We start from the raw sequence: 57,671 nt of genomic DNA on the forward strand, positions 1-57,671 counted from the left end.
CGCAGCAGGGCGATTCGCGGCGTCGATTTCCAGCGCGGCACCGAGGGCGAGGGCAACGTAGTCATCGACCTCTCTGATCCGACCATCGCCCCGGATATCCAGGAGCACGATGGCAAGATCATCCTCAGCTTCGCCCGCACGCAATTGCCGGAAAAGCTACGCGTGCGCCTCGACGTCAAGGACTTCGCCACGCCGGTGCAGTTCGTCAACGCAGCGCTCACCGGCGATCGCACGGTGATCAGCGTCGAGCCCAGCGGCACCTTCGACTATTCCACGTTTCAGACCGACAACAAGCTCACCGTCAGCGTGCGGCCGATGAGCATCGACGACCTGCAAAAGCGCAACGCCGACCGTCAGGCCTATGTCGGCGACAAGCTGTCACTGAATTTTCAGGACATCGACGTGCGCTCGGTGCTGCAGCTGATCGCGGACTTCACCAACCTCAACCTCGTAGCAAGCGATACGGTGCAGGGCGGGATCACCTTGCGCCTGCAGAACGTGCCGTGGGATCAGGCGCTGGATCTGGTGCTGAAAACCAAGGGGCTGGACAAGCGCAAGATCGGCAACGTGCTGCTGGTCGCGCCGGCCGATGAAATTGCCGCTCGCGAGCGTCAGGAACTGGAATCGCAGAAGCAGATCGCCGAGCTGGCGCCCCTGCGTCGTGAGCTGCTGCAAGTCAATTACGCCAAGGCGGCGGACATCGCCAAGCTGTTCCAGTCGGTGACCAGTGCCGAGGCCAAGGTCGACGAGCGCGGTTCGATTACCGTCGATGAGCGAACCAACAACATCATTGCCTACCAGACCCAGGATCGCCTCGACGAACTCCGGCGGATCGTCGCGCAGCTGGATATTCCGGTACGCCAGGTGATGATCGAGGCGCGCATCGTTGAGGCCAACGTCGATTACGACAAGAGCCTGGGCGTGCGCTGGGGCGGTTCGGTGCAGAACAAGGGCAACTGGAACGCCTCCGGGGTCAACGGTTCGTCGAGCACCATCGGTACGCCGGGTAGCACCGGCACCAACTCGCCGTTCGTCGACATGGGCACGGTCAATAACACTTCGGGGATCGGCATCGCATTCATCACCGACAACGTGCTGCTGGATCTCGAACTGACGGCGATGGAAAAGACCGGCAACGGCGAAATCGTCTCGCAGCCGAAGGTGGTCACCTCGGACAAGGAAACCGCGAAGATCCTCAAAGGCACCGAGATTCCCTATCAGGAGGCCAGCTCCAGTGGCGCGACCTCGGTGTCGTTCAAGGAGGCCTCGCTGTCGCTGGAAGTCACTCCGCAGATCACTCCGGACAACCGCATCATCATGGAGGTCAAGGTCACCAAGGATGAGCCGGACTACCTGAACAAGGTGCAGGATGTGCCGCCAATCAAGAAAAACGAGGTCAACGCCAAAGTGCTGGTAAATGACGGCGAGACCATCGTAATCGGCGGTGTTTTTTCAAATACTCAAAGCAAGGTCGTAGATAAGGTGCCATTTCTTGGCGATGTGCCGTATCTTGGCCGCCTTTTCCGGCGTGATGTGGTTTCGGAGAAAAAATCCGAGCTGCTGGTATTTCTCACTCCGCGTATCATGAATAACCAGGCGATTGCTGTGAGTCGTTGATTCTGTGCGAAATTTGATACTTGTAGGACCGATGGGTGCTGGCAAAAGCACCATCGGCCGATTGCTGGCCAAAGAGCTGCGCCTGCCGTTCAAGGATTCCGACAAGGAAATTGAGCTGCGCACGGGTGCCAATATCCCATGGATCTTCGACAAGGAAGGCGAACCCGGCTTTCGTGACCGCGAGCAGGCGATGATCGCCGAACTGTGCGCGTTCGATGGTGTGGTGCTGGCGACCGGCGGCGGCGCAGTGATGCGTGATGCCAATCGCAAGGCCCTGCATGAAGGCGGGCGCGTGGTGTATCTGCACGCCTCCGTCGAGCAGCAGGTCGGCCGCACCTCCCGCGATCGCAATCGGCCGCTGCTGCGTACCGCCGATCCGGCGAAAACCCTGCGCGACCTGCTCGAGATACGTGATCCGCTTTATCGGGAAATTGCCGATCTGGTGGTGGAAACCGACGAGCGGCCGCCACGCATGGTGGTGCTCGACATTCTCGACCGCCTCGCGCAGTTGCCGCCCCGTTAAAGCATCGTCCGAAATGCGCTATCCTCGGCGTCCTGTCAGCGTCCGCCGAGGGTGTGGCGGATGCCGGGCGAGCGGCGTCATACCGCTACAGGCCGCAGAACACCAATAATTTCAGGGCAGGACGCCTTCTTCCATCTTCACTGTGGGGACACATGCAGACACTCAAGGTCGATCTAGGCGAGCGCAGCTACCCGATTCATATTGGCGAAGGTCTGTTGGATCAGCCGGAACTGCTGGCGCCGCATATCCACGGGCGGCAGGTGGCAATCATCTCCAACGAAACCGTCGCGCCGCTCTATCTCGAACGTCTGACCCGCAGCCTTGCGCAGTTCTCGGTGATCTCGGTGGTGTTGCCTGATGGCGAAGCCTTCAAGAACTGGGAAACCCTGCAACTGATTTTCGACGGTCTGCTGACCGCCCGTCATGACCGCCGCACCACCGTGATCGCCTTGGGCGGCGGGGTGATCGGCGACATGGCCGGTTTCGCTGCCGCCTGTTATCAGCGCGGTGTCGATTTCATCCAGATTCCTACCACGCTGTTGTCGCAGGTCGATTCCTCGGTCGGCGGCAAGACCGGCATCAACCATCCGCTGGGCAAGAACATGGTCGGCGCGTTCTATCAGCCGAACGTGGTACTGATCGATACCGCATCGCTGAAAACCCTGCCGGAGCGCGAGTTGTCGGCGGGCCTGGCGGAAGTCATCAAGTACGGTCTGATCTGCGACGAACCGTTCCTGACCTGGCTGGAAGAAAACGTCGACGCTCTGCGCGCGCTGGACCAGACCGCGCTGACCTATGCGATCGAGCGTTCCTGCGCGGCCAAGGCTGCGGTGGTCGGTGCCGATGAAAAGGAAACCGGCGTACGCGCCACGCTCAACCTCGGCCACACCTTCGGCCACGCCATCGAAACCCATATGGGCTATGGTGTCTGGCTGCATGGCGAGGCGGTGGCGGCGGGCACGGTGATGGCGCTGGAAATGTCCGCGCGCCTGGGCTGGATCAGCGAGCAGGAGCGTGATCGCGGCATTCGTCTGTTCCAGCGCGCCGGTCTGCCTGTCATTCCGCCTGAAGAGATGAGCGAAGCCGATTTTCTCCAACACATGGCAATTGATAAAAAAGTGATCGACGGTCGTCTGCGCCTGGTGCTGCTGCGCCGGATGGGCGAAGCGGTAGTGACCGACGATTATCCGAAAGAGGTTCTACAGGCCACGCTGGGAGCGGATTACCGCGCCCTGGCTCAGCTTAAAGGTTAAAACGATTCCGATGACTAGTTTGCATGCCGACGAGGCGTTTCTCGGCCATTTCCAGTTAAGTCACGACCCGTTCGCGCCACGGGTGCCGGGCTTCAAATTCTTCCCGGCCCAGCGCAAACCGGTGCTGGGTCAACTGCATCACTTGGCGCGTTACAGCCAGTTGCTGCTGGTGGTCATCGGCCCGCAAGGCAGCGGCAAGACCCTGCTGCGGCAGGCGCTGGTGGCCAGCACCAATAAACAATCGGTGCAGAGCGTGGTGGTTTCCGCCCGTGGCGCCGGTGATGCGGCCGGCGTGCTGCGCCAGGTGGCGCAGGCGCTGGATGTCGCTCAGGCCGAAGTCGGTGCGATTCTCGAGCAGGTGGTGCAACTGGGTCTGACCGGGCAGGAAGTCTATCTGCTGGTGGACGATGCCGAGCAGCTTGACGAGTCCGCGCTGGAAGCGTTGATGGCGCTCGGCGCCGGCACGCCGGAAGGTCGTCCGCATGTGTTCCTGTTCGGCGAGTCGTCGCTGATCGCTCAGCTCGAGGCGTTGCAGCTCGAAGAAGAGCGTTTCCACGTCATCGAATTGCAGCCGTACACCGAAGAAGAGACCCGCGAATATCTCGACCAGCGGCTGGAAGGCGCGGGCCGGGGTGTCGAACTTTTCACCGCAGATCAGATCTCTGATATTCACGAAAGCTCCGAGGGCTGGCCGGGCAACATCAACCAGGTCGCTCGCGATGCACTGATCGAAGTCATGATTGCCAGCCGCTCCGCGGTCAAGCGTCCAAGTATGGGGTTCAACATGCCGAAGAAACACGTATTGGCGATTTCCGCCGTCGTTGTGGTCGCGGTTGCCGCCGCCTGGCTGATGCCGGGTCGCAGCAAGGCACCGACCACCGGTGCTCCGGCCAATGAACAGGCGCAACTGCCACTGGGTCAGGGTGCAGCGAATGGCGCCAACCCGTCCGTCGAATTCGCCGGCAACACCCAGCCGATGCCGCTGCCGCTGGTCGGCAACTCGCAGCCGGTCATGCGTGGCCCGCTCGCTGAAGCCGCCGGTGGCATCACCGAAGGCGACGACGGCGTGCCGCTGGAAGGCTCCAGCGATACGCCGCCGACCGTAACCACCTCCGCGCCGCCTGCTGGCGTTCCGGCCGGTCCCGCGCCGACACCGGTTCCGACTCCTGCCGCCAAACCGGCACCAACCCCGGCACCGACGCAGATCGCCACAGCCAAGCCTGCTCCGGCCACCCCGGCGCCAGCTGCGAAACCTGCTCCTGCTCCGGCCAAGCCTGCCGACAAGCCCGTTACCGTGGCCAAGGCTGCCGGTGGCAGCTGGTACGCCGGTCAGCCGACCAGCAACTATGTCGTGCAGATCCTCGGCACCAGCTCGGAGACCGCCGCGCAGAACTTCGTCAAGGAGCAGGGCGGCGAGTACCGTTATTTCAAGAAAGTCCTCAACGGCAAGCCGCTTTACGTGATCACCTACGGCAACTTTGCCAATCGTGATGCGGCCGTTTCTGCCATCAAGGCCTTGCCAGCGAAGGTTCAGGCTGGTAAACCTTGGCCTCGCACTGTCGCCAGCGTCCAACAGGAACTGGCAACAACTCGCTGAAGATTCGGCGGCCTTACCCAGGCCGCCTCTCCCGGCACCTCAAAATCTCCACGAGTGCGCGCCGCCTGAAAGGGCCGCGTGCCTTGTGGTGTCTGCGTCACAGTAGTTTTTGAGTCGTTGCGGTCAGAATTTAAAAAAGTTTTGACTAGCACAGCAGATCGCTTTAAACCTTTCACAAATGCGACATGAATTTGCGACAGTTCGTCGTCAAATTTGTGAGCCTCTGTGTCGCTGTGTACAATGACCACCCTTTTGCCCCCGCTAAGCCGGCGTACGTTCGGCGCGGAACGCAAGTGGTTGAATTGAAAAGAAATTTGCCTCGAATAGAGGCAGCCTGGTGAGAAAGTGTCTATGAAAGCAGGTCTGTACCAACCAGATGAATTCAAGGATAACTGCGGTTTCGGCCTGATAGCTCATATGCAGGGCGAGCCCAGTCATACCCTTTTGCAAACGGCCATCGAGGCCCTGACCTGCATGACCCACCGCGGTGGGATTAATGCCGACGGCAAGACCGGTGACGGTTGCGGTCTGCTGATTCAAAAACCCGACGCCTTCCTGCGAGCCATTGCCCAGGAAAGCTTCGGCGTCGAAATGCCCAAGCAATATGCCGTGGGCATGGTGTTCTTCAATCAGGATCCGGCCAAGGCCGAAGCCGCTCGCGAGAACATGAATCGCGAGATCCTCGCCGAAGGCCTGCAACTGATCGGCTGGCGCAAAGTGCCGATCGACACCAGCGTCCTCGGCCGCCTGGCCCTTGAGCGCCTGCCGCAGATCGAGCAGGTCTACATCGGCGGCGAAGGCCTGAGCGATCAGGACATGGCCGTGAAGCTGTTCAGCGCCCGTCGCCGGTCGTCGGTGGCCAACGCCGCTGACACCGACCACTACATCTGCAGCTTTTCGCACAAGACCATCATCTATAAAGGCCTGATGATGCCGGCCGACCTGGCCGCGTTCTATCCGGACCTGAGTGACGAGCGCCTGCAAACCGCGATCTGCGTGTTCCACCAGCGCTTCTCTACCAACACCCTGCCGAAATGGCCGCTGGCGCAGCCGTTCCGCTTCCTCGCCCACAACGGCGAAATCAACACCATCACCGGTAACCGCAACTGGGCGCAGGCCCGTCGGACCAAGTTCACCAACGATCTGATGGATCTGGAAGAACTCGGCCCGCTGGTCAACCGTGTCGGGTCCGACTCCTCGAGCATGGACAACATGCTCGAACTGATGGTCACCGGTGGCATCGACCTGTTCCGTGGCGTGCGGATGATCATTCCGCCTGCGTGGCAGAACGTCGAAACCATGGATCCGGATCTGCGTGCGTTCTACGAGTACAACTCGATGCACATGGAGCCGTGGGACGGCCCGGCCGGCGTGGTAATGACCGACGGTCGCTACGCGGTGTGCCTGCTCGACCGTAACGGTCTGCGTCCGGCGCGCTGGGTCACCACCAAGAATGGTTTCATCACCCTCGCCTCGGAAATCGGCGTGTGGAACTACCAGCCTGAAGACGTGCTCGCCAAGGGTCGTGTCGGCCCGGGCCAGATCTTCGCTGTGGACACCGAGACCGGGCAGATCCTCGATACCGATGCGATCGACAACCGTCTGAAATCCCGTCATCCGTACAAGCAATGGCTGCGCAAGAACGCCCTGCGCATTCAGGCGACCATGGAAGACAACGACCACGGTTCGGCTTTCTACGACGTCGATCAGCTCAAGCAGTACATGAAGATGTATCAGGTCACGTTCGAAGAGCGTGATCAGGTGCTGCGTCCGCTCGGCGAGCAAGGTTACGAAGCCGTGGGCTCGATGGGCGACGACACGCCGATGGCCGTGCTGTCCCAGCGTGTGCGCACGCCGTACGACTATTTCCGTCAGCAGTTCGCGCAGGTGACCAACCCGCCGATCGACCCGCTGCGTGAAGCGATCGTGATGTCGCTGGAAATCTGCCTCGGTGCCGAGCGCAACATTTTCCAGGAGTCGCCGGAACACGCCTCGCGCGTGATCCTCAGCTCGCCAGTGATCTCGCCGGCCAAATGGCGCTCGCTGATGAACCTCGACCGTCCGGGTTTCGAACGGGCGATCATCGACCTCAACTACGACGAAAGCCTCGGCCTCGAAGCGGCGATCCGCAACGTTGCCGATCAGGCTGAAGAAGCCGTGCGCGCCGGGCGTACCCAGATCGTCCTCAGCGACCGTCATATCGCCCCGGGCAAGCTGCCGATCCACGCATCCCTGGCGACCGGTGCCGTGCACCACCGTCTGACCGAAAAAGGCCTGCGTTGCGATTCCAACATCCTCGTTGAAACCGCGACCGCCCGTGACCCGCATCACTTCGCGGTGCTGATCGGTTTCGGCGCCTCGGCGGTGTATCCGTTCCTGGCCTACGAAGTATTGGGTGACCTGATCCGTACCGGTGAAGTGCTGGGCGACCTCTACGAGGTGTTCAAGAACTACCGCAAAGGCATCACCAAAGGCCTGCTCAAGATCCTGTCGAAGATGGGTATCTCGACCATCGCTTCGTACCGTGGTGCGCAGCTGTTCGAGGCCATTGGTCTGTCTGAAGAAGTCTGCGAGCTGAGCTTCCGTGGCGTGCCGAGCCGGATCAAGGGCGCGCGTTTCGTCGACATCGAAGCCGAGCAGAAGGCCCTCGCCATCGAAGCCTGGAGTCCGCGCAAGCCGATCCAGCAGGGCGGTCTGCTGAAGTTCGTCCACGGTGGCGAATATCACGCCTACAACCCGGACGTGGTCAACACCCTGCAAGCCGCTGTGCAGCAGGGCGACTACGCCAAGTTCAAGGAATACACCTCGCTGGTGGACAACCGTCCGGTGTCGATGATTCGCGACCTGTTCAAGGTCAAGACCCTCGACACGCCGCTGGACATCAGTGAAGTCGAGCCGCTGGAGTCGGTGCTCAAGCGCTTCGACTCCGCCGGCATCTCGCTGGGCGCACTGTCGCCGGAAGCTCACGAAGCCCTGGCCGAAGCCATGAACCGCCTCGGTGCGCGTTCCAACTCCGGCGAAGGTGGTGAAGATCCGGCGCGTTACGGCACCATCAAGAGTTCGAAAATCAAGCAGGTCGCGACTGGCCGTTTCGGTGTAACCCCGGAATACCTGGTCAACGCCGAAGTGCTGCAGATCAAGGTCGCCCAGGGCGCCAAGCCGGGCGAGGGCGGGCAACTGCCGGGCGGCAAGGTCAACGGGCTGATCGCCAAGCTGCGTTACGCAGTGCCGGGCGTGACCCTGATTTCGCCACCGCCGCACCACGACATCTATTCGATCGAAGATTTGTCGCAGTTGATCTTTGACTTGAAGCAGGTCAACCCGCAGGCGCTGGTTTCGGTGAAGCTGGTAGCAGAAGCGGGCGTCGGCACCATCGCCGCCGGTGTGGCCAAGGCCTATGCCGACCTGATCACCATTTCCGGCTACGACGGTGGCACCGGTGCTTCGCCGCTGACCTCGATCAAGTACGCCGGCGCACCGTGGGAACTCGGCCTGGCTGAAACCCACCAGACCCTGCGCGGCAACGACCTGCGCGGCAAAGTCCGAGTGCAGACCGACGGTGGCCTGAAAACCGGCCTCGACGTGATCAAAGCCGCGATCCTTGGCGCCGAGAGCTTCGGCTTCGGTACCGCGCCGATGATCGCACTGGGCTGCAAATACCTGCGCATCTGCCATCTGAACAACTGCGCCACTGGCGTCGCGACGCAGAACGAGAAATTGCGCAAGGATCACTACATCGGCACCGTCGACATGGTGGTGAATTTCTTCACCTACGTCGCCGAAGAAACCCGTGAGTGGCTGGCCAAACTGGGTGTGCGCTCCCTCGAAGAGCTGATCGGTCGCACTGATCTGCTGGAAATCCTCGAAGGCCAGACCGCCAAGCAGCATCACCTGGACCTGACGCCATTGTTGGGCAGCGATCACATCCCGGCGGACAAACCGCAGTTCTGCGGCGTTGAGCGCAACCCGCCGTTCGACAAAGGTCTGCTGGCGGAGAAGATGGTCGAGCTGGCCTCGTCGGCGATCAACGACCTCAGCGGTGCTGAGTTTGAGCTGGATATCTGCAACTGCGACCGTTCGATTGGCGCGCGGATCTCCGGCGAAATCGCGCGCAAGCACGGCAACCAGGGCATGGCCAAGGCGCCGATCACCTTCCGTTTCAAAGGCACGGCCGGGCAGAGCTTCGGTGTGTGGAACGCCGGCGGTCTGAACATGTACCTGGAAGGCGACGCCAACGACTACGTCGGCAAAGGCATGACCGGCGGCAAGCTGGTCATCGTGCCGCCGAAGGGCAGCATCTACAAGACTCAGGAAAGCGCCATCATTGGCAACACCTGCCTGTACGGCGCCACTGGCGGCAAGTTGTTCGCCGCCGGCACCGCAGGCGAGCGTTTCGCCGTGCGTAACTCCGGTGCCCACACGGTTGTGGAAGGCACTGGCGATCACTGCTGCGAGTACATGACCGGTGGTTTCGTCTGCGTGCTGGGCAAGACCGGTTACAACTTCGGCTCTGGCATGACCGGTGGTTTCGCCTACGTGCTCGATCAGGACAACACCTTCGTTGACCGGGTCAATCACGAACTGGTGGAGATCCAGCGGATCAGCGGCGAGGCGATGGAAGCCTATCGCAGCCACCTGCAGAACGTGCTGAACGAGTACGTCGCCGAAACCGACAGCGAGTGGGGTCGTGAGCTCGCTGAGAACCTCGACGATTACTTGCGGCGTTTCTGGTTGGTCAAGCCCAAGGCTGCCAGCTTGAAAACCCTGCTTTCCAGCACTCGTGCCAACCCGCAGTGATATGCGCCTGAAGAGTTTGATGAGGTTTTAACAATGGCTGAACGTCTGAATAACGACTTCCAGTTCATCGATGTCGGGCGCAAGGATCCGAAGAAGAAACTGTTGCGTCAACGCAAGAAAGAGTTCGTTGAAATCTACGAACCGTTCAAACCCCAGCAGTCGGCCGATCAGGCCCACCGCTGCCTGGGTTGCGGCAACCCGTATTGCGAATGGAAGTGCCCGGTGCACAACTTCATTCCAAACTGGCTCAAATTGGTGGCCGAGGGCAACATCCTTCAGGCCGCCGAGCTGTCGCACCAGACCAACACCCTGCCGGAAGTCTGCGGCCGGGTGTGCCCGCAGGATCGTCTGTGCGAGGGTGCCTGCACCCTCAACGACGGCTTCGGCGCGGTGACCATCGGTTCGGTCGAGAAGTACATCACCGACACCGCGTTCGCCATGGGCTGGCGCCCGGACATGTCCAAGGTCAAACCGACCGGCAAACGCGTGGCGATCATTGGCGCAGGCCCGGCGGGTCTGGGTTGTGCCGACGTGCTGGTGCGTGGCGGCGTAACCCCGGTGGTGTTCGACAAGAACCCGGAAATCGGCGGCTTGCTGACCTTCGGCATCCCCGAGTTCAAGCTGGAAAAGACCGTGCTGAGCAATCGTCGCGAAGTCTTCACCGGCATGGGCATCGAGTTCCGTCTCAACACCGAAGTCGGCAAAGACGTGACCATGGAACAACTGCTCGCCGAGTACGATGCGGTGTTCATGGGCATGGGCACCTACACCTACATGAAGGGCGGCTTTGCCGGTGAGGACCTGCCAGGCGTTTATGACGCGCTGGACTTCCTCATCGCCAACGTCAATCGCAACCTGGGCTTTGAAAAGTCGCCGGAAGATTTCGTCGACATGAAAGGCAAGAAGGTTGTGGTGCTCGGCGGCGGCGACACGGCGATGGACTGCAATCGCACCTCGATCCGTCAGGGCGCCAAGTCGGTGACCTGCGCTTATCGTCGTGACGAAGCGAACATGCCCGGCTCGCGCAAAGAGGTGAAGAACGCCAAGGAAGAAGGCGTGAAATTCCTCTACAACCGCCAGCCGATTGCCATCGTCGGTGAAGACAAGGTCGAAGGCGTGAAAGTGGTCGAGACCCGTCTCGGCGAACCGGACGCCCGTGGCCGTCGCAGCCCCGAGCCGATCCCGGGTTCCGAAGAGATCATCCCGGCCGACGCCGTGGTCATCGCCTTCGGCTTCCGTCCGAGCCCGGCACCGTGGTTCGAACAGTTCGAGATCCAGACCGACAGCCAGGGCCGCGTTGTTGCGCCCGAGCAAGGTCAGTACAAGCACCAGACCAGCAACCCGAAAATCTTCGCCGGTGGCGACATGGTGCGCGGTTCCGACCTGGTGGTGACGGCGATCTTTGAAGGGCGCAATGCGGCTGAAGGCATCCTCGATTATCTGGGTGTCTAACCCCGGCGCCTGAGCCAAACGCAATACTCCTGTGGGAGCGAGCCTGCTCGCGAAAGCGGTCTGTCAGCCAACTTCAATGTTGGATGTGCCGGCCTCTTCGCGAGCAGGCTCGCTCCCACAGTTGTTTCTCGGTGTTGCTGATAGCGCATTCCAACGCAATAAATTGACCCGATAGACAAAAGGCTGACCCACATCCGTGCCTTTTGCCTCGCGCTCTGAGAAAATGCCCGCACTTTTTTTCCGGATGCCGACATGACTGCCCTGAAGAACGACCGTTTCCTCCGCGCCCTGCTCAAGCAACCCGTTGACGTCACCCCTGTGTGGATGATGCGCCAGGCCGGTCGCTACCTGCCGGAGTACCGCGCCAGCCGCGCCCATGCCGGCGACTTCATGAGCCTGTGCATGAATCCGGAGTTCGCCTGCGAAGTCACCCTGCAACCGCTCGACCGCTACCCGCAACTGGACGCGGCGATCCTGTTTTCCGACATCCTCACCATTCCCGATGCCATGGGCCAGGGTCTGTACTTCGAGACCGGTGAAGGCCCGCGCTTCAAAAAAGTTGTCAGCACCCTGGCCGACATCGAAGCCCTGCCGATCCCGGATCCGCACAAAGACCTCGGCTACGTGATGGACGCGGTCAGTACCATTCGTCGCGAACTCAACGGCCGTGTGCCGCTGATCGGTTTCTCCGGCAGTCCGTGGACCCTGGCGACTTACATGGTTGAAGGCGGCTCGTCGAAAGACTTCCGCAAGACCAAGGCGATGCTCTACGACAACCCGCAAGCCATGCACCTGTTGCTGGACAAGCTGGCGCAATCGGTGACTTCGTACCTCAACGGCCAGATCATGGCCGGTGCGCAAGCGGTGCAGATCTTCGATACCTGGGGCGGCAACCTGTCGGCGGCGGCGTATCAGGAATTCTCCCTGGCCTACATGAAGAAAATCGTCAGCGGCCTGATCCGCGAGAATGACGGGCGCAAAGTGCCAGTGATTCTGTTCACCAAGAACGGCGGCCTGTGGCTGGAAAGCATCGCCGAAGCCGGCGCCGACGCCCTTGGCCTGGACTGGACCTGCGACATCGGCAACGCCCGTGCCCGCGTCGGCGACAAGGTCGCGCTGCAAGGCAACATGGACCCGACGGTGCTCTACGCCAAACCGGAAGCGATCCGCACTGAAGTCGGGCGCATTCTGGCCAGCTACGGCAAGGGCAGCGGCCACGTGTTCAACCTTGGCCACGGCATTACGCCGGAGGTCGATCCAGAACATGCCGGCGCGTTCCTGCGTGCGGTGCATGAGCTGTCGGCGCAGTATCACGAGTGATCAGCGCACAATAAAAAACGCCCGGCCAATACCGGGCGTTTTCTTTTGCACGATCTAATGTCGTACCCAAATCAACTGTGGGAGCGAGCCTGCTCGCGAAAGCGGTGTGTCATTGAACACTGATGTTGCCTGACACAGTGCATTCGCGAGCAGGCTCGCTCCCACAGGGTTTTATGTCAGGCTTTGACACCCTGCAACGGCGGCAACTTCGCCAGCTTCAACGCCACCAGCAGGGCAATCAGCAACAACGCACCAATAAACAACCCGATCCCGTTCCACCCGCCCAGATGCCAGAACACCCCGCCCGCCGTCCCGGCAATGCTCGAACCGGCGTAATAACTGAACAGATACAGCGACGACGCCTGACCCTTGGCGGTCAACGCGCGCCGGCCGATCCAGCTGCTCGCCACCGAGTGCGCGGCGAAGAAGCCGAAGGTGAACACCAGCATGCCGACGATCACCAGCAACAACGAGGTGAACATGGTCAGTGCCAGTCCGGCGAACATCAGTGCAATGGTCGCCCAGAGCACTCTGCGCCGCCCCAGTTTGTCCGCCAGCGAACCGATCTTCGCCGAGCTGTAGATCCCCGACAGGTAGACCACCGAGAGCAATCCGACAAATACCTGATCGAGGTTGTACGGCGCGCCCAGCAAGCGGTAGCCGATGTAGTTGAACAGCGTGACGAACGCGCCCATCAGCACGAACGCTTCAAGAAACAGCAGCGGCAGACCGGCGTCGCGAAAGTGCATGGTGAAGCCGTCGAGCAGGCTGCGCGGGTGCAGTGAGCGGGCGCGGAAGTTGCGCGACTCCGGGAGGATCTTCCAGAACACCGCCGCTGCGACCAGCGCCAGACCGCCAATCACCAGCATCGCCGTGTGCCAGCTGACGAAGTCGATCAGCACGCCGGTTATCAAGCGTCCGCTCATCCCGCCGATCGCGTTGCCGCCGATGTACAAACCCATCGCCAGGCCGATGTGCTGTGGATGGATTTCTTCGCTCAGATAGGTCATCGCCACCGCTGCCAGGCCGCTCAATGACAGGCCGATCAGCGCGCGCATGATCAATACGCCGTGCCAGCTCGGCATCATCGAACTGGCGATGGTGCACAACGCGGCAGCGAACAGCGCCGCGACCATCACCGGTTTACGGCCGATGCGGTCGGAGATCGGCCCGGTGATCAGCAGGCCGAAGGCCAACATGCCGGTTGCCACCGAGAGGATCAGGCTGCTCTGCGCCGCGTTGATCCCGTATTCGTGGGACAGCAGCGGCATCATCGGTTGTACGCAGTAGAGCAGGGCAAACGTCGCAAAGCCGCCACAGAACAGCGCCAGCACCGTGCGCATGAATGCCGGCGTGCCTTTTTCGATGTAGATATCTTGCAGCTCGGCGAGGGTATCGTCGCCGGCAGCGGGCGGGATTTCGTGGGCAAGGGGCGCGACAGCAGTTTTCACTTCAGACCTCGGAAAGCACAGCCGGGCAGGCAATGAAAAAATCATATAGCTGGCTAATGTTTCTATCCAATATATTGTTCGACCTGTTTGATAGCTTCAGCGACCTAATGGTAATCCTATGGAACTGCGTCATCTGCGTTACTTCATCGCCGTCGCCGAAGAACTGCATTTCGGCCGGGCCGCACAGGTGCTGGGCATCTCCCAGCCACCACTGAGCCAGCAGATTCAGGCGCTGGAGCAACAGCTCGGCGCGCGCTTGTTCGAGCGCACCAATCGTCGGGTCGAGTTGAGCGAGGCCGGTCGCCTGTTTCTGCAGGAGGCGCGGCTGGTGCTGGCGCAAGTCGACAAGGCAGCGGATGTCGCCCGCCGTGCGCAACTTGGCGAGCTGGGTGAATTGAAGATTGGCTTCACCTCGTCGGCGCCGTTCAACTCGACCATTCCGCAGGCGATTTTTTCCTTTCGTCAGCGCTTTCCGGCGGTGCATCTGAACCTGCGCGAAATGAGCAGCACCATGGTCGCCGATGCTCTGGTGGACGAGTCTATCGAAGTCGGGATCATGCGCCCGCTCGGATTGCCGGATTCGCTGAGTGTTGTGGAGTTGATGCGCGAGCCATTGGTGGCGGTGCTCAGTTCCAAGCATCCACTGGCCCAAAGTAGCGATGAAGGCCTGTTTCTATCGGCGCTGGCGCTGGAGCCATTCGTGTTTTTCCCGCGCAGCTATGGCAGCGGGCTCTACGCACAACTGCTCAGTCTGGCCCGTGACGCCGGCTTCAGTCCGCACTTTGCCCAAGAGGCTGGTGAGGCGATGACCATCATCGGCCTGGTCGCAGCGGGCCTCGGTGTATCGGTGCTGCCAGCGTCCTACCAACGCATGCGCATCGACGGCGTGGTCTACCGTCCGTTGCTCGATCCCGAAGCGATTTCGGCGGTGTGGCTGGTGCAGCGCAAAGACCAGAAATCGCCGATGGCCAAGGCGTTTGTCGAACTGCTTACGCGCAAGGTTGAACCGCTGACGGTGTGAAGGCGGCTGGCGCTTTCGCGAGCAGGCTCGCTCCCACAGGGAAACGCATTCCAAGGTGGGAGCGAGCCTGCTCGCGAAGGCGTCGGCCCAAACATCACAGATTTCAGGGCAACCGCACCAAATCCCCCTTCAAAGCCACCCGGGTAACAAAAACTCCTGCCCGGCACTCGTAGGTATTCAAATCCTTGCGTACACGTTGGTCGTAGTAGCTGACGATGTTGACCACCGCATTCGCCCCGACCCGCTTGGCATCAGCCTGCAATTTGATCAGATTCGACTGCAACACCCATTCACACGAAGCCTGATCGCTCTTGTTGAAGCCGTTGGTTTTCAAATCACTGACCACCCCTCGGCGCAGCAACTGCTGAGTGCCCTGCGGCCCGTTGCCGATCAGGTAGAACTTCACACTGCCATCCAGCCGACCGGCGCGAATGGCGTCCGATAGCACGGTTTCGAAAGGCATGTACATGAGGTTGGTGGCATGGCTGGCACTGGGCAGCAGGGCGATAAGCGCAGCGGCCATCAGGGCTTTCACTTGCATGGTCATCTCCTTTGACGGTGAAAGGGAACTGCGAGGGCAGGTACTGAGCCGGGACCTGCTTAAGCGAGTGTAGATGGTGCAAGGGAGCAAGGGGATTGCAGAGAGCTACATTTCCCGTAACGGATCTGCCTTAGGATAGCGCTCGATTTTTGCGCAAAATCGCCTCTTTTTCAGTGAGTGCCACGGATGCCTCTTCGATACCAGCCCAAGGAGGGCAGCGTGCTGATTTGCGATTTCAGAGGCTATGAACTGCCTGAGACGTTAAAGTCAGGCCTGTTGTCGTTATGCGTAAACACCGCAGCAATAGTCTGTTGGTAACTGTGGTGCCTTTGAGTACTACAGCGCCTGATCGTCTGCTTGATCACCATCTTGAGCTGGCGAGTCATCTACAAGGCGCCAGTCCGAAATGCTGGGCCAAATGTGACATGGTGGCGACGGTCAACCTTTCACGGCTCGACCGAATTAAAAGTCGAGATCGTAGAGGGAGGCGCGTCTATCTGATTTCACATCTCGCAATAGAAGAATTCAGCGCCATCAAAGCCGCAGTGAGACAGGCCCTGGGATTGTGATGGCACTGAATATGGCGCCGAGAGGCGAAACGCCAGCCGTTGTCTGCCGATGCATTTCAAGCAATACTGCCTGCGTTCCCGAAAGGGGCTTGTGAGACTCTGAGGATCCTGGGCAACCAGCCATCGCAGAGCCAGGCAGGTAATCGGCGATGACAAGCCAACCTGTCTGTGAAAGGGCGCCAAACGGCGCCCTTTGTCATTTCTGGCGTTTACTGAACCTTCGCCAGATCACCCTTCAACGCAACGCCCGCCATGATCGCGCCGGCGTGGCATTCGTAGGTTTGCGCGTCCTTGCGCTCGTTGCGCTTGTAGAAGCTGACGATGTTGGTCACGGCATTGGCGCCGGCGTTTTTCGCGGCCTGGTGCAGGCTGATGATTGCCGATTGGGCGACCCACTCGCAGGCGACTTCATCGGATTTATTGAAGGCGTTGGTTTTCTTGTTGGTCACAGCGTCGGGGCTGACCACGGTGACTTTGCCGGCCGGGGTGTTGCCGGCCAGATAGAATTTCACGCTGCCATCGATCTTGCCCGAGCGGGTGGCTTCGGCGACGGCTTTGTCGAATGGCAGGTAGACCGCCGTGTCGCGGGCTTGGCTGATCGCTGGCAGTGCGCAGAGCAGCAGGGTAACGGCGGCGAATTTCTTGAAGTGCATGTAGGTCTCCTTGACCTGGATTGATTCGGTTATGCCCAGCGGCGGAAGATCAACGAAGTGTTGACGCCACCGAAAGCGAAGTTGTTGTTCATCACGTAGTCGTGGTGCATCTGACGAAACTCGCCGCGCAGGTAATCGAGCTTGCCGCAGTGCGGGTCGACCTCGTCGAGGTTGAAGGTGTGCACATAGCGGTCGCTGTTGAGCATCTCGATGCTGAACCATGACTCCAGCGCACCGCAGGCACCGAGGGTGTGGCCGAGAAAACTCTTCTGCGAGCTGATCGGCATGTGCTCACCGAACAAGCTGCTGGTGGCCAGCGTTTCGGCGATGTCGCCCTGTTCAGTCGCGGTGCCGTGGCCGTTCACATAACCGATGGCGTCCGGGCTGAGGCCGGCATCTTCCAGGGCCAGCTCCATGGCGCGGCGCATGGTGACCTGTTCCGGGCGGGTGGTGTGCTGGCCGTCGGCGTTGCTGCCGAAACCGACGATTTCCGCGTGAATGTGCGCGCCACGGGCGAGGGCGTGTTCCAGCTCCTCAAGCACGAGCATGCCGCCACCTTCACCAATCACCAGACCGTCGCGGCCCTTGTCGTACGGGCGTGGGCTGGTCTGTGGTGCATCGTTTTTCAAGCTGGTGGCGTAGAGCGCGTCAAACACCATGGCTTCAGTCGGGCAGAGTTCTTCGGCACCGCCGGCGAGCATCAACGGCAGGCGGCCGAACTTGATTGCTTCGTAGGCGTAGCCGATGCCCTGGCTGCCGCTGGTGCAGGCGCTGGACGTCGGAATCAGGCGCCCGGTGAGGCCGAAGAAAATGCTGATATTGGCGGCGGTGGTGTGCGGCATCATCCGTACATAGGAGTTGGCGTTCAGGCCCTCGGCCACCGAGTTGAGCAGCATGTTGCCGAACGCTTTGATTTCGTCAGTGCTACCGGTAGATGAACCACAAGCGACGCCCATGCGCCCGTCCTTGATCGATTCGTCACCGAGCAGGCCAGCATCGGCCAGAGCCTTTTCTGCTGCGCCGACCGCCAGTCGCGAAACCCGGCCCATGCTGCGCAACTGCTTGCGGGTCCAGTGCGACGGCACGAGAAAATCATCGATAGGCCCGGCCAGACGCGTGTTCAGCTCAGTGAAGCGATCCCACTCGTCCATGCGGCGAATGCCGCTGCGATTGGCCGCGAAATTGCCGGCAATGGTCGGCCAGTCGCTGCCCAGCGAGGTGATGCCGGCCATGCCGGTGACGACGACGCGCTTCATCAGCACAGGCCTCCGTTGACCGCCAGCACCTGGCGAGTGATGTACGAGGCTTCCGCCGACATCAGGAAATTCACCGCAGAGGCCACTTCTTCCGGGGTGCCCATGCGCTGCGCGGGGATCATTTTCATCAGTTCCTCCACCGGCACGTTTTCGTCGAGCATGGCCGTGTCGATCAGGCCAGGGGCGACGCAGTTAACCGTAATTTTGCGCTTGCCCAGCTCGATCGCCAATGCCTTCGCGGCGCCAATCACCCCGGCCTTCGAGGCGCTGTAATTGACTTGGCCACGGTTGCCGATCAGGCCCGATACCGAGGTGATGCAGACGATGCGCCCTGCGGCGCGACGACGGATCATCGGCATCATCACCGGGTGCAGGACGTTGTAGAAACCGTCGAGGTTGGTGCGCAGGACCACGTCCCAATCGTCATCGCTCAGCGCCGGAAACGCGCCGTCGCGGGTCAGCCCGGCGTTGAGCACCACGCCGTAATAGGCACCGTGATTTTCGACATCGGCTTCGAGAATGCTTTTACAGGTTTCACGGTCGGCGACGTCGAATTGCAGAATGCGTGCGCGGCGACCCAATGCTTCGATTTCGGCCTGCACCGCTTGGGCTTCGGTCATGCCGCTGCGGCAATGCAGGACGATGTCGTGCCCGGCTTGCGCCAGACGCAAGGCAATGGCGCGGCCGATGCCCCGGCTGGAGCCGGTGACCAGTACGGATTCAGTCATCGTGCGACTCCTTTGTCTGTTGCAGATATTGGTTGGCTTGCGGCGGACGGAACACGTTCAGGCGGGCGCTGGCATGAATGCCGTCGCCGTGGATGTGACATTCGAATACGCCCATGCCGTTGTCGTCTTCCAGTGAGCGCAGGCCATGGATGGTCAGCTCGCTGCCGGGCGCAAAAGCTTCGACGTTGCACTCGAATTTGCGCGTGCCGAGGAGAAAGCCCAGCTCCACCGGATTGCCTTTTTGCCGGGCGTGGCAACCGGCGAAAGCGGCGACGCTCTGCGCCATCAGCTCGACGCCGACCCACGCCGGCAGGCTGCCGTCGGGCAGGTTGAACAGGCCGTCGGGCTTGACCGTGAGGCGAGTGAAAATCTGCTCGTCATCGAAGCGCTCAATGGCGTCGATCAGGATCATGTCGCCGGCATGCGGCAGCAGTTCGGCGAGCGGCCAGTGGCTCATGGGGCGTCTCCGATAATCAGGCTGACGTTGTTGCCGCCGAAGGCAAACGAGTTGCTCATCAGGTAGCGCGGTGCAATGGACGTCAGGCGTTCGCTCGCGGTCACCCACTTGAGTGGCGGCAGCGCGGGATCGGCCTGGCCGTCCCAGATGTGTGGCGGCAACGCCTGTTCAGGGTTTTCGGCACTCAGGCTCAGCCAGCAGAACGCCGCTTCCAGCGCGCCGGCCGCGCCGAGGGTGTGACCGGTCAGCGGTTTGGTCGACGAGCAGGCGACGCCTTCGGGAAACAGCGCCGCGACCGCCAGACTTTCCATCGCGTCGTTGTGCTGGGTCGCGGTGCCGTGCAGGTTCAGGTAGTTGATTTGCCCGGCTTGCAGATGCGCGCGGCCAAGGGCTTTCTGCATCGCTTGCAGAGCGCCGCGACCGCTCGGCTCCGGCGCGGAAATATGGTGCGCATCCGAGCTGGCGCCCGTCCCCAGCAGGGCGATGCCCGGGCCTTCGCCGCGCTGTTTGCTCATCACGAACAGCACCGCTGCCTCGCCGATATTGATGCCGTTGCGGTTGGCGGAAAACGGATTGCAACGTTCGTCTGAAACGGCTTCCAGCGAAGAGAAACCGTTCAGCGTGAGCTTGCACAGACTGTCGACGCCGCCGCACAGCACCGCATCGCACAGACCCAGATCGAGCAGACGCTGAGCGCTCATCAGCGCGCGGGCGCTGGAAGTGCAAGCGGTAGAAATCACGTAGGCCGGGCCGCTCAGGCGCAGCCACTCAGCGAGGAAATTCGCCGGGGCGCCGAGTTCCTGCTGGCGATAGTCGTACTCGGGAGGAAATTGCTGTTCGCGGATGTAATGCGCCAGACCCCGGCTGGCCTCGTCGATACCCGAGGTGCTGGTTCCTAGCACCACGCCTATGCGCTCGCGGCCGAAGGTCTGGATCGCACGATCGATGTCGTCTCGAATCTGCAGCGCGGCTTCCAGCAGCAGCTGATTGTTGCGACTGCTGTGCTCGATCAGTTCGGCCGGGATCGGCGCCAATTCACCGTGCACGCCGGCGACAGGCAGCTCACGCTCGGCGACCCAGCCGGACTCGCGGCGCATGCCCGAACAGTCGCCGGCAAACAGATTGCGCGCGACTTCAGACTTGTCGCGGCCCAAAGCGCAGATCACGCCTAGGGCATTCAGGTAAGCGGTCATGGCGTCGATTCACCTAACTGGGAAACGCGATAGTGCGGGCCTTGGGGCAGATTCAATTGGAAGCTCAACGGTTGTGAATAGCGGATGTTCCAGCGCGCCGGCAGTGAACGCTGATCGGCCTGTTGGCGGGCGTCGGGATAATTGCGCAGCAGTTCGGCGGAAGGCGTCAAAGCGAACAGCAATGCGGCGAACAACTCCCGCGCTTCCGGGTTCGGCGGCAGCAGACCTTCGGCCTGCCAGTGCCCGTCGATCAGTTGCTGGCGGGCCTGGGGAATCCCCAGCGGATCCATCATCGACCAGCGCGTGCCGGCGCCTTCACGCTGGATCACCAGCAGCCAGTCCTGACGTTGCCCGGCCTGCTCGCGCTCGATGTGCAGTTGCAGCGGCAGAGGCAGTGTCGGGTTGGCCGCTGGTAGCGGTGGCTGGCTGGCGCAGGCGTTGAGCAATAGGGCGCAGAACACCATCATCAGCCACACTGAAATCCCTGTGGGAGCGAGCTTGCTCGCGAATGCCGTCTCACATTCAAATTTTTTGATGGCTGAAGCACCGCTTTCGCGAGCAAGCTCGCTCCCACAAGTGATGTGTGGCATCAGGAAACTTCCACTTTTGGTTTGCGCGCGACGACGTTTACCAGCGTCTCTTCGCGCTCACCGAATGGCTTGGGTTTGCTCAACCCCAGCCGCTCCAGCAAACCAAAATCCTTCGACCGGCTCCACCACAGATACGGGTAGGAAACATTGCGCTCGGCAAACTCGAAACCCTGCTCGCGGATCATCTGCAGATAGCCGGCGGCGCTCTTCTGTACGTGCATCGGATGGCGGAACAGCCAGCGAATCACCCAGGTATCAATGTAAGCCTCGGTGGACTCGGCGAACAGCAGATAGCCGCCCGGCTTGAGCACGCGATAGAACTCGGCCAAGGCCTTTTCCTGCTCGACCAGATGATGGAAGGTCTGGTGGCAGAACAGCAGGTCGACGCTGGCATCGGCGACGTTCAGCGTGGCGCAATCGCTGCCGATCAAGTCGACTGGCATGCCCAGGCGCGTGGCCTCTTCGGCGCTGAGTTGCAAACTGTGGGGGTCGGCGTCGACGCCGATCAGGCGTTGCGGGGAGAAGGTCTGGCGCAGGTGGCCAAACGACTTGCCCTGACCGCAACCGGCGTCGAGCAGCACCGGGTGTTCCGGCAGCGGCTCACTGAATAATCCACGCAGATCATTGATCGCCACGCGCAGCACGTGGTGCTGCCAGGTGTGGCTGCGCAGAAACCAGAGACCGAAGCGGGTTTCCTCGACGTAGCTGTTGCTCAGGTAATTCATGAGGCGTCCTGCGCGCAGAGTTGGGAAATCATCTTCAGCCGGCGCCGCGCTTCGCTGACAAACGGGTTGCGCTCGTCCCAGGCGTAACCGGCGAGGATCGAGCAGATCATCCGGCGAATGTCCGCCTGACTGTCCTCGTAGAAAATCACGTCCTGGAAGGTGCCGGCGTACCAGCCTTCGACGTAGCAGCGGAACGTGTCGACGCCGCGTTTCAACGGCTCGGCGAATTCGCTTTGCCAGTCCACCGTTTCACCCTGCAACTGACGGTGCAGTACGCCAGCGGCCATGCTCGCCGAACGCATGGCGATGGTCACGCCGGAGGAGAACACCGGGTCGAGAAATTCTGCGGCGTTGCCCAGCAGCGCGAAGCCCGGGCCATGCAGGGTTTTCACATTGGCCGCGTAGCCGCCGAGGGTGCGCGCCGGGGTGTCCCAGACCGCGTTGTTCAGAACCCCGGCGAGGCTTGGCGTCTCGGCGATGAAGCTGCGCAGGCAAGCATCGAGATCGCTGTCGCGGCCCTGAAAATGTTCCTCAGCCGCGACCACGCCCACCGAGCAGCGGCCGTTGCTGAACGGGATGGTCCAGAACCATACATCGCGATGCTCGGGATGGGTGGTGACGAGGATCTTTTCACGGTCGAACGCCGGATTGTCGATGTGATCTTCGACATGGGTGAACACGGCCTGACGCACCGGGAAATTCGAAGGTGCTTCGAGGTCGAGCAAGCGCGACAGCACGCGGCCGTAGCCGCTGGCGTCCAGGACGAAATCGGCTTCGACGCGGTACTCGCTGCCATCTTCGCGGCGCACATCAAGGAGTGGTTTCGCCTGATCGAAATCGACGCTGACAATCGCATCGCCATAACGGATTTCCGCACCTTGCAATGCTGCTTGATCGGCCAGCAACTTGTCGAAGTCGGCGCGCTGCACCTGGAACGTGGTCGGCTTGCCGGCGGTGAAAGTGTCGCCAAAATCGAAGGCGCTGTAGCGCTCGCCCCAGGCAAACGCCGCGCCGGTCTTGCGCTGGAACCCGGCGGCGTTGACGGCGTCGAGCATGCCGGCTTCTTCGACGAAATCCAGGCAGTGGCTGAGCAGGCTTTCGCCGATAGAAAAGCGTGGGAAGTGCTGGCGCTCGAGCACCAGCACATCGTGGCCCTTGCGTTTGAGCAGGGCTGCGGCGATAGCACCGGACGGGCCGGCACCGATGATCACGACCTGACGGGATTCCATTTCAACGATTGGCACGTGAGCTCCGGGGCAAGGGACTGTTCAGATTCAGGGGCGCGCGATGCAGGCCGATAAGGGCCGGCAGTAGCGTCGCGATCAGACCCATCAGCATCAGCGCGAAATACAGCGCCGGGGTGATGAGCTGTTGTTGCAGCAACAGATTGAGAAAGACGATTTCGCTCAGGCCGCGAATGTTCAGCAGTACGCTTTCGCGCCAGCGGCTGGCACCCGCGAACGAGGCTCCAGCCCAACCGAGGCCGAGCCAGTTGCCCAGCAGTTTACTGGCAATCGGCAACAGCAGCAGCGCCGCCCATTGCCCGGCGTCGAGGCTGGCGAGGGCGCTGTGCACGTCGATCTGAACGATGCCGAACGTGAGGATCAGCGGGATCGCGATCCACGTCTGCAAACGGCTCATCCAGCGTGCCGGCAACGGCAGCACCAACGGCACTTGCAGCAGCGCCATGCACAGCAGATAGCCGATGCCGAAAATCAGCGCGTTGAGTTTGTAATGCTCGGCCATGACCAGCAACGCGAAGAAGCCGAGGCTGTAAGTCAGCGGGCGACGCACGCGCAGCAGGTGCAAAAGCAGCGGCACGCCGGCCATGGCCACGGGCAGCAACAGGCTGCTCAGGTGCAGGCTGCCCTGGGCGAGGCCGAACAGCGTCCAGCAGGTCAGATCGATAAGGATCGCTGTTTGCACCAGACGCCGCGTGGCAGCGGGCGGGTAATCGATGTGACGCAGATACAGGTACAACACCGGGATCGCGGTAATCGCGAAGACCAGTCCGATGGCCAATGCGTTGAGCCACGGCTGCGACGGCAGCAACCAGTACGCAACCGCCAGCCCGCAAGCGAACGGCACGGCAAAACTCGGCACAGCTATTTTCAGGCTCTGGCGATCCAGACGCAGATCGATGACATCGCTGAGGATATGCCCGAGCAGCAAGGCGAAGCTCAGGCTGTAGAGGTTTTTCAGCCAGTCCGGAGCGATCAGTTGTGCGCCGCTGAGCTGCCAGCCCGGCTCGATCCAGAAATACATCAGCATCGGCAAACCAAAGCTCGCCAGCAGTAACTGGCTGACGATCGGTATCAGGCCGAAATGGCGGCCGACCCGGGTCGCCAGGGCGAACAGCGCCAAGGCCAGCAACCAGAAGCCGAAGACCATCATGCGGCTGGCTCCGCAACCGGATCATGGCGCCCGGCCCACGGCGCGAGCATGAAGCTGAACGCCAGGCCGAGGCTCACCGACAGGCCGAAATTGCTCACCGCCGGGGTGCTGGACACCGCCAGCAGGCCGAACGACAGCCACGTCGTCACCGCTGCGAGCAAGGTGCCGAGCAGGCTCACCGCCGCGCCGCCGACCTGTTCACGCATGAGGATTGCGTAATCGACGCTGATCGCCGTCACCAGCAACAGGCCGAACAGGCTGAACAGGGTCAGCGGCTGACCGAGCCAGCCAAGGCTGGCCAGACTGCACAGCGCCGCCAGCAGCGGCAGGGCGACGATACGCAGGGCGCCGGTCAGGCCGAACGGCAGCATCAGCACCAGCACGATCAACACGCAGGAGGCCAGTTTCAGTTCGGCGGCGCTGATCTGCGTGGCGGCGAACACCTTGTTCAGATCACCGAGGCGATCGACCAGCACCACCCCCGGCAAATCGAGTGCCTGCACGCGCAACAACGACGGATTGTTCAAGCCCTGCAGGCTGGTGATTGCCGCAACGCCGTCTTCAGTCGGGCCAAGCCATAGCGTGCGATACGGCTCGCCGAGCGGGCCGGCCAGCGCGGCGTCGATGTCTTCGGCGGGCAGGGTCTGCAACTGCTGCAATTCATTTTGCAACGCAGCCACCGGCACGCCGAGATCGAGCAGCGGTTGCCAGAACGACGGCAGCTTGTTCAGTGATTCACGCACTTGCTGTTGCTGGCTCGGCGCGCTGACCAGTTGATCGAGGGCCAGATAACCTTGCAGTTTGTCGAGGTTGACCAGTTGCTGCAGGCGCTCGCTCAGCGCTGCCTGGCGCTCGAGCAATTGCTCCTGATTGGCCGCACGGACGAGGAAGAACTGGCTGGTCGGTTGATACCCGGTGATGCGCGCGATGGTCTGCGCTTCGTCGGTCAGATGCTGCGGCGCGCCGACCCATTGGCGGATATCGTTTTTGCTCTGCAACTGCATCAGGCCGCCGACGCAGAAGGCGATCAGCACGGCCAGCAGCGCGGGCGTGCGAATGCAACCGAGCAGCGCCTCACGCAGATGAATCAGGCGTTCGGCCAGGCGCAGCGGCCATTGCGCCGGGCGCAGTTGGACATTTTTCAGCAGCGCCGGCAGCAGGCAGACCGCCGACAGATAGGCACCGAGCAAGCCGGCAGCGGAGAACACGGCGATCTGCGTCAATGCCGGGAACGGCGTCCACGCCAGCGCCAGGTAGCCGATAACGCTGGTGATCAGGCTCAGGGTCAGCCCCGGCAAGGTCAGGCGCAGGGCCGGCCAGCTGCGCCAGGGCTTGAGACTCCAGCTCTTGGACAGATAGTGCAGCGGGTAATCGACGGCAACGCCGATCAGACTCGAGCCGAGCACCAGCGTCATCACATGCATGTGGCCGAACAGCGCAACGCAGGCCACCGCGCCGAACAGCATGCCGACCAGCACCGGCACAAACGCCAGCAGCACGCCCCAGCGGCGAAACGCCAACAGCAGCAACAGCAGAATGCCGACCGTCGCGCCACCGCCGACCCAGGTCATTTCGCGGGTGGCTTGTTGCTGGCCGTTGGCGGCGTAGAGCAGGCCACTGGCGGCGAGCAACTGCACGTCGCCTTTCGCCGCCTGTTCGCGGCTGTGCTTGAGCAGCTCTGCCACTTGCAACGGCAGGTTCATATCGAAGGCGTTGCCGGTGGTGCGCGCACGCAGCATCACCCAGCTCTTGCCGTCGGCATCGGCGACCAGTGCGCCGCTGCCAATGTCCAGTTGCACTGCGCCATGTTTCGGCTGGCTGTTCTGGATGCGCCCGGTCAGGCCGAGCCAGTCGTCCTGGCTCGGCACCAGGGTGAAGCCGTTGAACGGATCGAACAGCGCCTGCACCCGCTGCTGGATGAACGCGTCGGGGTGCTCGCTGAGTAGCTGCCGATCATCCGCCGAGAGCATCGCCAAACGCCCTTGCAGCAATTGCTTGCGCAGCGCCGGCAAGTCGGCTTGCAGGTTCCATTGCACGGTTTCGAACAGACCGCTGGCCTGCCATTGTTCGCCCAGTTGCTGAGCCATGTTCAGTGCTTGCTGGCGATCGGCGTGACCGACCAGCACCAGCATTTCGCGATTGAGCGGTTCTTGCATGCGCTGTTCGGCGCGCGACTCCAGCGCATCGGGACTGGTCCCGGGTGCCAGCTCCATGAGATTGGCCGACAGCGGCGCACCGTCGCGCCACTGCCAGGCAGCCAGCGCGACGACGGCCAGCAGCAGGCTCAGAAACAGCCAGGGCAGCTTGCGTTCACTCGGCAAAGTCATGTTGCTCCGCTTCGCTCAGGGGTTGCTCGGCCGTGCTGTCCTGCATGCGCAGCAGGGTGCTGTCGCCCTGGGTTTCCAGCAGCTCGATGGTTTGCACAAGGGCGCCGCCATCGATATTGATCTGCTTGAACACTTGCTTGAGCAGCATCGAACGCGGCGTCAGGGTCAGTTGCCACTGCTGCGCCGTGCCGCTCAGGGCCAGTTCGAAATCGCGCTGCAAACCGCTGCTGTCACCTTGCAGCACGGCGAGGAACAAACGGTTCTGCTCGGCGCCGGCGCTCTTGTTCGGCAGCAGTTGCCAGCCGTTGCTGTCACGGCGGGCGATGCCATTGGCGGTGATGCGGTAATCCTGTTGCAGCGGAGTTTTCAACAGCCACAGCAAGCCATGATTTTTCGCGAGGACGAAGCTGCCCTTGCTGATCAGCGGCTGCGGCAGGGCGCGCAGGTGTTTTTCCTGGATGAACTGGCCGTGGATAACATCCGGTTTCGCCAGTTGTTCACTGAGTTGTTGCAGGTCGAAGGCATTGGCCCATGACGACAAGACCAGCAGCGTCAACGCGCCGAGGCTTCTGAAAAACACATTCATCGCAGCATCCTTTCTACGGCATCGGTGAAGACTTTGGGTGAAGCCAGTTGCATCTCTCGGCTGCTGACTTCGACAGCGACCTGCACGGAGCTTGCGCGGGTCAGGCGTTCGCCGGTCTGCAGGTCGCTGATCAGATAGTTGATCTTCAGACGGTTTTCCCACTCGACCAGGCTGGCGCGCACGTTCAGCCGCTGGCCGAACACCGCGCTGCGCACGTAGCGCAGTTGCAGGTCGATGATCGGCCAGGCGTAACCCGACTCGACCATGTGCGTGTAGTTATGGCCGATCTTGTCCAGCAGCGCACAGCGCGCGACTTCGAGGTATTTGACGTAATGGCCGTGCCAGACCACATGCATGGTGTCGACGTCGAAAAACGGCACCAGAATCTCGGTATCGGCATGAAGCACTCCGGCACTACGCATGCAGCCTCCAGTGTTGCGCGGCGATGCGTTGCAGGCACAGGCGCAGTTCGCCTTCCAGCGCGCGGTCTTCGATGACCGGCGGGAAGTCTTTGCCGAGCTCTTCGTGCATCGCCGCCAGTGCCGGCGGCAGCGGACGCGCATCGGAGGCTTGAGCGCGCAGCCACACGCCCTGATTGGCGGCGAGCAGGGTGGCGGCGGCGACCTGTTCGGTCAGCTCCAGCACGCGAATCGCATCACGGGCGGCGATGGTGCCCATGCTCACCTTGTCCTGGTTGTGGCATTCGGTGGAGCGCGAGAACACGCTGGCCGGCATGGTGTTCTTCAACGCTTCGGCGGTCCAGGCGCTGGTGCCGATCTGCACGGCTTTGAAGCCGTGATTGATCATGGCCCGATCGGCTGGTGCGCCGGAGAGGTTGCTCGGCAAGCCGTGGTTGTAGCGCTCGTCGACCAGCAACGCCAGTTGCCGATCGAGCAGGTCGGCGACGTTGGCCACGAGGTTTTTCAGGCTGTCCATGGCGAACGCAATGTGCCCGCCGTAGAAGTGCCCGCCATGCAGAACACGCTCGGCTTCGGCGTCGATGATCGGGTTGTCGTTGGCGCTGTTCAGCTCGGTTTCGATGAAGCCGCGCAGCCAGTTCAGGCTGTCGGCCAACACGCCGAGCACATGCGGCGCGCAACGCAGCGAATAACGATCCTGCAGACGATGCAGCGGTGCAGTCGGCGCGTCGATTGCCAGATCCTTGCGCAGCCATGCGGCGACCTGCATCTGCCCCGGGTGCGGCTTGGCGGCGAACAGGCGTTCGTCGAAGTGCTCCGGATTGCCTTGCAGCGCGACGACGTTGAGCGCGGTGATGCGCGTGGCCAGTTGCAGCAGATAATCGGCGCGAGCGAAGGCGAGGCAGGCGAGGCCGGTCATCACCGCCGTGCCGTTCATCAGCGCCAACGCCTCTTTCGGGCGCAGCACCAGCGGCGTCCAGCCGAGCTCGCGATGCACGTCGGCAGCCTGACGACGTTCGCCACGGAACAGCACTTCACGCTCGCCGGACAGGGTTGCGGCGACATAGGAAAGAGGCGTCAGATCGCCGCTGGCACCCACCGAACCCTCTTCGGGAATCAGCGGCAGGATGTCGTATTCGAGAAACGCATGCAGACGCTCGAGCAGTTCGACGCGCACCCCGGAAACGCCGTGACACAACGACTGCAAACGCGCCGCCAGCACCGCGCGGGTTGCCTGCGCGTCGAGCAGTTTGCCCAGGCCGCAGCCGTGGAAGGTGTAGAGATGACGCGGCAGCGACTCGACGTGATGCAGCGGCACCGCGACCACGCAGGAATCGCCGTAGCCGGTGGTGACGCCGTAGATCACGCCTTCCTTGTCCAGCAGCGAATCGAGAAACCGCGCGCCCTTGGCGATGCGCTCGCGATAGTCGGCGTCAGCCTGCAATTGCACGGGCGCCTGACGGTTGGCCAGGGCCAGCACGTCTTCGATGCGCAAAGGGCGTTCGCCGAAGGTTACCGGCTCATGGGTTGGCGTCGTCATCGGTCTTCCAGAAAGGGTAAAAGTTGAACCATTGCTGCGGGGCTTCAAGGCAATAGTGACTCAGGCGCTGCGCGTAGCGGGTGGCCCACTGATGAATGACCTGCTCGCGCTCGCGGCGTGTCCACACCACCGCGTCGGCGAACGGTTCGAGGGTCAGGCGATAGTGGCCGTCGGGTTGCTTGAGGCACATCAGCAGATTGACCGGGCACTTGAGCAGGCCGGCCAGCAACCACGGGCCTTGCGGAAATGGCGCCGGGTGGCCGAGAAAATCCACCGTCACGCTGCGCCCGCCGTGCAGTGGCACGCGGTCACCGGCAATCGCCAGCCACTCGCCGCGTTCCAGCCGTTCATGCAGTTGCAGCATGATCACCGGGTCGAGTTCGCTGACCTGAATCAGGCGCAGATTGGTCGCCCCGGCCTCGCCAAGCAAGCGGTTGAATTGCTCGGCGTGCTTGGTGTGCACCAGCACGTTCATGGTGACCTTTTCGCCGATCTCCGCCAGCGCCCGGCAGACTTCGAGATTGCCCAGATGCGCGCCGACCAGCAGTTGCCCGCGACTGCCGCGCAACTGCTTGCGCAGCAGCGCCGGGTCGATGATTTCGATCTGCTCGATGCTCAGCTTGCCGTTCCACACATCGAGCTTGTCGAGCAGCGAATCGGCGAAGGTCATGAACTGGCCGAACACCCGCCAGTGGCTCGGACGCAGGTCGTCGCGCTGGCTCCACGCGGCCAGCCGCTGCTGGTACTGCCAGGCACTGCGCCGGGCGATCCGGCCGAACAAAAAGAAATACAGGACGATGCCGTACAGCAACGGACTGAGCAGGCGCCGGCCGAGGACTTTGGCGGCGAATGCAGTGAATTTCATCAGCAGGAAACTGCCGCGCTCTTCGCGGTCGGCCCAGTGCTTCTTGTCGACTTCTTCACTCATGGTTTCCACCGCCGCCAGAGAATCAGCGGCCAACGCAGCAACATGCCGAAGAACAGCCGCGTGTGCATGCTGGAAATCAGCGCGTTGTCATGGAAAAGGCGAAAGTGCGATACACCGTCCAACGGGTAATGCACGCTGGTCTGCAGCCAGCGCATCGGCTGATTGCGCCAGGCCAGCCGCACAAGGATGTCCGAGTCGAAATCCATGCGCTTGCCGACCTTGGCCGAATCGATCACCGCCAGAGTCGGCGCCAGCGGATAAACACGGAAGCCGCACATCGAATCGCGAATCTGCAACGACAGGGTGTTGATCCACACCATCACGTGGGTCAGGTAGCGCGCGTACAAACGCCCTTTCGGCACGCTCTCGTCGAACAGCGGATAGCCGCAGATCATCGCCTCGGGATGGGCGCGGGATTCGCCGACGAAGCGCGCGACGTCGTGCAAATCGTGCTGGCCATCGGCATCGACCTGCAAGGAATGGCTGTAGCCCAGACGCGAGGCTTCGCGCAGACCGGTCATCACCGCGCCGCCCTTGCCCTGATTGGCCGTCAGGCGCACCAGAAAAACCCCGTCGCGCTCGGCCAGAGTGTCGAGCACCCGCGCGCAGGACGGCTCGCTGGCATCGTCCACCAGAATGCACGGCAGACTTTGTGCGAGCAGGGCATCGACCACGGTGGTGATCGCGGTTTCATGGTTGTACACCGGGATTACGGCGCAGGGGTTATGCATGGGCAGGCCCCAGGAGAATGCGTCCGCTGGAACAGGTCGCCGTGTCATTGCGATAAGCGAAATACAACTTGCCGCGCTCGGCATCGAAACGCAGATGCAGCTGGATTTCATCACCCGGGCGCACCAGTTGCTGGAATTTCAGCACTTCCATTCCGGCAAACGCGCCGTCCAGCTTCAGCAACTGCCGACCCAAATTCAGCGCCCATTCCACCTGCACCACACCGGGCAACACCGGTGCCTTGGGAAAATGCCCGCTGAAGTAGGCCAGATCCGGCGGCACGCTGAGTTGCAGGCTCCATTCGCCGTCGCTTGCGCTTTGCTCCAGCACTTCGGGGGCTTTGGGTCGCGCGGCCAGCAGCAACGCTTCGACGTCGGCTTGCGCCAGTTTGCCCTGGCTGTTCAACGGCATTTGCCGCAGCAGGCGCCAGCGTCGGGGCAGGGCGAGGGCTTCGCAATGTTGGCTCAGATGTTTGCGCAGGGTTTCGGTCAGACCACGGCGGCCATGCTCGCGCAGGGCGAACAGGCCCGATTCGCTGAGCACCAGCAGCGCACCGAGCGAGGCGCGGTTTTCCTGAACCACACCGAGGCGCGCCTCGGCGACCCAGTCATGGGCTGCCAAGGCCTGCTCGAGCATCGGCAGCGAGATGCGTTTTTCTTCCAGTTTGACGATGCGGTCCAGTCGCCCCAGCAGTTCAAAACGACCATCGGCGGCGATGCGCGCGGCGTCAGCGCTGTGTTCGACATGGCCGGCAGGCAGATAAGGCGAAGAAATAAGCAGGGCGCCGTCGCTGTCCTGGCTCAGTTCGACGCCAGCAAACGGCCTCCACAACGAATCGCCCTGACGCCAGGCGATGCCGCCAGTTTCCGAGCTGCCGAGGATTTCCGTCGGCCATTGCTGCAAGCGCTGTTGCAGACTTTGCGCCGCTTCCGACGGCAACGCGCCCCCGGAGGAAAACACCCGGCGCACCGCGCTCAGGGCCGGCCAGTCGAGGTTGTCGCCCATGCGCTTGAGCAGCGCCGGGCTGGCGACCCAGGCGAAGGCCGGGTATTCGCGGCTGGCGCGCTGCAAGTCTTCGGAGAACGCCAGTTGCCGGCGCACGAACGGGCGCCCGGCGCACAATGGCCACAACACGCGGAACAGCAGGCCATAGATGTGTTGCGTGGCGACACTGCCGATGATGCAGGCTTCGCCGAGGTCTGCGCCCCACAACTGTTGCAGCGCTTCGACCTCGTTGGCCAATTGGCGCAGGGTCTTGTCGATGCGCTTGGGTTCGCCGCTGGAGCCGGAAGTGCACAGGCTCAGGCGGCATTGATCGAGATCCAGTTCTGCACCGGGCAGGCCGGGCTGAGTGAAGTCGTGCAACTGGGCGTCGCCGGGTTGATCGGTCAGCCATAGATCGACTTCCTGCGACCAGCGCTGACGCGTCTGCGCTTGCAGATCCGCCGGCAGCAACACGCTGACGCCGGCACGCCACGCGCCGAGCAGGGCGATGGCAAGGTCGGCGGCATCTTCCAGATGCACGGCCAGCCTTTTCACGCCTCGGCTTTGCAGACCCGCGGCGACGCTCAAGGCCTGCGCTCGCAGTTGCGTGTGATTGAGGGCCGGCGCCTGGCAGATCGCCCGTGCCGGCAGTGCCTTGAGCAAAAGCTGCTCAAGTTTTATCCAATTCATGTACGGCCTCTTACCCGTTGTCGTATCAGCCATTCAATGGCAAACATCAGGCCGATCAATCCATAGGAGATCAGGCCGGTGTACAACATCCACCAATCCAGCGGCGCCCACAGGGTGAGGAGGGCGGCGCACAAACCGTTGCAGAAGAAAAACACGCTCCAGGCCAGCGTCACCTTGCGCGTATAGCGAATGGCAACCTGCGGCAGTTCCGGCTCGCGCAAGCGCGCCAGACGCTCGACCATTGGCGGGCCGTATTTCAGGCTGGCGCCGAACAGCACCAGCATGAATGCGCTGATCAGCACCGGGTACCAGCGCAGCAGCTGCGGGCTGTCGAACACCGCCAGCAGCAGGCAGAACCCGATCGCAACGCAAGCCATCCACAGGCTGCCGGGCTTGCGTTCGCCGGTCAGGGCGCGCGCCAGCCACAGGCTGCCCAGCAGCAGTGCAAATTGCCACGGGGCGAAATGCTCCATGCCGAAATACACCGCAAAGGGGTACAGCAGACCGGCCAGCAGCAGGCCCAGGCCGATCAGTCGGCTCATGCGGCCGGTTGAACCAGACGGAACACCGCCTCGACCACGTCACCGACGGTGCGCACCGATTTGAATTCTTCGGCGGCGATTTTCTTGCCGGTCTGGCGTTTGATGTGATCGATCAGGTCAACCGCATCGATGCTGTCGATTTCCAGATCCTGATACAGATTGGCGTCCATGCTTACGCGGGCCGGATCCAGCTCGAACAGCTCGACCAGGGCATCGCGCAGGGTGTTGAAGATATCGTCACGAGTTTGCATGGTCCGGTCTCAAGCTGCCTGTTTTGCCGTGACGAATGCCGCAAGGCTGGCCACGTTGGTGAAATGGTTGCGGGTGTCTTTGGCATCGGCGTCGATCTTGATGCCGTATTTTTTCTGGATCGCCAGGCCCAGTTCCAGCGCGTCCACGGAGTCCAGGCCGAGGCCTTCGCCGAACAATGTCTGCTCGTCGCCGATGTCCTCGGGGCTGATGTCTTCGAGGCCCAAGGCGTCGATGATCAGCAGTTTGATGTCACGCATCAGGCTAGCGGTGTTCTGATCGCTCATCTGCGGCGAGCTCCTTAATGAAATAGTCATGCAAATAATCGTTGAGCTTGCGCGAGGCCTGCGGTGCGGGGCCTTGCGCGGCGAAGGTCTGTGGGTCTATATCGGCCCCCACGCGAAAACTGAAGTGCACGCGGCGATGGGGGATGCGATACCACGGCTCGGCTTTGGTCAGGGTGGTCGGGCTGACCTTGATGATCACCGGGGTAACGATTTTCGCACCGCGCAGGGCAATTGCCGCCGCCCCCCGATGAAAGGCCGGCGCCTGCCCCGGCTGGGTGCGCGTGCCTTCGGGGAAGATGATCAGGGTCTGGCCGTCCTGCAACGACTGCGCGGCGGCGTCGAGCATATCCATGCTGCCGTCGTTGCTGATGTACTCGGTACGGCGCAGCGGGCCACGGGTGAACGGGTTTTCCCAGAGGGTTTTCTTCACTACGCAATTGGCGTGGCGCACCAGACCGATGAGAAACACCACATCGATCAGCGACGGGTGGTTGGCGATGATCATCTGCCCAGGTCGGCCGAGGCGCTCGGCACCCTCGATGGCGTAGGTGAGCACGCCGGTGCGGGCCATGAAACGCACGAAAAACCAGAACAAGCGACTGACCGTACGCCGCGCGCGCAGGCGATGGACCAACGCGTCACCGGGCAGGCAGGCGAGCAGCGGAAATACCAGCAGGCGCAGACACAGCCCGCCTAGCCCGAACAAGGCGAAGCTCGCAGCAGTGGCCAGCAGGCGCCAGTAGTAGGCGTCGCGGTGTTTGGCGGTCACGGGTTGCGATGCCAGGTCCATACACGATTTTTCCACGCATGTTGGCAGTCAGTTTGCTGGCCGAGCAGGGTTCGCAGCAGGTTGAGCGCGTGGGGCCAGTGCGCCTTGGACCGGGTTTCGGTGCTGCTGTTCAGGGTCAGCCGCCAGTCGGTACCGGGCGTGAGCAATAAACCCAGCGCGTAAGGGAACGGCACGTCATCGACCCACTGCGAGTAGGCCTCGGGCGGTTGCTCTTCGGTGATCACCAGCAGCACGGCCGGGGCGCCTTCATCAAGCAATGCCGCCGCTTCGAGCATGCCATGTTCCAGACCATCGCCAGCGGCGGCGAGGGCGGTCATTTCGCTGGTTTCACCGCGCATGATCGACCACAAACCGATGATCGCGTTATGCACTGAAAGGCTGAATTGGGTCGGCGACAGGGGCTGTTCGGTGGCCAGATCGCGGAGGATTTCAAACGTGCGTGGGGTTTCGCCGTGCCGCGAGATGAACACCAGCGGCAGATGATCCCGGCCTTCGGCCAGCGGCCAGCCAACGCTGAAAGCCATCCGCGCCAGGCGGCTGAGGCGACGGCGTTGCATGGCCGGCAGAAACGACACATCGGGCGCGGCATCACTGCTCTGCAGCACGACCGGTTGTCGGCTCCAGGCCTGCCAGGCGTCCACGCTGTCGAGCCCCGGGGCCCACGCGCGCCATTGGGCGATGTTGAAGTTGATCACGGACATTCATCCCGCCCCTGCGGGCTTTCGTTGACGCGTTGAGTCGCCAGCGCCGCAGCAGGCTTGGCTTGGCGCAGGGCGCCGGGTGGCGCGCATTATCCCGGTGCGACGGGTGTGTAGCAAATGTTGGTTACATTTTGCCCAACAAAATGTACCGAGCGGTTCGCTGCATGGCTATCACTTGGCCATTATCCAGATTTGACGCGGCGTGTCTGTCAGGTGTCTCTGGAATGGCTGGCGGTTTTTTCCATGCCTGGGCGTCGATTTTTACACCTGACGACGTAGTCCATGTCGGTGAAGGTAGCGAAGCGCGGTCACCGCCAACTACACTCGGTCATTCTTTGATACACGGAGGTTTGGTCATGCGGCGCGTGGTGTTCAATCAGAAAGGTGGCGTGGGCAAATCCAGCATCGCCTGCAATCTGGCGGCGGTCAGCGCCAGCGAGGGTTATCGCACGTTGTTGGTCGACCTCGATGCGCAGGCCAATTCCACTCAGTATCTGACCGGGCTCACCGGCGATGACATTCCGATGGGCATCGCCGATTTCTTCAAACAGACGCTGTCGTCCGGGCCATTTTCGAAAAAGAATCAGGCGGACATCTACGAAACCCCGTTCGACAACCTGCACATCATTACCGCCACCGCCGAGCTGGCTGACCTGCAGCCCAAGCTCGAGGCAAAACACAAGATCAACAAGCTGCGCAAGTTGCTCGACGAATTGTCCGAGGACTACGACCGAATCTATCTCGACACCCCGCCAGCACTGAATTTCTACGCGGTATCGGCGCTGATTGCTGCGGATCGGGTATTGATCCCCTTTGACTGCGACAGCTTTTCACGTCAGGCCCTGTACGGCCTGATCGCCGAGATCGAAGAGTTGAAGGATGACCACAACGAAGGGTTGGAAGTCGAAGGCATTGTGGTCAACCAGTTTCAGGCGCGGGCCAGCCTGCCGCAGCAGATGCTCGATGAGTTGATCGCCGAAGGCTTGCCGGTATTGCCGGTGTACCTGAGCAGTTCGGTGCGCATGCGCGAGTCACACCAGGCCAGCATGCCGCTGATCCACCTCGATCCACGGCACAAGCTGACCCAGCAGTTTGTGGAACTGCACAATCTGCTGGAAGACCACTGATTCCCCGACTCACACGCAAATCCTGTGGGAGCGAGCCTGCTCGCGAAGAGGCCGACACATTCAACATCGGCGCTGAATGATCGACCGCCTTCGCGAGCAGGCTCGCTCCCACAGGGGGCTCTGTGTTGGGTCAGATGCCTTGGCTACGCAGCCACGCCATCAACTGCGGCAATGGCAACGCACCGCTCTGGCGCGCCACTTCCCTGCCGTTTTTAAACAGAATCAGACTCGGAATCGAGCGAATCCCCAACTGCGCCGACAACTGCTGGTTCGCCTCGCTGTCGAGCTTGGCCAGCCGACACTTGCCCGCCAACTGTGCCGCAGCCTGTTCGAACACCGGCGCGAACGACTTGCACGGCCCGCACCAGTCCGCCCAGACATCCACCAGTAACGGCAGATCGCCCTTGATCTGACTGGCGTAATCGCCCTGCTTGAGTTCGAAGGGTTTGCTCAACAACACCGCAGACTTGCAGCGCCCGCATTTGGGCTGGTCAGCCAGGCGCTCGGCGGGGATGCGATTGAGGCCGTTGCAGGTGGGGCAGGGGATGAGGAGTGGGGTGGTCATGAGCGGAATCCAAAAGAGAGCTGATGACAGGTAGGTGGAGACGTTTGCTCATATTTTCAATCGTGCACCATTCGAGGTTAGACCTAGGCTGAGATTTACCGGACGCACCGTCGGTCTGTCTGCTTCTATCGCACATTGCGATAATCGCGCCCTTCGATTAACTTCCCATAGCAGAATGCGATAAGGATGTTGCATGCATGTGTTTAGCGAAAAACCCATCAGAGAGGCCAAGGAAAAATGGCCACAATCCGCGAGCGCACTGGCGCAGTGGTTTCGACTGGCAAAAAGAAGCTGTCCCAAGGACTTCTCGGCGATGAAATCGATATTTCCTGCGATCGACAAGGTGGGCCAGTTTCATGTCTTTGACCTGGGCGGCAACAAGCTGCGACTGATAGCTTTCGTCAGTTATCGATCACAGAGGTTGTACATAAAATATGTTCTGGATCATCGCGAATATGATCGGGGCAAATGGAAGGAAGGGAAGGTATGAGCATTTTGATCAAGACAGTGGCCGAGCACTGGGAATATGTCGCTCCGCTGGTTCGAAAGCCGAAGAGCGAAGAGGATTATGACGCCTTGGTGCGGGCGGTCGATGAAATACTCGAACTAACCGGGGAAGATGAGTCGCATCCATTGATGAGCCTTTTGGACATCATCGGTGACTGGATCGAGGAATGGGATCGCACCCATCATCCGATGGCTGAAGCGAGCGGTGAAGAAGTGCTCGGCTATATGATGCGCGAACACGGCCTCACTCAGAGCGACCTTCCTGGCGTGGGTACTCAATCCGTCGTGTCAGAAATTTTGAGCGGGAAACGAAAGCTCAACCTGCGCCAGATCCGCTGGCTCGCTGAACGTTTCAATGTACCGATCGAAGTGTTTATCTGAGTCGACTCACGACGAACAACTGATCTCCAAATGCTTGCCCCACTCTGGCGGTCGCTCGGCGTAATTTTCCATCCCCGGCTGCTCATCGAACGGTTTGCTCAGCACCGCATGCAGCCGGCGCACCTCGGAATAATCGCCTTGCTCAGCCGCATCGATGGCTTTTTGCGCAAGGTAATTGCGCAGGATGTACAGCGGATTGACCGCATGCATCCGTGCGCGGCGTTGTGCCTGATCGGCATTGCCGTCGCGGCCGACCCGGGCGACGTAGCGTTCGCCCCAGGCATCGAAACCTTTGATATCGACAAAATCGTCGCGCAGGCGGGCGATGGCCTGTTCGGCTGACTCTTCACCGAGGCGGCGGAAGAACAGCGTGTAGTCGACGCCGCTGTTCTGCATCAGTTGCAGCAGGTTTTCCAGCAGTTGCTGGTCCTCCTCCTCGGCGGTGGTGAAGCCGAAGCGACGGCGCATCAGGTCGAGGTAGTGCGCCTGGAACAGCGGCAGGTACAAGCCGAGGGTTTCGCGCAGGGCTTCGACGCTGATGAATGGCGTCAGTGCCTGGGCGAGGGCGCTGAGGTTCCACTGCCCCACCGGCACCTGATTGCTGAACGAGTAGCGGCCCTGATCATCGGAGTGATTGCAGATGAAATTTGCGTCGAAATCGTCGAGGAAGGCAAACGGGCCGAAGTCGAAGGTGATGCCGAGGATCGACATGTTGTCGGTGTTCATCACGCCGTGGCAGAAGCCATAAGCCTGCCACTTGGCGATCAGCTCGGCGTTGCGCTCGACGATCTCGCAGAACATCGCCAGATACGGTTCCGGTTGTTCGAGGCATTCGGGGAAATGCATCGCCAGCACATGTTCACCAAGCTGTTTCTGCTGCTCGGGGCGCTTGGTGTAGTAGAAATATTCGAAGTGGCCGAAGCGGATGTGGCTTGGCGCCAGACGCAGCACCATCGCCGCGCGTTCCTGCTTTTCCCGCCATACCGGCGTGTCGGAGCCGATCACGCAGGCGGCCCGCGAAGACGGGATGTTCAGCGCGTACAGCGCTTCGGAAGCGAGGAATTCGCGAATCGACGAGCGCAGCACCGCGCGGCCATCGCCCATGCGCGAAAACGGCGTCTGCCCGGCGCCCTTGAGGTGCAGGTCCCAGTGCTCACCAGCGTTGTTGTACACCTCGCCCAGCAGCAGGCCGCGCCCGTCACCCAGTTGCGGGGTATAACCGCCGAACTGATGCCCGGAATACACCATCGCCCGTGGCTCGGCGTCGGCCCACAGCTTGTGGCCGCCAAACAGTTGCGCGAATTCTTCGGTTTCGGCGCTGGCCGCATCGAGATCGAGCAAGGCCAGAGCGGCCGGGCTGGCGACCACCAGACGCGGGTTGTCGATCGGCTCGGGCAGCACGTGCGCAGAGAACGCGTCGCCCAGGCGGGCAAAGCGGTTGTCGAAAGTCAGTTCGTCGAGGGCTTTCACGGGCCGGCTCCAGCAGAATGTCCGAGCATTCTGCTGGGACCATGTCGGTTAGTCGAGTTTGCTCGGTGGCGGTTCCGGCAACGGTTTCTGCCCGTCGACGACCGGCACGATGGTTTTGTTCTCCGGCTCCACAGGCACCATCTTGTATTCCTGACCGTGAAGGTTCTTCAGGTAAACCTCCATCTGCCGGAACGAGATGTTGATGTGCTGCTTCTTGAACTCGCGATTGATGAAGCGGTTGACCTCATCCAGCACCGGGTTGCGGTCACCGAGATCGCGCACATGCATGCGCAGTTCGTGGTCAAGGGTGCTTTCGCCGAAGTTGAGGAAGTACACGTGTGGCTCCGGTTCTTTGAGCACACGCGGGTTCTCCCGGGCCGCTTTGAGCAGCAGTTCCTTGACCAGATCCAGATCCGAGCCGTAATCGACGCCCAGTTTCAACGTGACGCGGGTGATGGTGTCGGTCAGCGACCAGTTGATCAGTTGCCCGGTGATGAATGTCTTGTTCGGGACAATGATGTCCTTGCGGTCAAAATCCGTGATGGTCGTGGCGCGGATGCGGATCTTGCTCACCGTACCCGAGAGGTTGCCGATGGTGATGGTGTCGCCGATTCGCACCGGGCGTTCGAAGAGGATCATGATGCCGGAGATGAAGTTGGCGAAGATCTCCTGCATACCGAAACCGAGGCCCACCGACAGCGCCGCCACCAGCCATTGCAACTTGTCCCAACTGACGCCGAGGGTCGACAGGGTGGTGACAAAACCAACGCCGGCAATCACGTAGGACAGCAGCGTCGTTGTCGCATAAGCGCTGCCCTGGGCCAGGTTGAGCTTGGACAGTACGAACACTTCGAGCAGACCGGGCAAGTTGCGCGCCAGCGCGAAGGTGATGCCGATGATGATCAGCGCGCCGAGCATGTCGCCGATGCTGATCGGCACCATGCTCATGTTGGCGCCGGTGCCGCTGGTGTATTCGTAGAGGGTGATGTTGTCCAGATACGAGAACACCGAAATCAGGTCCGACCAGACCCAGTACAGCGCCGCGATGAAGCCGCCGAGCAGGGCCAGACGAATCAGGCGCAGGGACTGCTCGTTGACCTTTTCGATGTCCAGGGTCGGCTCTTCGATCACCGCTTCGCCGTCGCCGGCCTCTTTCGCCGCCTGCCGCTTGGCCAGCGCGCGCTGGTAAGCCAGACGCCGCGCGGCAACGCTCAGGCCCCGCACAAAGGTGGCCTCGATCACCAGCCAGAACATCAGCAGGTACAGGGTGTTGATCAAGCGATCGCTGAGTTTCAGCGCGGTGTAGTAGTAGCCGAAGCACACCGCGACAAACAGGGCGATCGGCAGCAGGGTGAACATCACTCCGACGGCTTTGCGGAACAGCGAGGCATTCTGGTGCGTCGGGCTGCTGATCAGCAGGCGACTGAGCAGCCACGCCATCAAGGCGTAGCAGGTCAGCACCACCGGCATGCCGAGCACGTCATCAGCCAGCGCCGCTGGTTGCAACTCGGCGACGGCCACCACGGCGACCAGCGCCATTACTACCAGGCCGAGTCGACGCACCCAGCCCTGAAGGAACTCGACCTGCGGTTTTTCCCAGCGGAAGTGCAATTCCGCCACGCCACCCGGCGCGAGGATCCGGTACGCGGTGTAGAACACCAGCCAGGCCTGGCCCATCTGCAACAGCGCCGCGCCCATGTTGGCGTTCTGCCCGCGCGCGTCGATCTGCAAGGCCAGACCGCACAGCGCCAGACCCAGCGCCACCGGCATCGCCAACAGGATGTTGATCAGAATCGCCTGCGGCGTGTGCCACTGGCTGTCGCGCTTGAAGTGGCCGATGTCCTGGTGAACCTTGTTGAGTCGTCCGTACAGCGCCTTGCGTCGCCACAACAGGGCGCCGATCAGCAGCGCCAATGGCAGGAACAGCAGCGGGCGCTGGGTCAGGCCGTCAGCCAGTTCGCTCAGGCTCGACGCCCACGGCAGGGTGTTGACCTGTCGCTCGAGACGCTCGGGCACACCGCGCATCCATTCCACGTCCAGCGGTTTGTTGCTGGGGATCCAGAACATCTGTTCGTCGAGGGTCGCGCGCAGGCTTTGCGCGGTGCTCAGCAATTGTTTCTGGTTGAGCTGCAGGGTGATCGATTCGTTGAGCATCGCGCTCAACTCGCGGTTCAGCCGCTCGAGCAGATCAGCGCGGGTGTTGGCCAGATCGAGCAGGCTTTTGCGCAACTGCGGGGTGACCTGCTCCGGCGGCTGCGTGGCCAGCAAATTGTCGACGTAGGTCGCCGGATTGCTCAGCAGCTCCCGCTGTTGGCTGACATCGAACTGATACAGGCGAATATCGGCAATCTGGTCGGCGAGGTCGCGGTCGACCTTCAAGTGCGGCAGCGCCTGCTTCTGTTTGTAGAGGATTTTCGACAGCAGCAGGCTGCCCTTGAGCACGTTGATTTGCTCGTCCAGCGCCGAATCGCTCTGGGTCAGGGTGTCGAGTTGCTGTTTGGTCTGCAGGTTCTGCTGCGTGACTTCGTTGAGACGGTCGGTGCTCTTGAGCAAATAGTCGGAAAGCTTGAGGTTAGTCGCGCTCTCGCTCGCCAGCAGGCTGCTGCCGCCGGCCTTCTGCGCTTCGATCGATTGCTGGGTGACGGTTTCCTGCGACTGCGCCAGACGTTTCTGGTTGATCAGGGTTTGCAGTTCCTGGATCTCGCGGTCGAGGCGATCGGATTTCTCCGAAAGCAAGTCGTGCTGGGCATTGCCGAGATCCTGCAACTGGGTGTTGCCGGCCAGTTCCTGGCGGCGCAGCGGAATCAGCGCATTGAGTGCGGCCAGTTCGGCGTTCAACTGGTCGCGCTGTTCGGCGGTGACCGTTTTGCCGGTGTCCTTGCCGGATTTGAGGATGGTGTTGATCTGCTGGATGCGCGTCTGGCTGGCGGAAATTTCCGCCTGCGCACGCTCGGGGCGAGTCTGTGCGGTGATGATCAGGCTGTTGGCTTCGGCCAGGGCTTTTTGCAGATCGCTCTGCTGGGTCGAGCGATCGGTAAGGATCTGCTCCAGTTGCTGAATCGACTCCTTAGGAAAACGCTGCGCGACCGGCACCGGTGCGGTGGCCTTGAGGCGGCTCAGTTCGCGGGTATTTTCAATCGTCTGCTTCGGCGCGTTGGCCAGCTGACGCTTGAGATCGATCAGTTTCTGCTCGTAATCACGCTGGTTGTTCAGCTGATTGAGGGTGTTCTGCAGCACGGTCTGCAGGGTCTTCTTGTCGGCGTCCGGCAGTTTGCTGTCGGCCAGCTTGTCGAGGCTGGCCTGCACGGCATCGCTGGACGGTGGTTCGGCAGCATGCAGCGGGCCGACGACAAGACTGAGGCCCAGCAGGGCCGCGGCGAAAAAGGAGCGCAGGGTAGGCATAGAGACCGGTCAAGCAAGTGAGAGTGGGAGCAGTTTAGAGGAAGAGTCCGGGGCCCGGGCGACTTCCTTCGGGGAATCTGACGCCCACTTTGCCGATCTTGTTCCCGTCCATGACCGCCACCGTCCAGTGGGTGTTGTTCCACTCCACCTGGTCGCCGACGATGGGAGCACCCCCGACTTTTTGCGCAATGAACGCACCCAGGGTCATGTCCGGATCGATGCCTTCGGCCGGCAAGCCATACAGCGCTGCAACCGCTTTAAGCTGGGCGTCTCCTTCGAGCACGAAGTCGCCGAAGAAACGCAGATCGAGGCCGCGTTGCGGTGCCTGGCTGAACAGTTTGCCGAGGGCCGGCAAGTTGTGTTCATGGCCAATAACACACAGCAAATCATCGACTTCCAGCACCGTACTACCCGACGGATGGAGCAGTTGCTGGCCACGAAACAGCGCCGCGATGCGTGTGCCTTCGGGCATTTTCAACTCACGCAGGGGCGAACCGATGCACCATTTCTCCGCGCCGAGCTTGTAAACGAACAGTTCCCACTCGCTGGTGACGTGCACTTCCAGTGCCGCCCGGGAAATCGGCGCGGGTTCTGGCGGCACCGTCACCTTGAGCAATTTGGCCACCCACGGCAGGCTTGTGCCCTGCACCAGCAGCGACACCAACACGATGAAGAACGCCAGATTGAAATACAGCTGCGCTTGCGGCAGCCCGGCCATCAGCGGGAACACCGCGAGAATGATCGGCACCGCGCCGCGCAGGCCGACCCAGGAAATAAAGGCTTTTTCACGACCGTGGAAGGCCTTGAACGGCAGCAGGCCGACCATCACCGACAGCGGCCGCGCGAACAGAATCATCCACAGCGCCAGACCGAGGGCGGGCAGGGCGATCGGCAGCAGATCGTGGGGCGTGACCAGCAGGCCCAGCACCAGGAACATGCCGATCTGCGCCAGCCAGGCCATGCCGTCGAGCATGTGCAGAATGCCGTGGCGGCTGCGCACCGGGCGGTTGCCGATCACCAGACCGCACAGATAGACAGCGAGGAAGCCGCTGCCATGCAAGGCGTTGGTCAGCGCGAACACCACCAGACCGCCAGCGATTATCAGGATCGGATAGAGTCCAGCGGCGAGATTGATGCGATTGACCAGTTGCAGCATCACCCAGCCGCCGCCCAGACCGATCACGCCACCGATGCCGAACTCGCGGATCAGGTGGGTCAGCAGGCTCCAGTGCAGGCCGGTTTCGCCGCTGGCGAGCATGTCGATCAGGGTCACGGTGAGAAACACCGCCATCGGGTCGTTGCTGCCGGATTCGATTTCCAGACTGGCGCTGACCCGTTCGTTGAGGCCTTTACCGCCGAGCAGCGAGAACACCGCAGCGGCGTCGGTCGAACCGACGATGGCGCCGATCAGCAGGCCCTGAATCAGATTGAGGTCGAACAGCCACGCAGCGGCCATGCCGGTCAGCCCGGTGGTGATCAACACCCCGACCGTGGCCAGCGACAGCGCCGGCCACAAGGCCACGCGGAAACTCGACACCCGCGTACGCAAGCCGCCGTCGAGCAGGATCACTGCCAGGGCGAGGTTGCCGACCAGATAGGCCGTCGGGTAGTTATCGAAAATGATCCCGCCACCATCGACCCCGGCAGCCATGCCGACCGCGAGAATGATGACCAGAATCGGAATGCCGAGACGTGAAGAAAGAGAACTGACAAGAATGCTTGCGCCTACCAGCAACGCGCCGATCAAGAACAGGCTGTTGATGGTCGTCGCATTCAAAGGCAGTACTCCAGAAGCGTAAAGACGAGGCACAAACTGACCATGCAGTCTGCGTGCCAGCGATTCTAACCTGTTGAAATGTGATGCTGTCAAAAAGCTTTTCTGCAGAATCACCCTGGAAATGCGGCGAGTGATGACTGTGGCGAGGGGATTCATCCCCGTTCGGCGGCGCAGCCGTCGTAAAACCGCTGTACGCGGATCCTTAAAGGGAACCGCATACGCTGCTTTTGGGGCGGCTTCGCCACCCAACGGGGATAAATCCCCTCGCCACAGGGGAAGCTCCAGCGAGGTGTGTTACAGGCTGAACCGCCCAACCATGTTGTTCAGATCCAGCGCCAACCGCGACAGCTCATTGCTTGCTGCGCTGGTCTGATTGGCGCCGGTCGCCGACTGCACCGACAGATCGCGGATGTTGACCAGATTGCGATCGACTTCCCGCGCCACCTGCGCCTGCTCTTCGGCGGCGCTGGCGATGACCAGGTTGCGCTCGTTGATTTCGACGATGGCGCTGTTGATGGTGTCCAGCGACATCCCGGCGCCACGGGCGATGTTCAGCGTCGATTCGGCGCGCTCGGTGCTGTTGCGCATCGAATCCACGGCGTGTTCGGTGCCGCTCTGGATGCTGCCGATCATGCGTTCGATTTCGCTGGTCGACTGCTGGGTGCGATGGGCCAGAGCGCGCACTTCGTCCGCCACCACGGCAAAACCACGACCGGCCTCACCGGCACGGGCCGCTTCGATTGCTGCGTTCAATGCCAGCAGGTTGGTCTGGTCGGCGAGGCCACGAATCACGTCGAGCACCTTGCCGATGTCGCGGGACTCATTGGCCAGGTCGCCGATCAGCGACGCGGTGCTCTGCACATTGGCGCTCATGCGTTCGATGGCGCTGACGGTTTCCTGCACCAGATCACGACCGTCGCCCGCCGAAGTGGTGGCGTTTTTCGAGGCTTCCGAAGTGCTGACCGCGTTGCGCGCGACCTCTTCGACAGCGCTGGTCATCTCATTGACCGCAGTGGCGGCCTGCTCGATTTCGTTGTTCTGCTGGGTCAGGCCGCGAGCACTTTCATCGGTGACGCTGTTCAGCTCTTCCGCAGCGGACGCAAGCTGCGTGGCCGAACCGGAGATGCGCTGCAGGGTGTCGCGCAGCTTCGATTGCATCTTCGCCATGGCCGCCAGCAGGCGCCCGGCTTCATCTTCGCCATCGACATGGATCGGCTGGGTGAGGTTGCCTTCGGCGATGGTTTCCGCCGCCTCGAGTGCCTTGGAAATCGGCTTGGTAATGCTCACGGTCAGCAACCAGGCGAACAGCAGGGTCAGGCCGCTGGCGATCACCAGCAGGGTCACCACCAGATTGAACGACAGCGAGTACTGATCCTTCGCGCCCTGATCAGTCTCGGCGATCTGCTGGGTGTTGATCTCCAGCAAGCGCGCCAGCGCGGTATTCACCGCTTCCGAATTGCTCAGCAAATCGCTGTTGAGCATCTGCCGCAACTCGTCGATCTGATTGTTGCGCGACAGGGTTTTCATGCGCTCTTCGAGCTGACGGTACTGCGCCAGCAATTGCACGTACTGATCGTACGCCGCACGTTCTTCAGACCCGGAGATCAGTGGCTCGTAGGCGCGTTGCGCATCGGCGATCTGGCGGTTGCGCATGTCGAACAGTTCGATGGTTTTCTGCTGCACGTCGGGCTCGCGGTTGATCAGCAAACGGTAGGACAGCACGCGCAGGCGCAGGGTCAGCTGGGTGAATTCGTCCAGAGCCTTGATCGACGGCACGCTGGCGGTAGCGATGTCTTCGCCGGCCGCGCGGATCTTGCTCATCTGGTTCAGCGCAAACACGCCGAGGATCAACATCAGGCCGCCGATCAGGGCGAAGCCGGTGAACGCCCGTGGGGCGATATTCATATTGCGAAGGGACATGGGCGGATACCGAAAAGGGCCGCATCCATGCGGGCTGAGACTGCTGTATGGGTGACTTATCGGTCATACGACTAAAGTCTTGAGGTGGTGTGCGTATTTGTCGCAGACAGGCTTGAGCGACGAAGTGCAGGAACCAGATCGATCAATCACAGTCTTTTAAACTCGCGAGAAGCTTCGCCACCCAGGAAAATCAAGGCCTTGCGCCGGTTTAACCCTGGCATCCGTGGTGACTTTTCTTTATCGTACGCGCCCTTTGAAAAACGCTTGGAAGATCAAAATGTTGGAAGCATCCCTCAGCCAATTGGAACAGCTCGTCAGCGACCTGGTGCAACAGAACCAGACCTTGCTGCAGACCAACCAGACCCTGTCCACGGAACTGGCCCAGGCCAAGGATGAAAACGAAAACCTGCAGCTGAACCTGATGGAGCAGGAAGAAAAACACGGCGCCACCGCCGCGCGCATTCAGGCGCTGGTTGATCGCGTCAATGCCGGTCCTGTCAGCGCATGAACCACGGCACAGCAGGGGTAAAAGTCATCTCCATTCTCGGCGAGGACTATTCGATCAAGGCACCGGCCGGGGAAGAACAGACCCTGCTGGACGCGGCGATGATGCTCAAGGCAGCGCTGGAAGACACCAAGCGCAAATACCCGACGCTGATCGGCGATCGTTTGCTGGTGCTGGCGGCGATGAATCTGTGCTCGCAGCAGATAGAAATGAAGAAGCAGCACAAAGCAGAACTCGAGCGTTATCAAGAGCAAGTCAGCGCCACGGTCGAGACCATTGCCAAGACCATCAGTCAGGGCTGATGAGGTTGCGCACAACCAGGGAATAGATTGTCGGTTGGTTTGTATACAATCGGCACGGCTGTTGCAGTGTTTCGGCCACTTATTCCTTGGGGGTGCTCCATGCAGTGGTGGCGACGCAGTATTCAGTGGCAGTTGATTCTCGGCATGGGCACGGCCCTGCTGATCAGCATCGTGATTGTGGTTGGCATTTATACCCTGGTGGTCAACCGCCTCGCCCAGAGCTATCTGGTCGAACAAGCGCTGCCGTCGAGCATCGAAGCGACGCGCAACGATATCGAACGCATCCTCGTGCAACCGCTCACCGCCGCCAAGGACATCGCCAGCAACACCATGGTGCGTGACTGGCTGGCGACAGGCGAGGACAGCAGCAAAACTGCGCTCTTCGCCCAGTATCTGGAAGGCATCCGCGCCGAACACAAGGCCTTCACTGCGCTGATCATCGGCACCGAATCCAATCACTACATCACCGAAAAAGGCCTGGACCGCACCCTCAGTCGCGCGAAACCGGCCGACGCCTGGTTCTATTCCTTTCTCGACAGCAATCAGCCGCGCACCCTGAATATCGACAACGACGGCGCCACCGGCGAGCTGGCCTTGTTCATCGATCTGAAGGTCGAGCAGGCCGGCAAAGTCGTCGGTGTCGCCGGGCTCGGGCTGAGCATGAAAGAGCTGTCGGAGCTGATCCACAATTTCAGTTTCGGTGAACGCGGCAAGGTCTATCTCGTGCGTTCCGACGGTCTGATTCAGGTCCATCCTGAGGCGCAGTTCAGCGGTAAACGCACCTTGACCGAGCAGATCGGTGCCAATGCGGCGCAAGCGCTGATGGGGCACAAGGATGCAGTCAACAGCAGCTTCCAGCGCGACGGTGAAGACTTCCTCGCCTTCAGCCTGCCGCTGCGCGATCTCGGCTGGACGCTGGTGGCCGAAGTGCCGCAGTCGCAGATCTACGCCGAAGCACGGAAAGCGATGTGGATGAGTGGCGGCATCGGTCTGGTGGTGGCGTTGGTCTGCTTGGCGTTGGTGGTGTGGCTGGCGCAGGGGCTGGTGCGACCGATTCGACAAGTAACACGGGCGCTGGTGGCCATCGGTAGCGGTGGTGGAGATTTGACTCACCGGTTAGATTCCAGCCGTGCCGATGAGCTGGGCGACCTCGCGCGCGGCTTCAACCGTTTCCTCGATAGCCAGCGCGCGATGATCGGCGAAGTGCTGACCACCAGCGAGCGCCTGCGCACGGCCGTAGGGCAAGTGGCGACGGTGGTGGACAACACCGCCGAGCGTTCCGGCCGGCAGCAGGAAATGACCGACATGGTAGCCACCGCCGTCCACGAAATGGGCCTGACCGTGCAGGAGATCGCGCAAAGTGCCGGCAACGCCGCGCTTGCCTCGCAAACCGCGCGCGATGAGGCGTTGCAGGCACGGGAAGTGGTCGGTGGCTCGATCCGTCATATCGAAAGCATGTCCGATGAGATCGGCTTAGCGGCGGGCGCAGTGGGTGAGCTGGCGCAGCAAGTGGCGTCGATCGATTCGGTGCTGGCGGTGATTCGTGGCGTTTCCGAACAGACCAATCTGCTCGCACTCAACGCCGCCATCGAAGCTGCCCGCGCCGGCGATATGGGCCGTGGCTTCGCGGTGGTCGCCGATGAAGTGCGCACCCTCGCGCGCAGGACCCAGGCCTCGACCGACGAAATTCAACTGATGATCGGCAGCCTCAAGCAAGGCGCGGAAAACGCCGTGTCATCGATGCGCACCGGCCAGGCCGCGACCGGCACCGGGGTTGAATCGAGCCAGCGTACCGGCGCGTCGCTGACGGCGATCACCGGTCAGGTCGAGCGCATCAGCGATATGAACCATCAGGTGGCGACGGCAACCGAAGAGCAGTCGGCGGTGACTGAAGAGATCAACCGCAACGTGCAGGGGATTTCCGATCTGGCACGGGCGACGGCGGGGGAGGTCAGGGCTTGTCGCGAAGACTGCCAGATGTTGCAGAAGCTGGCGGATGATCTGGCGCGGCAGATGGGTGGGTTCAAGTTGAGTTGAAGCTGTATCGCCTGAGCTGACGCCTTCGCGAGCAGGCTCGCTCCCACATTGGATTCGGCGTGTTCACGCGTCCTGTGAACATCACCTGTCCTGTGGGAGCGAGCCTGCTCGCGAATGGTTTCAGTCGCTAAACAACTTGCAGATCAGAACCACACCTCCCGCATCCCCAGACACGTATCATCCCGCGCCTCCAGCAAGTCCAGCTCATGCTGGCAACCCGGCACTTCCCATGTCAGGAAATACCGCGCCGCCTGCAACTTGCCCTTATAGAAGTCGACATCCGCCGAATTGCCTTTGGCCAGGCCTTCCTCGGCGCGGATCGCCTGCTCCAGCCAGCGCCAGCCGATCACTGCGTGACCGAACACTTTCAGGTACAGCGCCGAGTTCGCCAGGCTGCTGTTGACCTTGCCTTGGGCCAGATCGGTGAGCAGGCCGATGGTCACGGTTTGCAGGCGGCCAACGAGTGTTTCCAGCGGTTCGCGCAGTGCATCCAGCGAGTCGTACGCAGTGGCACGTTCGGCCGTGTTGGCGATCAATCGAATCAGCTGCTTGAGACCGGCGCCACCGTTCTGCGCCAGTTTGCGCCCGAGCAAATCCAGCGACTGGATGCCGTGGGTGCCTTCGTGGATCGGATTCAAGCGGTTGTCACGGTAGTACTGCTCCACCGGGTATTCGCGGGTGTAGCCGTGGCCGCCAAGAATCTGGATCGCCAGTTCGTTGGCTTTGAGGCAGAACTCCGAAGGCCAGGATTTGACGATCGGCGTCAGCAGGTCCAACAGCTCATGAGCCTGTTTGCGTTCGGCTTCGGTTTCCAGCGTGGTGGTGTCATCGAACAAACGCGCGGCATACAGGCCGAGGTCAAATGCACCTTCGACGTAGGATTTCTGCGTCAGCAACATGCGTCTGACGTCCGCGTGCTGAATGATCGCCACCGGCGCCGTGGTCGGATCCTTGCTGTCCGGCACCCGGCCCTGCGGCCGCTCACGCGCATATTCCAATGAGTACAGGTAACCCGCATAACCGAGCATCACCGCGCCCATGCCGACGCCGATTCGTGCTTCGTTCATCATCTGGAACATGTAGCTCAAACCATGGTGCGGTTTGCCTACCAGATAGCCGACGCACTCGCCGTTATCGCCGAAGTTAAGCGCCGTCGATGTGGTGCCGCGCCAGCCCATCTTGTGGAACAAGCCGGCGAGCAGCACGTCGTTGCGCTGGCCGAGGCTGCCGTCGTCGTTGACCAGAAACTTCGGCACGATAAACAGCGAAATACCTTTCACCCCCGGTGGGGCGTCGGGCAGTTTGGCCAGAACCATGTGCACGATGTTTTCCGACAGCGGATGGTCGCCACCGGAAATGAAAATCTTGTTGCCCTTCAGGCGATAGGTGCCGTCGGATGCAGGCTCGGCGCGGGTACGAATATCCGACAGTGACGAACCGGCATGCGGCTCGGTCAGGGCCATGGTGCCGAAGAAGCGTCCGTCGATCATCGGTTGCAGGAAGCGCTGTTTCTGCTCTTCGCTGCCGAAGCTCTCGATCAGATTGGCCGCGCCCATGGTCAGGAACGGGTACGAGGTCGACGCTGCGTTGGCGGACTGAAAGTGCGCGAAGCAGGCTTGCGACAGCAGGGTCGGCAATTGCATGCCGCCGGCCTCGAAGCTGCGTGCGGCGTTGAGGAAGCCGGCCTCGAGAAAGGCATCCACCGCCGGTTTCACTTCGGGAATCAGAATGGCCTGGCCATCTTCATAGCGCGGCTCGTTTTCATCGCCCTTGCGGTTGTGCGGGGCGAAATACTTTTCGGCGATGTTGCGCGCGGTGCCGATTGCGGCGTCGAAGGTCTCGCGATTGTGCTCGGCAAAGCGCTCGCGCCGGGTCAGGCCCTCGGCATCGAGGACTTCGTACAGCTCGAAAGCCAGATTGCGGGAACTGAGCAGCGTCTCGGACATGGCGGCTTACCTGGAAATTGGGTTGGGCCGAGTCTAGGCGTGCTGATAAAGACTGAACAGGATGATTGATAAGCGTGATGTTGGAGCCGCGCGCGGACTTAACAAGCGCCGAAAACAACTGTGGGAGCTGGCTTGCCAGCGATGGCGGCAGTTCAGTCAACATTGATGGTTGACTGAAAAATCGCTATCGCTGGCAAGCCAGCTCCCACAGGGATTGTTGCTATGCCGGACACCTATGCAGGTGCCCGGTTTATCGGGTTTAACCGATCGTCATCAAGCTGGCATTACCCCCCGCCGCAGCGGTGTTGACGCTCAATGCCCGTTCGATCACCAGACGCTCCAGGGCAATGTTGGTCTCGCCCTGGGACAGGCCCTGAACGCCAACGATTGCACCGCCACGCTGGGCGATCTGCTGGCAGACGCCGCGCAACTGGTCGGAGTGGCCGTGATGCAGCACGGCATCGAACACCACTTCGTCCTTGTTCCAGTCGGCAACGCGTTTGATCCGCGCCTGCACTTCCTTCGGCAGACGGGCGAACAACGACTTGGTCAGCTCGGTTTCCGGCCACACCGCCGAACCGCCCACCGCCAGCACCGCCGCCAGTTGCGTCAGCAGATCACCTTCAACTTCCGCCAGGCACAGCACGTGCTCGCGCGGCAGGATCGCGTAGCTGTTTTTCTCGCCGGTGGGACCTGCCAGCACCCGGGTGATGCCGCTCTGCGATTGCGCTGCGTATTGCACGCACAGGGTGCTCAGGTCGGCGAACTTGTTGTTGTCGGCCCAGGCTTTCAGCGCGTTCAACGATTGGCTCATGGCATCGCGCAAACGCACGTCCGGGGCGCTGATGGCATCACCGCGGGCGAAGGATTGTTCGATGGCGTCGGCAGGACGCGTCGACAGCAGGCGGTACAGATACAGCGGGCCGCCGGCTTTCGGGCCAGTACCCGACAGGCCTTCGCCGCCGAATGGCTGCACGCCGACCACGGCACCGACGATGTTGCGGTTGACGTAGACGTTACCGGCGTTGACGTTGTCGATCACCTTGGCGATGGTCTCGTCGATGCGCGTGTGCACGCCCAGCGTCAGGCCATAACCGGAGGCATTGATCTGGCCGATCAGTTGATCCAGCTCTTTGCGCTTGTAGCGCACCACGTGCAGCACCGGGCCGAAGATTTCGCGTTGCAGTTCGTCGAAGCTTTCCAGCTCGATCAGGGTCGGCATGACGAAGGTGCCGCGCTTGACCTCTTCACTTTCGGCAATCGCAACCTGGTAAACATTGCGACCTTTGTCGCGCATGCCCTGGATGTGCTTGTCGATGCCCGCCTTGGCTTCGGCGTCGATCACCGGGCCGATGTCCACGGACAGACGCTCCGGGTTGCCGAGACGGCTTTCGGCCATGGCACCTTTGAGCATTTCGATGACGCGATCGGCGGAATCTTCCTGCAGGCACAGTACCCGCAGCGCCGAGCAGCGCTGACCGGCACTGTCGAAGGCCGACGACACCACGTCGATCACCACTTGTTCAGTCAACGCCGAGGAATCGACGATCATCGCGTTCTGGCCACCGGTTTCGGCGATCAGCGGAATCGGACGGCCCTGGCTGTCGAGACGGCCAGCGATATTGCGTTGCAGCAAGCGCGCGACTTCGGTGGAACCAGTGAACATCACGCCTTTGACGCGTTCGTCACCGACCAGACCGGCGCCGACGGTTTCACCACGGCCCGGCAGCAGTTGCAGCACGCCTTCCGGGATGCCGGCTTCGAGCATCAGGCGCACAGCCTGAGCCGCTACCAGCGGAGTCTGCTCGGCCGGTTTGGCCAGTACCGGGTTGCCTGCGGCCAGAGCGGCAGCGACTTGACCACTGAAAATTGCCAGCGGGAAGTTCCACGGGCTGATGCACACCACCGGACCGAGTGGGCGGTGGGCGTCGTTGCTGAAATCGTTGCGCGCCTGCACTGCGTAATAACGCAGGAAATCGACGGCTTCGCGGACTTCGGCGATGGCGTTGGCGTAGGTCTTGCCGGCTTCGCGAGCCAGCAGGCCCATCAGCGGCTGGATCTCGCCTTCCATCAAGTCAGCGGCACGTTCCAGAATTGCCGCACGTTCGGCCGGCGGGGTGGCCTGCCAGATCGGCGCGGCGTTCAGCGCGCATTGAATGGCGTTGTCGACGTCTTCGACGGTCGCTTCTTGGACGTGACCGACCACATCGCGGTGATCGGACGGGTTCAGCACCGCGACCGGCGTTTCGTTGCTGGAGGCGCAACCGAGCATCGGCGCGGCTTTCCAGTCATTGTGCGCGGTGGCGAGCAGGGCGCAGGACAGCGAGGCCAGGCGATGTTCGTTGGCCATGTCGATGCCGCTGGAGTTGGCGCGCTCGGCACCGTACAGATCACGCGGCAGCGGAATGCGCGGGTGCGGCAGGCCGAAACCGCCTTCCACGGTGGCCATCTGCTCGATCTGTGCCACCGGATCGGCCACCAGTTCCTGAATCGAAATCGACTGGTCGGCGATGCGGTTGACGAACGAAGTGTTCGCGCCGTTTTCCAGCAAGCGACGTACGAGGTAAGCCAGCAGGGTTTCGTGAGTGCCGACCGGTGCGTACACGCGGCACGGACGGTTCAGCTTGCCCTCGGAAACCTTGCCGACAACCTGTTCGTAGAGCGGTTCGCCCATGCCGTGCAGGCACTGGAACTCGTACTGGCCCGGGTAATAGTTCTGACCGGCGATGTGGTAGATCGCCGACAGGGTGTGGGCGTTGTGCGTGGCGAATTGCGGGTAGATGACTTCCGGCACCGACAGCAGTTTGCGTGCGCAAGCAATGTAGGAAACGTCGGTGTACACCTTGCGGGTGTAGACCGGATAGCCTTCCAGACCCTCGACCTGGGCGCGTTTGATTTCGCTGTCCCAGTACGCGCCTTTCACCAGGCGGATCATCAGGCGATGACGGCTGCGGCGAGCCAGATCAATCACGTAGTCGATCACGTACGGGCAACGCTTCTGGTAAGCCTGGATAACGAAACCGATGCCGTTCCAGCCAGTCAGTTGCGGCTCGAAGCACAGACGCTCAAGCAGATCCAGCGACAGCTCGAGGCGGTCGGCTTCTTCGGCGTCGATGTTCAGGCCGATGTCGTATTGCTTGGCCAGCAGGGTCAGCGACAGCAGACGCGGGTACAGCTCGTCCATCACCCGCTCGTACTGCGCACGGCTGTAACGCGGGTGCAGTGCCGAGAGCTTGATGGAAATGCCCGGGCCTTCATAAATCCCACGGCCGTGGGACGCTTTGCCGATCGAGTGGATCGCCTGTTCGTACGAGGCCAGGTATTTCTGCGCGTCGACTTCGGTGAGTGCCGCTTCACCGAGCATGTCGTAGGAATAGCGGAAGCCTTTGGCTTCGAACTTGCTCGCATTGGCCAGCGCTTCGGCGATGGTTTCGCCGGTAACGAACTGCTCGCCCATCAGGCGCATGGCCATGTCGACGCCCTTGCGGATCATCGGCTCGCCGCTCTTGCCGATGATGCGGCTCAGCGACGAAGTCAGGCCGGCTTCGTTGTGGGTGGAGACCAGTTTGCCAGTCAGCAGCAAGCCCCAGGTGGCGGCATTGACGAACAGCGAAGGGCTGTTGCCCAGGTGCGGATGCCAGTTGCCGGTGCTGATCTTGTCGCGGATCAGCGCATCGCGGGTGCCTTTGTCCGGGATGCGCAGCAGCGCTTCGGCCAGGCACATCAGCGCCACGCCTTCCTGGGACGAGAGGGAGAATTCCTGCAACAGACCTTGAACAATACCGGCACGACCGCCGGCACTTTTCTGGTTGCGCAGTTTTTCGGCGATGGTCGCGGCGAGTTTGTTGGTGGCTTCGGCCATCGGTGCCGGCAGGCGCGCCTGCTCGATCAGCATCGGCACCACTTCCGGCTCAGGGCGGCGGTAGGCGGCGGTGATCGAAGCACGCAGAACCGATTGCGGCAGGATGCTTTCAGCGAATTCGAGGAAGCATTGGTGAGCGTGATCGGTCTGCACTTCGCCTGCGTCATCGGCGTCTTTGGCGGTCAAACCGTTCAACTCGGTCAGGGTTGCACCACCCTCGAGTTTTTCCAGGTAATTGAAAATTGCCTGCTTGATCAGCCAGTGCGGCGTGCGATCAATCGAGGTTGCGGCAGCCTTCAGGCGCTCGCGGGTCGGGTCATCGAGTTTGACCCCAAGGGTGGTGGTAGCCATATTTTTATCCTCATGGTTGCCACAGTTGCGTGGCATCAGCTGGCCGCAAGATTAGCCGTGCGTTGAATGAGGTGCAACCGGGTGCAACCCTTTTTTTGCCGGAATAATACGCAGCTCGTCAGGAAATAATTTCTGGTACGAAAGTGCTGCTCCTGTTTGGTGCTTTTGCTTCTAGCAAAGAGCCATGACTGCCACAAAAGGGAGCAAAAACGGGGTGATCGTCGATTAATCCGACTGGGTGCAACTAATTCTCGCGAAACTGGTTGCACCTTATTTGCTTTGTTGCATAGCATTCGCCGCCAAGGTGCAACCGGGAATAACCCGGTGCATCGGCTGATGGCTTTCCTGGGGAAACATCAGTCTTAAATGCGCGGGATCCCGGATCGTCTGCCAAACGTCGTCGTTTGCGAGCGGTTCACCACCGCCGCTACATAAAAACAAAGCCAGGGCGTAACTCAATGAGCGTAAGCAATCCAAACCTGATCACGTTCGTGATCTACATCGCAGCAATGGTGCTGATCGGCTTGATGGCCTATCGCTCCACCAACAACCTTTCCGACTATATTCTCGGTGGTCGCAGCCTCGGCAGCGTCGTCACCGCGCTGTCTGCCGGTGCCTCCGACATGAGCGGCTGGTTGCTGATGGGCCTGCCGGGCGCCATCTACATGTCCGGTCTGTCCGAAAGCTGGATCGCCATCGGCCTGATCGTCGGTGCCTACCTGAACTGGCTGTTTGTCGCCGGCCGTCTGCGTGTGCAGACCGAGCACAACGGCGATGCCCTGACTCTGCCGGATTATTTTTCCAGCCGTTTCGAAGATAAAAGCGGCTTGCTGCGGATTATCTCGGCGATCGTGATTCTGGTGTTCTTTACCATCTACTGCGCTTCCGGCATCGTCGCTGGTGCCCGTCTGTTCGAAAGCACGTTCGGCATGACCTACGAAACGGCGCTGTGGGCCGGTGCTGCGGCGACGATTGCCTACACCTTCATCGGCGGTTTCCTCGCAGTGAGCTGGACCGACACCGTCCAAGCCACGCTGATGATCTTCGCGCTGATCCTTACGCCGATCATCGTCCTGCTGGCCACAGGCGGCGTTGACACCACGTTCCTCGCCATCGAAGCGCAAGATCCAAGCAACTTCGACATGCTCAAAGGCACCACCTTCATCGGCATCATCTCGCTGATGGGCTGGGGTCTGGGCTACTTCGGCCAGCCGCACATCCTCGCGCGTTTCATGGCGGCGGATTCGGTGAAGTCGATCGCCAAGGCGCGTCGCATTTCCATGGCCTGGATGATCCTGTGCCTGGGCGGCACAGTGGCAGTGGGCTTCTTCGGTATCGCTTACTTCTCGGCGCACCCGGAAGTGGCCGGTCCTGTGACCGAGAACCCGGAGCGCGTGTTCATCGAACTGGCGAAAATTCTCTTCAACCCATGGGTTGCCGGTGTACTGCTGTCGGCCATTCTGGCTGCGGTGATGAGCACCCTGAGCTGCCAGTTGCTGGTGTGCTCGAGCGCCCTGACCGAAGACTTTTATAAAGCCTTCCTGCGCAAGTCTGCTTCGCAACTGGAACTGGTCTGGGTCGGTCGTGCCATGGTGCTGCTGGTAGCCCTGATTGCTATCGCGCTGGCTGCCAACCCGGAAAACCGCGTACTGGGCCTGGTGTCCTACGCCTGGGCCGGTTTCGGTGCTGCATTCGGTCCGGTGGTGCTTATTTCGGTGGTCTGGAAAGACATGACCCGCAACGGCGCACTGGCCGGTATTCTGGTCGGCGCGATCACCGTGGTGGTCTGGAAGCATTTCGAACTGCTGGGTCTGTACGAAATCATTCCTGGCTTCATCTTCGCCAGCCTGGCCATCTACTTTGTCAGCAAGGCGGGTGAGCCGACTCGCGGCATGGTTGAGCGTTTCGAGGCAGCGGAAAAAGACTTCCATCTGAACAAGTGATGGACTGAGCTTCGGCTCACATGAAAACGGCCCGTTTCCTACAGGAAGCGGGCCGTTTTTTGTTGCCTGTAATTCTTCAACAACACAGGGTGGGTGGCAGGTTTGATTGAATTGTCTGTAGTCGAACGGCCGAATTAACAAGGTCCTTTCAGCAATCCACGTAGGGCAAATCTGAATTTCCCGTCACCTGCTCAGCACCCCTTGCCCCTCATGCAGAATCGCCCGCCCTCACACTGCAGAGAGACATCGGATGTTCGCGCCTGCCAATCAACCGCGTTTCACGTTGACACTCGAAGGCGCCCGGCATGACCTCAAAGTCCTTGAGTTCACGGGCAGGGAAGCCATCAGTCAACCCTTTCGCTTCGAGCTGGAACTGGTCAGCGAGCGGCCGGACCTGGAGCTGGAAAGCCTGCTGCATGGTCAGGCGTTTCTAAGTTTCGATGCTCAGGGTTGCGGTATTCATGGTCAGATTTATCAGGTCGGGCAGGGCGATTCCGGGAAACGTCTGACACGCTATCACCTCAGCCTTGTCCCGCGTCTGACGTATCTGGGGCATCGCATCAACCAGCGGATTTTTCAGCATCAGAGCGTGCCGCAGATAGTCACGCAGATCCTCAAGGATCATTCGATCCTGCGCGATGCCTTTGAATTTCGCCTGGGCAGCGAA

The 57,671-nt window shown here is 61.4% G+C and carries 47 protein-coding genes and 2 pseudogenes (2 of these 49 cut by a window edge); 18 read left to right on the forward strand and 31 right to left on the reverse strand.

Features of this window, described 5'->3' with window-relative positions:
• The 7 genes from AAEZ10_RS12560 to hemE form a co-directional block, all read left to right on the forward strand.
• Positions 1 to 1,617 carry the 3' portion of a type IV pilus secretin PilQ gene (locus AAEZ10_RS12560; RefSeq protein WP_122508496.1) on the forward strand. Its footprint begins 462 nt before the window's first position, so 1,617 of the gene's 2,079 nt are visible here — the last part of the coding sequence; the start codon falls outside the window, past its left edge; the stop codon is at positions 1,615 to 1,617.
• Positions 1,618 to 1,621: 4 nt separating this feature from the next.
• On the forward strand, positions 1,622 to 2,140 hold the full coding sequence (gene aroK, locus AAEZ10_RS12565) for a shikimate kinase AroK (RefSeq protein WP_024011270.1): 519 nt from the start codon (positions 1,622 to 1,624) through the stop codon (positions 2,138 to 2,140).
• Positions 2,141 to 2,292: 152 nt separating this feature from the next.
• Positions 2,293 to 3,393: a 3-dehydroquinate synthase gene (aroB, locus tag AAEZ10_RS12570; protein WP_073471604.1), complete on the forward strand. Its 1,101-nt coding sequence runs from the start codon at positions 2,293 to 2,295 to the stop codon at positions 3,391 to 3,393.
• Between the two features lie 10 nt (positions 3,394 to 3,403).
• Positions 3,404 to 4,990, forward strand: a complete 1,587-nt coding sequence (locus AAEZ10_RS12575; protein WP_350569410.1) for an AAA family ATPase — start codon at positions 3,404 to 3,406, stop codon at positions 4,988 to 4,990.
• 351 nt (positions 4,991 to 5,341) lie between these two features.
• On the forward strand, positions 5,342 to 9,787 hold the full coding sequence (gene gltB / locus AAEZ10_RS12580) for a glutamate synthase large subunit (RefSeq protein ID WP_350569412.1): 4,446 nt from the start codon (positions 5,342 to 5,344) through the stop codon (positions 9,785 to 9,787).
• A 33-nt stretch (positions 9,788 to 9,820) separates the two neighbouring features.
• Positions 9,821 to 11,239 carry a glutamate synthase small subunit GltD family protein gene (locus AAEZ10_RS12585; RefSeq protein ID WP_007909438.1) on the forward strand — a complete coding sequence of 473 codons (1,419 nt, stop codon included), beginning with the start codon at positions 9,821 to 9,823 and terminating at the stop codon, positions 11,237 to 11,239.
• A 252-nt stretch (positions 11,240 to 11,491) separates the two neighbouring features.
• Positions 11,492 to 12,559 (forward strand): uroporphyrinogen decarboxylase, encoded by a 1,068-nt coding sequence (gene hemE, locus AAEZ10_RS12590; RefSeq protein ID WP_016772044.1) that lies wholly within the window; start codon positions 11,492 to 11,494, stop codon positions 12,557 to 12,559.
• A gap of 176 nt (positions 12,560 to 12,735) precedes the next feature.
• Here hemE and AAEZ10_RS12595 read toward each other — a convergent pair whose 3' ends face one another.
• Entirely contained in the window at positions 12,736 to 13,977 is a 1,242-nt protein-coding gene (locus tag AAEZ10_RS12595) for an MFS transporter (protein ID WP_502947690.1), read from the reverse strand.
• Between the two features lie 151 nt (positions 13,978 to 14,128).
• Here AAEZ10_RS12595 and AAEZ10_RS12600 point away from each other — a divergent pair, with 151 nt between their 5' ends.
• Positions 14,129 to 15,031 carry a LysR family transcriptional regulator gene (locus tag AAEZ10_RS12600; RefSeq protein ID WP_076565243.1) on the forward strand — a complete coding sequence of 301 codons (903 nt, stop codon included), beginning with the start codon at positions 14,129 to 14,131 and terminating at the stop codon, positions 15,029 to 15,031.
• Positions 15,032 to 15,134: 103 nt separating this feature from the next.
• On the opposite strand, the gene AAEZ10_RS12605 is transcribed toward AAEZ10_RS12600, so the two are convergent.
• A complete protein-coding gene (locus tag AAEZ10_RS12605; RefSeq protein ID WP_076565245.1) occupies positions 15,135 to 15,572 on the reverse strand; it encodes an excinuclease in 438 nt (145 codons plus the stop codon).
• 284 nt (positions 15,573 to 15,856) lie between these two features.
• Here AAEZ10_RS12605 and AAEZ10_RS12610 point away from each other — a divergent pair, with 284 nt between their 5' ends.
• Entirely contained in the window at positions 15,857 to 16,141 is a 285-nt protein-coding gene (locus tag AAEZ10_RS12610) for a type II toxin-antitoxin system PemK/MazF family toxin (protein WP_256674702.1), read from the forward strand.
• A 209-nt stretch (positions 16,142 to 16,350) separates the two neighbouring features.
• Here AAEZ10_RS12610 and AAEZ10_RS12615 read toward each other — a convergent pair whose 3' ends face one another.
• The 21 genes from AAEZ10_RS12615 to AAEZ10_RS12715 are packed head-to-tail and all read right to left on the reverse strand — an operon-like array spanning position 16,351 to position 34,909.
• Complete coding sequence (locus tag AAEZ10_RS12615; RefSeq protein ID WP_122508505.1) at positions 16,351 to 16,794, reverse strand: excinuclease; 444 nt, start codon at positions 16,792 to 16,794, stop codon at positions 16,351 to 16,353.
• A 29-nt stretch (positions 16,795 to 16,823) separates the two neighbouring features.
• Positions 16,824 to 18,050: a beta-ketoacyl-ACP synthase gene (locus AAEZ10_RS12620; RefSeq protein WP_041477581.1), complete on the reverse strand. Its 1,227-nt coding sequence runs from the start codon at positions 18,048 to 18,050 to the stop codon at positions 16,824 to 16,826.
• On the reverse strand, positions 18,050 to 18,778 hold the full coding sequence (gene fabG / locus AAEZ10_RS12625) for a 3-oxoacyl-ACP reductase FabG (protein ID WP_041477582.1): 729 nt from the start codon (positions 18,776 to 18,778) through the stop codon (positions 18,050 to 18,052). The genes AAEZ10_RS12620 and fabG overlap by 1 nt, the downstream gene beginning before the upstream one ends.
• Complete coding sequence (locus AAEZ10_RS12630) at positions 18,771 to 19,235, reverse strand: hotdog family protein (protein ID WP_071174156.1); 465 nt, start codon at positions 19,233 to 19,235, stop codon at positions 18,771 to 18,773. Before AAEZ10_RS12630 ends, fabG begins: the two co-directional genes overlap by 8 nt.
• The gene (locus tag AAEZ10_RS12635; protein ID WP_350569419.1) at positions 19,232 to 20,428 is read right to left on the reverse strand and encodes a beta-ketoacyl-[acyl-carrier-protein] synthase family protein; all 1,197 of its coding nucleotides are present in this window, start codon (positions 20,426 to 20,428) and stop codon (positions 19,232 to 19,234) included. Before AAEZ10_RS12635 ends, AAEZ10_RS12630 begins: the two co-directional genes overlap by 4 nt.
• Positions 20,425 to 21,018 (reverse strand): hypothetical protein, encoded by a 594-nt coding sequence (locus tag AAEZ10_RS12640; protein ID WP_502947686.1) that lies wholly within the window; start codon positions 21,016 to 21,018, stop codon positions 20,425 to 20,427. The genes AAEZ10_RS12635 and AAEZ10_RS12640 overlap by 4 nt, the downstream gene beginning before the upstream one ends.
• A complete protein-coding gene (locus tag AAEZ10_RS12645) occupies positions 21,018 to 21,743 on the reverse strand; it encodes a class I SAM-dependent methyltransferase (RefSeq protein ID WP_350569421.1) in 726 nt (241 codons plus the stop codon). The genes AAEZ10_RS12640 and AAEZ10_RS12645 overlap by 1 nt, the downstream gene beginning before the upstream one ends.
• On the reverse strand, positions 21,740 to 22,987 hold the full coding sequence (locus AAEZ10_RS12650; RefSeq protein ID WP_350569423.1) for an NAD(P)/FAD-dependent oxidoreductase: 1,248 nt from the start codon (positions 22,985 to 22,987) through the stop codon (positions 21,740 to 21,742). The genes AAEZ10_RS12645 and AAEZ10_RS12650 overlap by 4 nt, the downstream gene beginning before the upstream one ends.
• Entirely contained in the window at positions 22,974 to 24,137 is a 1,164-nt protein-coding gene (locus tag AAEZ10_RS12655) for a cation:proton antiporter (protein WP_350569425.1), read from the reverse strand. The genes AAEZ10_RS12650 and AAEZ10_RS12655 overlap by 14 nt, the downstream gene beginning before the upstream one ends.
• Positions 24,134 to 26,464: an MMPL family transporter gene (locus AAEZ10_RS12660; RefSeq protein ID WP_350569427.1), complete on the reverse strand. Its 2,331-nt coding sequence runs from the start codon at positions 26,462 to 26,464 to the stop codon at positions 24,134 to 24,136. The genes AAEZ10_RS12655 and AAEZ10_RS12660 overlap by 4 nt, the downstream gene beginning before the upstream one ends.
• Complete coding sequence (locus tag AAEZ10_RS12665; protein WP_071174163.1) at positions 26,448 to 27,050, reverse strand: outer membrane lipoprotein carrier protein LolA; 603 nt, start codon at positions 27,048 to 27,050, stop codon at positions 26,448 to 26,450. The genes AAEZ10_RS12660 and AAEZ10_RS12665 overlap by 17 nt, the downstream gene beginning before the upstream one ends.
• Positions 27,047 to 27,472 carry an acyl-CoA thioesterase gene (locus tag AAEZ10_RS12670; protein ID WP_071174164.1) on the reverse strand — a complete coding sequence of 142 codons (426 nt, stop codon included), beginning with the start codon at positions 27,470 to 27,472 and terminating at the stop codon, positions 27,047 to 27,049. Before AAEZ10_RS12670 ends, AAEZ10_RS12665 begins: the two co-directional genes overlap by 4 nt.
• Entirely contained in the window at positions 27,465 to 29,009 is a 1,545-nt protein-coding gene (locus tag AAEZ10_RS12675; protein ID WP_350569430.1) for an HAL/PAL/TAL family ammonia-lyase, read from the reverse strand. The genes AAEZ10_RS12670 and AAEZ10_RS12675 overlap by 8 nt, the downstream gene beginning before the upstream one ends.
• Positions 28,990 to 29,937, reverse strand: coding sequence for a lysophospholipid acyltransferase family protein (locus AAEZ10_RS12680; RefSeq protein ID WP_016772029.1), 948 nt, complete (start codon positions 29,935 to 29,937; stop codon positions 28,990 to 28,992). Before AAEZ10_RS12680 ends, AAEZ10_RS12675 begins: the two co-directional genes overlap by 20 nt.
• A complete protein-coding gene (locus tag AAEZ10_RS12685) occupies positions 29,934 to 30,668 on the reverse strand; it encodes a glycosyltransferase family 2 protein (protein WP_350569432.1) in 735 nt (244 codons plus the stop codon). Before AAEZ10_RS12685 ends, AAEZ10_RS12680 begins: the two co-directional genes overlap by 4 nt.
• A complete protein-coding gene (locus AAEZ10_RS12690; RefSeq protein ID WP_350569434.1) occupies positions 30,661 to 32,340 on the reverse strand; it encodes an ApeI family dehydratase in 1,680 nt (559 codons plus the stop codon). The genes AAEZ10_RS12685 and AAEZ10_RS12690 overlap by 8 nt, the downstream gene beginning before the upstream one ends.
• Positions 32,337 to 32,882, reverse strand: coding sequence for a COG4648 family protein (locus AAEZ10_RS12695; RefSeq protein ID WP_350569436.1), 546 nt, complete (start codon positions 32,880 to 32,882; stop codon positions 32,337 to 32,339). Before AAEZ10_RS12695 ends, AAEZ10_RS12690 begins: the two co-directional genes overlap by 4 nt.
• Positions 32,879 to 33,133: an acyl carrier protein gene (locus AAEZ10_RS12700; protein WP_016772026.1), complete on the reverse strand. Its 255-nt coding sequence runs from the start codon at positions 33,131 to 33,133 to the stop codon at positions 32,879 to 32,881. The genes AAEZ10_RS12695 and AAEZ10_RS12700 overlap by 4 nt, the downstream gene beginning before the upstream one ends.
• Before the next feature lie 9 nt (positions 33,134 to 33,142).
• Positions 33,143 to 33,418, reverse strand: coding sequence for a phosphopantetheine-binding protein (locus AAEZ10_RS12705; protein ID WP_024011294.1), 276 nt, complete (start codon positions 33,416 to 33,418; stop codon positions 33,143 to 33,145).
• The gene (locus AAEZ10_RS12710) at positions 33,396 to 34,208 is read right to left on the reverse strand and encodes a lysophospholipid acyltransferase family protein (RefSeq protein ID WP_282384880.1); all 813 of its coding nucleotides are present in this window, start codon (positions 34,206 to 34,208) and stop codon (positions 33,396 to 33,398) included. Before AAEZ10_RS12710 ends, AAEZ10_RS12705 begins: the two co-directional genes overlap by 23 nt.
• Positions 34,184 to 34,909 (reverse strand): beta-ketoacyl synthase chain length factor, encoded by a 726-nt coding sequence (locus AAEZ10_RS12715; protein WP_350569439.1) that lies wholly within the window; start codon positions 34,907 to 34,909, stop codon positions 34,184 to 34,186. The genes AAEZ10_RS12710 and AAEZ10_RS12715 overlap by 25 nt, the downstream gene beginning before the upstream one ends.
• Before the next feature lie 356 nt (positions 34,910 to 35,265).
• On the opposite strand from AAEZ10_RS12715, the gene AAEZ10_RS12720 reads away from it, so the two are divergent.
• Positions 35,266 to 36,036, forward strand: a complete 771-nt coding sequence (locus AAEZ10_RS12720; RefSeq protein WP_024011296.1) for a ParA family protein — start codon at positions 35,266 to 35,268, stop codon at positions 36,034 to 36,036.
• Between the two features lie 130 nt (positions 36,037 to 36,166).
• On the opposite strand, the gene trxC is transcribed toward AAEZ10_RS12720, so the two are convergent.
• The gene (gene trxC / locus AAEZ10_RS12725) at positions 36,167 to 36,601 is read right to left on the reverse strand and encodes a thioredoxin TrxC (RefSeq protein ID WP_024011297.1); all 435 of its coding nucleotides are present in this window, start codon (positions 36,599 to 36,601) and stop codon (positions 36,167 to 36,169) included.
• 193 nt (positions 36,602 to 36,794) lie between these two features.
• On the opposite strand from trxC, the gene AAEZ10_RS12730 reads away from it, so the two are divergent.
• Positions 36,795 to 37,091 (forward strand): type II toxin-antitoxin system HigB family toxin, encoded by a 297-nt coding sequence (locus AAEZ10_RS12730; RefSeq protein ID WP_071174172.1) that lies wholly within the window; start codon positions 36,795 to 36,797, stop codon positions 37,089 to 37,091.
• Positions 37,088 to 37,489, forward strand: coding sequence for a helix-turn-helix domain-containing protein (locus tag AAEZ10_RS12735; protein ID WP_024011299.1), 402 nt, complete (start codon positions 37,088 to 37,090; stop codon positions 37,487 to 37,489). Before AAEZ10_RS12730 ends, AAEZ10_RS12735 begins: the two co-directional genes overlap by 4 nt.
• Positions 37,490 to 37,495: 6 nt before the next feature.
• Here AAEZ10_RS12735 and selO read toward each other — a convergent pair whose 3' ends face one another.
• From selO to AAEZ10_RS27955, 5 genes and pseudogenes are all read right to left on the reverse strand, one after another.
• On the reverse strand, positions 37,496 to 38,959 hold the full coding sequence (selO, locus tag AAEZ10_RS12740) for a protein adenylyltransferase SelO (RefSeq protein WP_350569442.1): 1,464 nt from the start codon (positions 38,957 to 38,959) through the stop codon (positions 37,496 to 37,498).
• A gap of 48 nt (positions 38,960 to 39,007) precedes the next feature.
• Entirely contained in the window at positions 39,008 to 42,361 is a 3,354-nt protein-coding gene (mscK, locus tag AAEZ10_RS12745) for a mechanosensitive channel MscK (RefSeq protein WP_024011301.1), read from the reverse strand.
• A gap of 34 nt (positions 42,362 to 42,395) precedes the next feature.
• The gene (locus AAEZ10_RS12750; RefSeq protein WP_024011302.1) at positions 42,396 to 44,138 is read right to left on the reverse strand and encodes a potassium/proton antiporter; all 1,743 of its coding nucleotides are present in this window, start codon (positions 44,136 to 44,138) and stop codon (positions 42,396 to 42,398) included.
• A gap of 294 nt (positions 44,139 to 44,432) precedes the next feature.
• Positions 44,433 to 45,305 carry a methyl-accepting chemotaxis protein gene (locus AAEZ10_RS27950; protein ID WP_502947691.1) on the reverse strand — a complete coding sequence of 291 codons (873 nt, stop codon included), beginning with the start codon at positions 45,303 to 45,305 and terminating at the stop codon, positions 44,433 to 44,435.
• Between the two features lie 30 nt (positions 45,306 to 45,335).
• A pseudogene (locus tag AAEZ10_RS27955) lies at positions 45,336 to 46,058 on the reverse strand (MCP four helix bundle domain-containing protein); the annotation flags it as partial.
• A 277-nt stretch (positions 46,059 to 46,335) separates the two neighbouring features.
• Between AAEZ10_RS27955 and AAEZ10_RS12760 the strand changes: the two are divergent.
• From AAEZ10_RS12760 to AAEZ10_RS27965, 4 genes and pseudogenes are all read left to right on the forward strand, one after another.
• Positions 46,336 to 46,566, forward strand: a complete 231-nt coding sequence (locus tag AAEZ10_RS12760) for a hypothetical protein (protein ID WP_016772015.1) — start codon at positions 46,336 to 46,338, stop codon at positions 46,564 to 46,566.
• On the forward strand, positions 46,563 to 46,865 hold the full coding sequence (locus AAEZ10_RS12765; protein ID WP_073471627.1) for a cell division protein ZapA: 303 nt from the start codon (positions 46,563 to 46,565) through the stop codon (positions 46,863 to 46,865). The genes AAEZ10_RS12760 and AAEZ10_RS12765 overlap by 4 nt, the downstream gene beginning before the upstream one ends.
• A gap of 144 nt (positions 46,866 to 47,009) precedes the next feature.
• Positions 47,010 to 48,035 (forward strand): annotated as a pseudogene (locus AAEZ10_RS27960) (cache domain-containing protein); the annotation flags it as partial.
• A gap of 135 nt (positions 48,036 to 48,170) precedes the next feature.
• Positions 48,171 to 48,902, forward strand: a complete 732-nt coding sequence (locus AAEZ10_RS27965) for a methyl-accepting chemotaxis protein (protein WP_502947692.1) — start codon at positions 48,171 to 48,173, stop codon at positions 48,900 to 48,902.
• A 143-nt stretch (positions 48,903 to 49,045) separates the two neighbouring features.
• Here the strand turns inward: AAEZ10_RS27965 and AAEZ10_RS12775 are convergent, their stop codons facing one another.
• Positions 49,046 to 50,848, reverse strand: coding sequence for an acyl-CoA dehydrogenase (locus tag AAEZ10_RS12775; RefSeq protein ID WP_350569450.1), 1,803 nt, complete (start codon positions 50,846 to 50,848; stop codon positions 49,046 to 49,048).
• Positions 50,849 to 51,107: 259 nt separating this feature from the next.
• Positions 51,108 to 55,061, reverse strand: a complete 3,954-nt coding sequence (gene putA / locus AAEZ10_RS12780; RefSeq protein WP_350569451.1) for a trifunctional transcriptional regulator/proline dehydrogenase/L-glutamate gamma-semialdehyde dehydrogenase — start codon at positions 55,059 to 55,061, stop codon at positions 51,108 to 51,110.
• A 458-nt stretch (positions 55,062 to 55,519) separates the two neighbouring features.
• Here putA and putP point away from each other — a divergent pair, with 458 nt between their 5' ends.
• Together putP and AAEZ10_RS12790 are read left to right on the forward strand one after the other, a co-directional pair.
• Complete coding sequence (putP, locus tag AAEZ10_RS12785; RefSeq protein WP_350569453.1) at positions 55,520 to 57,004, forward strand: sodium/proline symporter PutP; 1,485 nt, start codon at positions 55,520 to 55,522, stop codon at positions 57,002 to 57,004.
• Positions 57,005 to 57,254: 250 nt separating this feature from the next.
• Positions 57,255 to 57,671: the beginning of a type VI secretion system Vgr family protein gene (locus tag AAEZ10_RS12790; RefSeq protein WP_350569455.1), read on the forward strand. It continues 1,599 nt past the right edge of the window; only the first 417 of its 2,016 coding nucleotides appear in the window; the start codon lies at positions 57,255 to 57,257; its stop codon lies beyond the right edge, outside the window.

This window comes from Pseudomonas sp. H26/SER47-MNA-CIBAN-0231, assembly GCF_040310465.1.
Taxonomy (GTDB): domain Bacteria; phylum Pseudomonadota; class Gammaproteobacteria; order Pseudomonadales; family Pseudomonadaceae; genus Aquipseudomonas; species Aquipseudomonas atacamensis.

Bases quoted from the DNA above. Each gene is read 5' to 3' on its own strand.
- AAEZ10_RS12695 (WP_350569436.1), bottom strand. From the start codon at position 32,882: ATGAGCCGACTGATCGGCCTGGGCCTGCTGCTGGCCGGTCTGCTGTAC.
- AAEZ10_RS12575 (WP_350569410.1), top strand. From the start codon at position 3,404: ATGACTAGTTTGCATGCCGACGAGGCGTTTCTCGGCCATTTCCAGTTA.
- AAEZ10_RS12700 (WP_016772026.1), bottom strand. From the start codon at position 33,133: ATGCAAACTCGTGACGATATCTTCAACACCCTGCGCGATGCCCTGGTC.
- AAEZ10_RS27950 (WP_502947691.1), bottom strand. From the start codon at position 45,305: ATGGCGAAGATGCAATCGAAGCTGCGCGACACCCTGCAGCGCATCTCC.
- mscK (WP_024011301.1), bottom strand. From the start codon at position 42,361: ATGCCTACCCTGCGCTCCTTTTTCGCCGCGGCCCTGCTGGGCCTCAGT.
- aroB (WP_073471604.1), top strand. From the start codon at position 2,293: ATGCAGACACTCAAGGTCGATCTAGGCGAGCGCAGCTACCCGATTCAT.
- AAEZ10_RS27965 (WP_502947692.1), top strand. From the start codon at position 48,171: ATGGTAGCCACCGCCGTCCACGAAATGGGCCTGACCGTGCAGGAGATC.
- AAEZ10_RS12775 (WP_350569450.1), bottom strand. From the start codon at position 50,848: ATGTCCGAGACGCTGCTCAGTTCCCGCAATCTGGCTTTCGAGCTGTAC.
- hemE (WP_016772044.1), top strand. From the start codon at position 11,492: ATGACTGCCCTGAAGAACGACCGTTTCCTCCGCGCCCTGCTCAAGCAA.
- AAEZ10_RS12615 (WP_122508505.1), bottom strand. From the start codon at position 16,794: ATGCACTTCAAGAAATTCGCCGCCGTTACCCTGCTGCTCTGCGCACTG.
- AAEZ10_RS12635 (WP_350569419.1), bottom strand. From the start codon at position 20,428: ATGACCGCTTACCTGAATGCCCTAGGCGTGATCTGCGCTTTGGGCCGC.
- AAEZ10_RS12715 (WP_350569439.1), bottom strand. From the start codon at position 34,909: ATGTCCGTGATCAACTTCAACATCGCCCAATGGCGCGCGTGGGCCCCG.
- fabG (WP_041477582.1), bottom strand. From the start codon at position 18,778: ATGACTGAATCCGTACTGGTCACCGGCTCCAGCCGGGGCATCGGCCGC.
- AAEZ10_RS12720 (WP_024011296.1), top strand. From the start codon at position 35,266: ATGCGGCGCGTGGTGTTCAATCAGAAAGGTGGCGTGGGCAAATCCAGC.
- AAEZ10_RS12705 (WP_024011294.1), bottom strand. From the start codon at position 33,418: ATGAGCGATCAGAACACCGCTAGCCTGATGCGTGACATCAAACTGCTG.
- AAEZ10_RS12735 (WP_024011299.1), top strand. From the start codon at position 37,088: ATGAGCATTTTGATCAAGACAGTGGCCGAGCACTGGGAATATGTCGCT.
- AAEZ10_RS12660 (WP_350569427.1), bottom strand. From the start codon at position 26,464: ATGACTTTGCCGAGTGAACGCAAGCTGCCCTGGCTGTTTCTGAGCCTG.
- gltB (WP_350569412.1), top strand. From the start codon at position 5,342: ATGAAAGCAGGTCTGTACCAACCAGATGAATTCAAGGATAACTGCGGT.
- AAEZ10_RS12655 (WP_350569425.1), bottom strand. From the start codon at position 24,137: ATGATGGTCTTCGGCTTCTGGTTGCTGGCCTTGGCGCTGTTCGCCCTG.
- AAEZ10_RS12765 (WP_073471627.1), top strand. From the start codon at position 46,563: ATGAACCACGGCACAGCAGGGGTAAAAGTCATCTCCATTCTCGGCGAG.
- putP (WP_350569453.1), top strand. From the start codon at position 55,520: ATGAGCGTAAGCAATCCAAACCTGATCACGTTCGTGATCTACATCGCA.
- AAEZ10_RS12620 (WP_041477581.1), bottom strand. From the start codon at position 18,050: ATGAAGCGCGTCGTCGTCACCGGCATGGCCGGCATCACCTCGCTGGGC.
- AAEZ10_RS12600 (WP_076565243.1), top strand. From the start codon at position 14,129: ATGGAACTGCGTCATCTGCGTTACTTCATCGCCGTCGCCGAAGAACTG.
- AAEZ10_RS12680 (WP_016772029.1), bottom strand. From the start codon at position 29,937: ATGAGTGAAGAAGTCGACAAGAAGCACTGGGCCGACCGCGAAGAGCGC.
- AAEZ10_RS12645 (WP_350569421.1), bottom strand. From the start codon at position 21,743: ATGAATTACCTGAGCAACAGCTACGTCGAGGAAACCCGCTTCGGTCTC.
- putA (WP_350569451.1), bottom strand. From the start codon at position 55,061: ATGGCTACCACCACCCTTGGGGTCAAACTCGATGACCCGACCCGCGAG.
- AAEZ10_RS12685 (WP_350569432.1), bottom strand. From the start codon at position 30,668: ATGCATAACCCCTGCGCCGTAATCCCGGTGTACAACCATGAAACCGCG.
- AAEZ10_RS12630 (WP_071174156.1), bottom strand. From the start codon at position 19,235: ATGAGCCACTGGCCGCTCGCCGAACTGCTGCCGCATGCCGGCGACATG.
- AAEZ10_RS12730 (WP_071174172.1), top strand. From the start codon at position 36,795: ATGCATGTGTTTAGCGAAAAACCCATCAGAGAGGCCAAGGAAAAATGG.
- AAEZ10_RS12760 (WP_016772015.1), top strand. From the start codon at position 46,336: ATGTTGGAAGCATCCCTCAGCCAATTGGAACAGCTCGTCAGCGACCTG.
- AAEZ10_RS12675 (WP_350569430.1), bottom strand. From the start codon at position 29,009: ATGACGACGCCAACCCATGAGCCGGTAACCTTCGGCGAACGCCCTTTG.
- AAEZ10_RS12690 (WP_350569434.1), bottom strand. From the start codon at position 32,340: ATGAATTGGATAAAACTTGAGCAGCTTTTGCTCAAGGCACTGCCGGCA.
- AAEZ10_RS12610 (WP_256674702.1), top strand. From the start codon at position 15,857: ATGCGTAAACACCGCAGCAATAGTCTGTTGGTAACTGTGGTGCCTTTG.
- AAEZ10_RS12640 (WP_502947686.1), bottom strand. From the start codon at position 21,018: ATGCCACACATCACTTGTGGGAGCGAGCTTGCTCGCGAAAGCGGTGCT.
- AAEZ10_RS12670 (WP_071174164.1), bottom strand. From the start codon at position 27,472: ATGCGTAGTGCCGGAGTGCTTCATGCCGATACCGAGATTCTGGTGCCG.
- AAEZ10_RS12710 (WP_282384880.1), bottom strand. From the start codon at position 34,208: ATGGACCTGGCATCGCAACCCGTGACCGCCAAACACCGCGACGCCTAC.
- trxC (WP_024011297.1), bottom strand. From the start codon at position 36,601: ATGACCACCCCACTCCTCATCCCCTGCCCCACCTGCAACGGCCTCAAT.
- AAEZ10_RS12665 (WP_071174163.1), bottom strand. From the start codon at position 27,050: ATGAATGTGTTTTTCAGAAGCCTCGGCGCGTTGACGCTGCTGGTCTTG.
- AAEZ10_RS12605 (WP_076565245.1), bottom strand. From the start codon at position 15,572: ATGCAAGTGAAAGCCCTGATGGCCGCTGCGCTTATCGCCCTGCTGCCC.
- AAEZ10_RS12585 (WP_007909438.1), top strand. From the start codon at position 9,821: ATGGCTGAACGTCTGAATAACGACTTCCAGTTCATCGATGTCGGGCGC.